At 70.9% G+C, this 56770-nt stretch carries 52 protein-coding genes, 3 tRNA genes and 1 pseudogene (1 of these 56 cut by a window edge); 33 read left to right on the top strand and 23 right to left on the bottom strand.

The features are described 5' to 3' along the window. Positions 1–731: the 3' portion of a 2-hydroxyacid dehydrogenase gene (locus AB0C19_RS30160; protein WP_357190776.1), read on the top strand. It extends 196 nt beyond the left edge of the window; 731 of the gene's 927 nt are visible here — the last part of the coding sequence; the start codon falls outside the window, past its left edge; the stop codon is at positions 729–731. Here AB0C19_RS30160 and AB0C19_RS30155 read toward each other — a convergent pair. Beyond that, entirely contained in the window at positions 725–1117 is a 393-nt protein-coding gene (locus AB0C19_RS30155) for a PH domain-containing protein (protein WP_357190774.1), read from the bottom strand. The genes AB0C19_RS30160 and AB0C19_RS30155 overlap by 7 nt on opposite strands. A 217-nt stretch (positions 1118–1334) precedes the next feature. Between AB0C19_RS30155 and AB0C19_RS30150 the strand changes: the two genes are divergently transcribed. Beyond that, a complete protein-coding gene (locus tag AB0C19_RS30150) occupies positions 1335–3707 on the top strand; it encodes a GGDEF domain-containing phosphodiesterase (protein WP_357190772.1) in 2373 nt (790 codons plus the stop codon). A gap of 6 nt (positions 3708–3713) precedes the next feature. On the opposite strand, the gene AB0C19_RS30145 is transcribed toward AB0C19_RS30150, so the two are convergent. Next, entirely contained in the window at positions 3714–4733 is a 1020-nt protein-coding gene (locus AB0C19_RS30145) for a LacI family DNA-binding transcriptional regulator (RefSeq protein ID WP_357190770.1), read from the bottom strand. Between the two features lie 110 nt (positions 4734–4843). Here AB0C19_RS30145 and AB0C19_RS30140 point away from each other — a divergent pair, with 110 nt between their 5' ends. Continuing rightward, on the top strand, positions 4844–7297 hold the full coding sequence (locus AB0C19_RS30140) for a glycoside hydrolase family 2 protein (RefSeq protein ID WP_357190768.1): 2454 nt from the start codon (positions 4844–4846) through the stop codon (positions 7295–7297). 46 nt (positions 7298–7343) lie between these two features. Further along, positions 7344–7880, top strand: coding sequence for a hypothetical protein (locus AB0C19_RS30135; protein ID WP_357190766.1), 537 nt, complete (start codon positions 7344–7346; stop codon positions 7878–7880). A 71-nt stretch (positions 7881–7951) separates the two neighbouring features. Here the strand turns inward: AB0C19_RS30135 and AB0C19_RS30130 are convergent, their stop codons facing one another. From AB0C19_RS30130 to AB0C19_RS30105, 6 genes are read right to left on the bottom strand one after another with little or no spacing between them, the layout of a single operon-like run. Beyond that, positions 7952–8695, bottom strand: coding sequence for a copper homeostasis protein CutC (locus AB0C19_RS30130; RefSeq protein WP_328532760.1), 744 nt, complete (start codon positions 8693–8695; stop codon positions 7952–7954). Then, positions 8692–9711: an asparaginase gene (locus AB0C19_RS30125; RefSeq protein WP_357190764.1), complete on the bottom strand. Its 1020-nt coding sequence runs from the start codon at positions 9709–9711 to the stop codon at positions 8692–8694. The genes AB0C19_RS30130 and AB0C19_RS30125 overlap by 4 nt, the downstream gene beginning before the upstream one ends. Further along, the gene (locus AB0C19_RS30120) at positions 9708–10577 is read right to left on the bottom strand and encodes an amino acid ABC transporter permease (protein ID WP_357190762.1); all 870 of its coding nucleotides are present in this window, start codon (positions 10575–10577) and stop codon (positions 9708–9710) included. Before AB0C19_RS30120 ends, AB0C19_RS30125 begins: the two co-directional genes overlap by 4 nt. Beyond that, positions 10574–11218, bottom strand: coding sequence for an amino acid ABC transporter permease (locus AB0C19_RS30115; protein WP_112582064.1), 645 nt, complete (start codon positions 11216–11218; stop codon positions 10574–10576). The genes AB0C19_RS30120 and AB0C19_RS30115 overlap by 4 nt, the downstream gene beginning before the upstream one ends. 16 nt (positions 11219–11234) lie before the next feature. Continuing rightward, complete coding sequence (locus AB0C19_RS30110) at positions 11235–12203, bottom strand: glutamate ABC transporter substrate-binding protein (protein WP_357004004.1); 969 nt, start codon at positions 12201–12203, stop codon at positions 11235–11237. A 19-nt stretch (positions 12204–12222) separates the two neighbouring features. Beyond that, entirely contained in the window at positions 12223–12951 is a 729-nt protein-coding gene (locus AB0C19_RS30105) for an amino acid ABC transporter ATP-binding protein (protein WP_210781094.1), read from the bottom strand. Positions 12952–13114: 163 nt separating this feature from the next. Between AB0C19_RS30105 and AB0C19_RS30100 the strand changes: the two genes are divergently transcribed. Together AB0C19_RS30100 and AB0C19_RS30095 are read left to right on the top strand one after the other, a co-directional pair. After that, entirely contained in the window at positions 13115–14287 is a 1173-nt protein-coding gene (locus AB0C19_RS30100) for an ROK family transcriptional regulator (RefSeq protein ID WP_357190759.1), read from the top strand. A gap of 176 nt (positions 14288–14463) precedes the next feature. Next, positions 14464–15291: a DUF3152 domain-containing protein gene (locus tag AB0C19_RS30095; RefSeq protein ID WP_357190757.1), complete on the top strand. Its 828-nt coding sequence runs from the start codon at positions 14464–14466 to the stop codon at positions 15289–15291. A gap of 15 nt (positions 15292–15306) precedes the next feature. Here AB0C19_RS30095 and AB0C19_RS30090 read toward each other — a convergent pair whose 3' ends face one another. Continuing rightward, positions 15307–15801 carry an RloB family protein gene (locus AB0C19_RS30090; protein WP_357190755.1) on the bottom strand — a complete coding sequence of 165 codons (495 nt, stop codon included), beginning with the start codon at positions 15799–15801 and terminating at the stop codon, positions 15307–15309. A gap of 88 nt (positions 15802–15889) precedes the next feature. Continuing rightward, complete coding sequence (locus AB0C19_RS30085) at positions 15890–17221, bottom strand: AAA family ATPase (RefSeq protein ID WP_357190753.1); 1332 nt, start codon at positions 17219–17221, stop codon at positions 15890–15892. 154 nt (positions 17222–17375) lie between these two features. On the opposite strand from AB0C19_RS30085, the gene AB0C19_RS30080 reads away from it, so the two are divergent. Beyond that, the gene (locus tag AB0C19_RS30080; protein ID WP_357190751.1) at positions 17376–17948 is read left to right on the top strand and encodes an NUDIX domain-containing protein; all 573 of its coding nucleotides are present in this window, start codon (positions 17376–17378) and stop codon (positions 17946–17948) included. Here the strand turns inward: AB0C19_RS30080 and AB0C19_RS30075 are convergent. Continuing rightward, positions 17911–19005 carry an XRE family transcriptional regulator gene (locus AB0C19_RS30075; protein ID WP_357190749.1) on the bottom strand — a complete coding sequence of 365 codons (1095 nt, stop codon included), beginning with the start codon at positions 19003–19005 and terminating at the stop codon, positions 17911–17913. The genes AB0C19_RS30080 and AB0C19_RS30075 overlap by 38 nt on opposite strands. 302 nt (positions 19006–19307) lie before the next feature. Between AB0C19_RS30075 and AB0C19_RS30070 the strand changes: the two genes are divergently transcribed. From AB0C19_RS30070 to AB0C19_RS30050, 5 genes are all read left to right on the top strand, one after another. After that, positions 19308–19601 (top strand): DivIVA domain-containing protein, encoded by a 294-nt coding sequence (locus AB0C19_RS30070; RefSeq protein ID WP_357190747.1) that lies wholly within the window; start codon positions 19308–19310, stop codon positions 19599–19601. Next, positions 19598–19849 (top strand): hypothetical protein, encoded by a 252-nt coding sequence (locus AB0C19_RS30065; RefSeq protein ID WP_238684662.1) that lies wholly within the window; start codon positions 19598–19600, stop codon positions 19847–19849. The genes AB0C19_RS30070 and AB0C19_RS30065 overlap by 4 nt, the downstream gene beginning before the upstream one ends. After that, a complete protein-coding gene (locus tag AB0C19_RS30060; RefSeq protein WP_357190745.1) occupies positions 19846–21870 on the top strand; it encodes a hypothetical protein in 2025 nt (674 codons plus the stop codon). The genes AB0C19_RS30065 and AB0C19_RS30060 overlap by 4 nt, the downstream gene beginning before the upstream one ends. A 117-nt stretch (positions 21871–21987) precedes the next feature. Continuing rightward, positions 21988–22902 carry a DNA-processing protein DprA gene (locus AB0C19_RS30055; protein WP_357190743.1) on the top strand — a complete coding sequence of 305 codons (915 nt, stop codon included), beginning with the start codon at positions 21988–21990 and terminating at the stop codon, positions 22900–22902. Positions 22903–23131: 229 nt separating this feature from the next. Beyond that, the gene (locus AB0C19_RS30050; protein ID WP_357190741.1) at positions 23132–23641 is read left to right on the top strand and encodes a phosphoribosyltransferase; all 510 of its coding nucleotides are present in this window, start codon (positions 23132–23134) and stop codon (positions 23639–23641) included. Between the two features lie 244 nt (positions 23642–23885). Here the strand turns inward: AB0C19_RS30050 and AB0C19_RS30045 are convergent, their stop codons facing one another. Together AB0C19_RS30045 and ilvD are read right to left on the bottom strand one after the other, a co-directional pair. Next, a complete protein-coding gene (locus AB0C19_RS30045; protein ID WP_357190739.1) occupies positions 23886–24701 on the bottom strand; it encodes a hypothetical protein in 816 nt (271 codons plus the stop codon). A gap of 191 nt (positions 24702–24892) precedes the next feature. Next, positions 24893–26740: a dihydroxy-acid dehydratase gene (gene ilvD, locus AB0C19_RS30040; RefSeq protein WP_357190737.1), complete on the bottom strand. Its 1848-nt coding sequence runs from the start codon at positions 26738–26740 to the stop codon at positions 24893–24895. Between the two features lie 111 nt (positions 26741–26851). On the opposite strand from ilvD, the gene AB0C19_RS30035 reads away from it, so the two are divergent. The 5 genes from AB0C19_RS30035 to serA all read left to right on the top strand — a co-directional run bounded on the left by AB0C19_RS30035 (position 26852) and on the right by serA (position 34989). Further along, positions 26852–29224: a bifunctional diguanylate cyclase/phosphodiesterase gene (locus tag AB0C19_RS30035; RefSeq protein ID WP_357190735.1), complete on the top strand. Its 2373-nt coding sequence runs from the start codon at positions 26852–26854 to the stop codon at positions 29222–29224. A 188-nt stretch (positions 29225–29412) separates the two neighbouring features. Continuing rightward, positions 29413–31293: an acetolactate synthase large subunit gene (locus AB0C19_RS30030; RefSeq protein WP_357190733.1), complete on the top strand. Its 1881-nt coding sequence runs from the start codon at positions 29413–29415 to the stop codon at positions 31291–31293. An 81-nt stretch (positions 31294–31374) separates the two neighbouring features. Beyond that, positions 31375–31890 carry an acetolactate synthase small subunit gene (gene ilvN, locus AB0C19_RS30025; protein WP_357190731.1) on the top strand — a complete coding sequence of 172 codons (516 nt, stop codon included), beginning with the start codon at positions 31375–31377 and terminating at the stop codon, positions 31888–31890. 95 nt (positions 31891–31985) lie between these two features. Continuing rightward, entirely contained in the window at positions 31986–32999 is a 1014-nt protein-coding gene (gene ilvC / locus AB0C19_RS30020) for a ketol-acid reductoisomerase (protein WP_238684655.1), read from the top strand. A gap of 391 nt (positions 33000–33390) precedes the next feature. Next, complete coding sequence (gene serA, locus AB0C19_RS30015; RefSeq protein WP_238684654.1) at positions 33391–34989, top strand: phosphoglycerate dehydrogenase; 1599 nt, start codon at positions 33391–33393, stop codon at positions 34987–34989. 71 nt (positions 34990–35060) lie between these two features. Here serA and AB0C19_RS30010 read toward each other — a convergent pair whose 3' ends face one another. Together AB0C19_RS30010 and AB0C19_RS30005 are read right to left on the bottom strand one after the other, a co-directional pair. Continuing rightward, positions 35061–35417 (bottom strand): hypothetical protein, encoded by a 357-nt coding sequence (locus AB0C19_RS30010; RefSeq protein WP_091393184.1) that lies wholly within the window; start codon positions 35415–35417, stop codon positions 35061–35063. A 309-nt stretch (positions 35418–35726) separates the two neighbouring features. Next, on the bottom strand, positions 35727–36569 hold the full coding sequence (locus AB0C19_RS30005; protein WP_357190728.1) for an FAD:protein FMN transferase: 843 nt from the start codon (positions 36567–36569) through the stop codon (positions 35727–35729). Between the two features lie 228 nt (positions 36570–36797). On the opposite strand from AB0C19_RS30005, the gene AB0C19_RS30000 reads away from it, so the two are divergent. Both AB0C19_RS30000 and AB0C19_RS29995 read left to right on the top strand, forming a co-directional pair. Further along, positions 36798–37829 carry a 3-isopropylmalate dehydrogenase gene (locus AB0C19_RS30000; RefSeq protein ID WP_357190726.1) on the top strand — a complete coding sequence of 344 codons (1032 nt, stop codon included), beginning with the start codon at positions 36798–36800 and terminating at the stop codon, positions 37827–37829. Between the two features lie 156 nt (positions 37830–37985). Further along, positions 37986–39083, top strand: coding sequence for a branched-chain amino acid aminotransferase (locus AB0C19_RS29995; protein WP_357190724.1), 1098 nt, complete (start codon positions 37986–37988; stop codon positions 39081–39083). Between the two features lie 53 nt (positions 39084–39136). Here the strand turns inward: AB0C19_RS29995 and AB0C19_RS29990 are convergent, their stop codons facing one another. The 4 genes from AB0C19_RS29990 to AB0C19_RS29975 all read right to left on the bottom strand — a co-directional run bounded on the left by AB0C19_RS29990 (position 39137) and on the right by AB0C19_RS29975 (position 41232). Further along, complete coding sequence (locus tag AB0C19_RS29990; protein ID WP_357190722.1) at positions 39137–39907, bottom strand: tyrosine-protein phosphatase; 771 nt, start codon at positions 39905–39907, stop codon at positions 39137–39139. A gap of 55 nt (positions 39908–39962) precedes the next feature. Beyond that, positions 39963–40421 carry a PRC-barrel domain containing protein gene (locus AB0C19_RS29985; RefSeq protein ID WP_357190720.1) on the bottom strand — a complete coding sequence of 153 codons (459 nt, stop codon included), beginning with the start codon at positions 40419–40421 and terminating at the stop codon, positions 39963–39965. A gap of 83 nt (positions 40422–40504) precedes the next feature. Further along, complete coding sequence (locus tag AB0C19_RS29980) at positions 40505–41035, bottom strand: carboxymuconolactone decarboxylase family protein (protein ID WP_357190718.1); 531 nt, start codon at positions 41033–41035, stop codon at positions 40505–40507. A gap of 2 nt (positions 41036–41037) precedes the next feature. After that, positions 41038–41232 carry a hypothetical protein gene (locus AB0C19_RS29975; RefSeq protein ID WP_357190716.1) on the bottom strand — a complete coding sequence of 65 codons (195 nt, stop codon included), beginning with the start codon at positions 41230–41232 and terminating at the stop codon, positions 41038–41040. A gap of 316 nt (positions 41233–41548) precedes the next feature. Between AB0C19_RS29975 and cimA the strand changes: the two genes are divergently transcribed. Beyond that, positions 41549–43132 carry a citramalate synthase gene (cimA, locus tag AB0C19_RS29970; protein ID WP_357190714.1) on the top strand — a complete coding sequence of 528 codons (1584 nt, stop codon included), beginning with the start codon at positions 41549–41551 and terminating at the stop codon, positions 43130–43132. Positions 43133–43259: 127 nt separating this feature from the next. On the opposite strand, the gene AB0C19_RS29965 is transcribed toward cimA, so the two are convergent. Continuing rightward, positions 43260–44198, bottom strand: coding sequence for an endonuclease/exonuclease/phosphatase family protein (locus tag AB0C19_RS29965; RefSeq protein WP_357190799.1), 939 nt, complete (start codon positions 44196–44198; stop codon positions 43260–43262). 386 nt (positions 44199–44584) lie between these two features. Between AB0C19_RS29965 and AB0C19_RS29960 the strand changes: the two genes are divergently transcribed. The 7 genes from AB0C19_RS29960 (at position 44585) to arfB (ending at position 50178) form a co-directional block, all read left to right on the top strand. Beyond that, the gene (locus AB0C19_RS29960; RefSeq protein WP_357190712.1) at positions 44585–45091 is read left to right on the top strand and encodes a hypothetical protein; all 507 of its coding nucleotides are present in this window, start codon (positions 44585–44587) and stop codon (positions 45089–45091) included. A 293-nt stretch (positions 45092–45384) separates the two neighbouring features. Then, positions 45385–46434 (top strand): MoxR family ATPase, encoded by a 1050-nt coding sequence (locus AB0C19_RS29955; protein WP_357190710.1) that lies wholly within the window; start codon positions 45385–45387, stop codon positions 46432–46434. Next, positions 46431–47444, top strand: a complete 1014-nt coding sequence (locus AB0C19_RS29950) for a DUF58 domain-containing protein (protein WP_357190708.1) — start codon at positions 46431–46433, stop codon at positions 47442–47444. The genes AB0C19_RS29955 and AB0C19_RS29950 overlap by 4 nt, the downstream gene beginning before the upstream one ends. Further along, entirely contained in the window at positions 47441–48400 is a 960-nt protein-coding gene (locus AB0C19_RS29945) for a VWA domain-containing protein (RefSeq protein ID WP_357190706.1), read from the top strand. Before AB0C19_RS29950 ends, AB0C19_RS29945 begins: the two co-directional genes overlap by 4 nt. Positions 48401–48438: 38 nt before the next feature. Further along, positions 48439–49323, top strand: coding sequence for a trypsin-like peptidase domain-containing protein (locus AB0C19_RS29940; protein ID WP_357190704.1), 885 nt, complete (start codon positions 48439–48441; stop codon positions 49321–49323). 98 nt (positions 49324–49421) lie between these two features. Beyond that, positions 49422–49718, top strand: coding sequence for a hypothetical protein (locus AB0C19_RS29935; RefSeq protein WP_357190702.1), 297 nt, complete (start codon positions 49422–49424; stop codon positions 49716–49718). A gap of 34 nt (positions 49719–49752) precedes the next feature. After that, on the top strand, positions 49753–50178 hold the full coding sequence (arfB, locus tag AB0C19_RS29930) for an alternative ribosome rescue aminoacyl-tRNA hydrolase ArfB (RefSeq protein WP_357190700.1): 426 nt from the start codon (positions 49753–49755) through the stop codon (positions 50176–50178). Between the two features lie 47 nt (positions 50179–50225). Here arfB and AB0C19_RS29925 read toward each other — a convergent pair whose 3' ends face one another. Beyond that, a complete protein-coding gene (locus AB0C19_RS29925) occupies positions 50226–51092 on the bottom strand; it encodes a 3-methyladenine DNA glycosylase (protein WP_357190698.1) in 867 nt (288 codons plus the stop codon). Positions 51093–51126: 34 nt separating this feature from the next. Beyond that, a complete protein-coding gene (locus AB0C19_RS29920; protein WP_357190696.1) occupies positions 51127–52587 on the bottom strand; it encodes a hypothetical protein in 1461 nt (486 codons plus the stop codon). A 174-nt stretch (positions 52588–52761) separates the two neighbouring features. On the opposite strand from AB0C19_RS29920, the gene AB0C19_RS29915 reads away from it, so the two are divergent. From AB0C19_RS29915 to AB0C19_RS29900, 4 genes are all read left to right on the top strand, one after another. Further along, positions 52762–53565, top strand: coding sequence for a fumarylacetoacetate hydrolase family protein (locus AB0C19_RS29915; protein WP_091393135.1), 804 nt, complete (start codon positions 52762–52764; stop codon positions 53563–53565). A 108-nt stretch (positions 53566–53673) separates the two neighbouring features. Next, positions 53674–53745 (top strand) — tRNA-Gln (locus AB0C19_RS29910). Between the two features lie 134 nt (positions 53746–53879). Continuing rightward, positions 53880–53952 (top strand) — tRNA-Glu (locus AB0C19_RS29905). 174 nt (positions 53953–54126) lie between these two features. Further along, positions 54127–54199 (top strand) — tRNA-Glu (locus tag AB0C19_RS29900). Between the two features lie 291 nt (positions 54200–54490). Here the strand turns inward: AB0C19_RS29900 and AB0C19_RS29895 are convergent. Then, entirely contained in the window at positions 54491–55177 is a 687-nt protein-coding gene (locus AB0C19_RS29895) for an IclR family transcriptional regulator (RefSeq protein WP_007456408.1), read from the bottom strand. Between the two features lie 49 nt (positions 55178–55226). On the opposite strand from AB0C19_RS29895, the gene leuC reads away from it, so the two are divergent. Together leuC and AB0C19_RS29885 are read left to right on the top strand one after the other, a co-directional pair. Next, entirely contained in the window at positions 55227–56672 is a 1446-nt protein-coding gene (leuC, locus tag AB0C19_RS29890) for a 3-isopropylmalate dehydratase large subunit (protein WP_357190694.1), read from the top strand. A gap of 14 nt (positions 56673–56686) precedes the next feature. Next, a pseudogene (locus AB0C19_RS29885) lies at positions 56687–56770 on the top strand (3-isopropylmalate dehydratase small subunit); the annotation flags it as partial.

Below are 56770 nucleotides of genomic sequence, written 5' to 3'. Positions count from 1 at the left end.
AGTTGCTCTCCGCCGGGGCGGACGCCTGGGCCGGCCGGACACCGCCGGCTGTCACCCTCTGCGATGCCCGGGGCGTACACGACCCGTCCACCGCCGAGTGGGTCGTCACAGCGATCCTCACCCAGCTGCGGGCGTTCCCGGCGTTCGTCCGCGCGCAGGCCGAGCGGCGCTGGACGTTCGCGGAGAACGCCCCTACCGACGAGCTGACCGGTAAGCGGGTGCTCATCATCGGCGCCGGCTCGATCGGCTCCGCTGTGCGCGACCGGCTCGCCCCCTTCGACGTGAGCTTCACACTGGTCGCCAGGACGGCCCGCCCAGAGCAGGGGGTGCACGCCGTCGAGGAGCTGCCGCGACTGCTGCCCGACGCGGACGTGGTGGTGGTGCTGGTGCCGCTCACCGACCAGACCCGTGGCCTGATCGACAAGGCGTTCCTGGCCGCGATGCCGGACGGGGCGCTGCTGGTGAACGCCGCCCGGGGCCCGGTGGCGCACACCGAGGCGCTCGTCGCCGAGCTGGGCACCGGTCGGATCTCGGCGGCGTTGGACGTCACCGACCCGGAGCCGCTGCCCGCCGACTCTCCGCTCTGGGTCATGCCGAACGTGCTGCTCACCCCGCACGTCGGCGGGTCGGTGCGCGGGTTGCTGCCACGGGCCTACCGACTGGTGGGCGATCAGGTCCGCCGGTTCGCCGCCGGGCAACCGCTGATCAACACGGTGGTCGACGGCTACTGACCGGGGGTCTCCGCCGGAGCCTCCGGCAGCGGCTGGCCGGTCGCCGCGACCAGTCGGGGCAGATCCGTCCCTCGGACGGCCGGCAGGGTGACCTGGCGGCCGTCGTCGAGCCGGGCCACCGCGCGCCCGCGCTGGTCGGTGGTCAGCTCGAGGACCTGGTCCCAGTCGATCCGACGCTGCCCGACCAGTGCCCGGATCCGCAGCTCCCGCGCGTCGGCGTCGGTGCCGGCCCGCCAGGCCCACACCGCGACGGCGAGCGGGACGAGCAGCACCGGCAGCAGGTAGTCCCGGGCGTTGGCCAGCGGCAGGGCGCCGACGAAGGCGATGATCGCGGCCACCAGGATGGCTTGGTTGTACCGGAAGCGGACCGTGTCGGGCTTACTCACCCTCCGATGATCCCACTTCGGGTTGTTTCGGCTCGCGGCGGGCGGTGCCGGCAGCGTGCGGTACGCCGTACAGTGACACAGGTCGTTGTCTTCCCTGAGTGACCGGCAAGTAACCAATTCGGCCGTCCATCGTTGCCAATCGTGGGTAGCGGACTCGCAACGTCCGATGTCCCGCACCGTCGCACCGCCCCCGTGCCCCCTCACGAAGGCGACCGCCGTGCTCCTCGCGTACCCGTTCCGCGTTCTCGTCCCCCGCCGTGCGGCACCGGAGGCCGCCACGTCCGTGGCGGTGGCGCTGCTCCTCCTCGCCGGTTCCGTCGACCTGGTCCCGCCCTCGGTGGTGATCGCGCTGGCCGCCGGTGCCGGCGCCACGCTCGCCGGGCTGCGACTCTCCCGGCTGGCCTCCCGACGCGGCACCGATCCGACACCGCGTGCGGCGGGGGTGCTCCTCGACGCGGCGGTGGTGGCGGCGGGTCTCACCGCCGTCGTGTTGCCAGTGGCCGGCATCGGGCACACCTTCGCCGTGCTGATCGGGTCGCTGGTCGTGGCGTCCCTCTCGACGGCCGGTCTGTACCGGCTTCCCGGCCGATCCCGGGCGGCGGCCTCGGTTCGGTTGCGGTGGTTGGTCGAGTCGACCGGCCCGGCGGTCGGTCTGGCCCTCGCCGGCTGGTTGCTGCTGCCCCCCGACGGCCTACCGGTCCCGGTTCGGCTGGTCGCCGCGTTGACGCTCGGCGGGTTGGGCATGGCCGCGTTGAACGCGTTCGCGGGGCCACGGCGGCGCTCGGGTGCGGCGCTCTGCCGGGGCGGCGTCCTGCTCACAGTGGGCGGGCTGGTGCTGCTGGCCACGTTGCCGTCCGCGCCGGCCGGCCGGGTGGCACTGCTGGCCGTACCCCCGTTGGTGTTCGGGATGTTGCTCGTCGCGGTCGGCGCGGCGGATGCGGCGGACGACACGGAGGCGGTGGAGCCGGTCGCCGCGGCCTGGCCCCGGTTGGTGCTCCCCGCGGCTGTGCTGCTGCTGGCGGCGGGTCTGCACCTGGGCGCCGGCCGCGCACCGGACCGGACGAGCGTGCTGTTGGCCCTGGCGGCGGTGCCGCCCCTGGTGCTGCGCGAGCTGCTGCGCGCCGGTGACACGTCCACGTCCGTTCGGCGGGCCGCTCATCGGCGACCGGCCGGCCGTTCGCTGCGACACCGCCGTGCGGCCCCGGCGCGTTGGCCAGGCACGCCGGAGCCGCTGCCCGAGCGAGCCCTCGGCGTCCCGGAGGGCGCGGCGACCGCGACGGGTGCCGGCTCGACCTGGTCGCCTGATCACAGTTCCGCCTGGTCGGGGCTCAACCGGCGATCCGCGGCGGCGAGCGGAACCCCCGGCGACAGGGCTGCCCTGCTGGACGCCCTGGCCGCGATCGGCGACGTGCCGGCGCCGGCCGGCGCGCTGCTGCTGGTGGACCTGCACGGCACCGAGGGGTTCGGCCCGACGGCCCGGGAGGACGTGCTGGCCGAGGCGGTGCACCGGGCCCGCGCGGTCATCGCACCCGACGATCTGGTCACCGGGTGCACGGGTACCGGCTTCGCGGTGGTCACCGCCGCCGGCCCGGTGCTGGCGTACGCGCTGGGCACGCGACTGTTGAGCGCGCTCGGCCCGCCGTACCGGCTGGCCGGTGCGATGCTGCGCGTGCAGACGAGCATCGGGTTGGCCGAGGTGAGCGGCGCCGGGCCGGCGGACGTGCTCCGGCAGGCCGAGCTGGCCCGCCGACGGGCCGTGCAGCTGGGCCGGGACCGGGTGGAGTGGTACGACGCGTTCCTGGAGGAACAGCTGGTGCGCCGGCTCGACCTGGAGCGCGAGCTGCCCGGTGCCGTGGCGCGCGGCGAGCTGGACCTCGTCTACCAGCCGGTGGTCGACCTGGCCGACGGACAGCCGGTGGGCGCGGAGGCGCTGCTGCGGTGGCGCAGCCCGGTGCTCGGCACTGTGCTCCCGGCCGAGTTGCTGCCGGTCGCCGAGGACCTGGACCTGGTCGGCGAGTTGGAGTGGTGGGTGCTGGACCGGGCCTGCCGCCAGTTGTCCGACTGGTCGGTGGGCGTCCGGGAGCTGTGGATGGCGGTCAACGTCACCACTCGGGAGCTGACCACTCCCGACTTCGTCCAGCGGCTCGCGGCAGTGCTGGCCGCGTACGGGGTGCCGCCGGAACGGCTGGTGGTGGAGGTGAGTGAGCCGAGGGTCGCCGGGGACCTGTCGACAGTGGTGGCTCGGCTGGCCGGGCTGCGGTCGTTGGGCGTACGCACCGCGTTGGACGACTTCCGGGCCGAGCACGCCTCGCTGGCCCAGGTCCGCCGCCTGCCGATCGACCTGCTCAAGGTGGGCCCGGAGTTGGTGGGTGCACGGCCGGACGGGCAACCGCCGCTGATCGACGTGGTGGTCAACGTGGGCGAGCGGTTGGGCGTCGAGATCGTCGCCGAGGAGTTGGAGTCGTCGACCCAGGTCGAGGGGGCGCGCCGGGGTGGTTGCCGGTACGGGCAGGGGTTCGCGCTGGCCCGGCCGGCGACGGCCGAGCGGGTCGAGGCGTACTTCGAGGAGTTTCCCTCAGCGTCTCGCTGAACCGGTTCATCTGCCCCGGGGTGGTGCGGTGCTGCCGCGCGGCGTGAGGTGGGGTGTCTCGTCCTGCACCCGACCGGCCGGCTGCCCGGCGACGACGGCGAGCAGTTGCCGGGCGGCGTGCGCGCCGTACGCCGGGATGTCCCGGCCCAGCGCGGTCAGCGGCGGGTGCACCAGCCGGCACAGCGGTGAGTCGTCCCAGGCCACGATGGACAGATCGCCGGGCACTGTCAGGCCCATCTCCTGGGCGACGGAGAGCCCGGCGATGGCCATCACGTCGTTGTCGTAGATGACAGCGGTGGGTCGGTCGGCCGAGCTGAGCAACCGGCGGGTGGCCCGGCCGCCCTCCTCGCCCGTGTAGTCGGACCAGACGGTGACCGCGTCGACCAGGCCGAGCCGCTGGCAAACCGCAGCGAAGGCGTCGGTGCGGATCTCGGTGTGCCGCAGGTCGGGCAGGCCGGCGACCCGTGCGATGCGCCGGTGCCCGAGCGCGACCAGATACTCCACCGTCTCGGTCAGCGCTGCGGCGTCGTCGGACCAGAGGCTCGCCAGTTCACCGGTGCCGCCGGGGCCGCCGATCACCACCGCCGGCAGTTGCAGTTGTTCGAGTGCGGGGATGCGACGGTCGTCGGTCCGCAGGTCGCACACGAGAACCCCGTCCACCCGTCGTTCGCCCCACCAGCGCCGGTAGACGGCGATCTCGGCGTCCGGGTCGGCCACCACCTGGAGGGTCAGCGCGTACGAGCGGGCGGAGAGTTCGGCCTCGACGCCACTGATCAGCGCCATGAAGAACGGCTCGACGCCGAGGGTCCGCGCGGGTCGGCACAGGGCCAGGCCGATCGCCCCTGCGGTTGCCGCCGAGAGGGCGCGGGCGGCGCTGCTGCGGCTGAAACCGATCTCCGTGGCGATGGCGAGGATGCGCTGCCGGGTGGCCTCGGAGACGCCGGGCTGCCCGTTCAGCGCGTACGACACGGCGCCCTTGGACACCCCGGCGCGTTGGGCGACGTCGGCGATGGTCGGCCGCTTCACCGGCGTGCTCCTTCGCTCTCTGGCCGTTGACAGCCCGGACTCCGGACCGTACCGTTTCTCAGCTTATCCGGTTCAGTTCGGCATCTTTCGATGCGGGAAGGTGCGGTGACATGGTGAGCCGACAGGCACTCTACGACGGTTGGACAGTGCGAGCGGCCCCCGGAGCACAGGTGCCCGAGGAGATCGCCGGTCGGTCCGTGCCGGCGACAGTGCCGGGCTGCGTGCACACCGATCTGCTCGACGCCGGGCTGATCGGAGACCCCTACCTCGACGACAACGAGCGGGCGCTGGCCTGGATCGGGCGCACCGACTGGGTCTACCAGACCACAGTCGTCCACCGGGCGGGCGACGACGAGCGCGTCGACCTGGTCTGCGCCGGGCTGGACACCGTCGCCACGCTCACAGTCAACGGTGTGGAGGTCGGCCGCACCGCGAACATGCACCGCGGCTACCGGTTCGACGTCCGACCGCTGCTGCGCGACGGGAACAACGACCTGGTCGTCACGTTCGACTCCGCGTACCGCTACGCCGAGGCACAGCAGGAGCGGCTCGGCGACCGGCCGAACGCCTACCCGGAGCCGTTCCACTTCATCCGCAAGATGGCCTGCAACTTCGGCTGGGACTGGGGGCCGACACTGGTCACCGCCGGCATCTGGCAGGAGATCAGCCTGCACGCCTGGTCGACCGCCCGATTGGCCGAAGTTCGTCCACTCGCCACCATGGACGGTCGCGACGGCCGGGTCGAGGTGCACGTCGAGGTCGAGCGGGTAGCGGACGTCCCGCTGACCGTCCGCGCCGCAGTGGCCGGCGTCCGCGCCGAGGTGGTAGTCCCGGCCGGGGAGCGCACTGCCGTGTTGACCCTCACCGTCCGCGAGCCCGCGCTGTGGTGGCCCCGGGGGTACGGCGAGCAGACGCGCCACCCGATCGAGGTGACACTGCACGCGCCGGACGGCGACAAGCTGGACACCTGGTCACACCGGATCGGCTTCCGATCGGTGCGGCTGGACACCACACCCGACGAGCACGGCACCCCGTTCGCGTTGTCGGTGAACGACGTCCCGGTCTTCGTCCGCGGGGTCAACTGGATCCCTGACGACACGTTCCCCACCCGGATCACCCGGGAGCGGCTGGCCGAGCGCTTCGACCAGGCCCTCGCGGCCAACGTCAACCTGCTGCGGGTCTGGGGCGGCGGCCGGTACGAGTCGGCGGACTTCTACGACCTCGCCGACGAGCGCGGTCTCCTCGTCCAGCAGGACTTCCTCTTCGCCTGCGCCGCGTACCCGGAGGAGGAACCGTTCGGCACCGAGGTGGCCGCCGAGGCCGCCGAGCAGGTCACCCGGCTCGCGCCGTACCCGTCGCTGGTGCTCTGGACCGGCAACAACGAGAACATCTGGGGCTGGCACGACTGGGACTGGCAGCAGGCCCTCGCCGGGCGCACCTGGGGGCGCGGCTACTACCTCGACGTGCTGCCCCGGATCGTCGGCGAGCTGGACCCGACCCGCCCGTACTGGCCGGGCAGCCCCTGGTCGGGCACCGAGGCGATCCACCCCAACGACCCGGCGCACGGCACCACCCACATCTGGGACGTGTGGAACACCGACGACTACACCAAGTACCGGGAGTACGTCCCGCGCTTCGTGGCCGAGTTCGGCTACCAGGCTCCACCGGCGTACGCCACGCTGCGCCGCGCGTTGAGCGACGTTCCACTGGCGCACGACTCACCGGGCATGGCGCACCACCAGAAGGCGGCCGGCGGCGACGCCAAGCTCCAGCGGGGCCTCGACGCGCACCTGCCCGCCCCGGCGGACTTCGACGACTGGCACTACCTGACGCAGCTCAACCAGGCCCGTGCGATCCAGCTCGGGGTGGAGCACTTCCGCTCCCACCGGGACGTCTGCGCGGGCACCATCGTCTGGCAGCTCAACGACTGCTGGCCGGTGACCTCCTGGTCGGCAGTCGACGGCGACGGCCGCCGCAAACCCCTGTGGTACGCGCTGCGCCACGCGTACGCCGACCGGCTGCTCACCGTGCAACCGCGCGACGGCGGCCTGGCCCTGGTAGCTGTCAACGAGACCGCCGAGGCGTGGACCGTACCGGCCATGGTCACCCGGTTCACGATCGCCGGGGAGCCGAGGGCGAAGACCTCGGTCAACCTCGACGTCCCGGCGTACTCCTCGGTGGTGCTGGCGCTGCCGGCGGACCTGGCGCGGCCGGAGGATGCCCGGCGCGAGGTGCTGGTCGCGGAGGCCGGTGGCACAGCGCAGCGCGCCCTGTGGTTCTTCGCCGAGGACCGGGAGGTGGACTGGCCGGCGGCGGCCTGGGACGCGACTGTCGAGCCGGTCGACGGTGGGCAGCGGGTCCAGGTCACGGCCCGCACGGTGCTGCGCGACCTGACGCTCTTCCCGGACCGCCTTGACGGCTCCGCCAGTGTGGACACGGCACTGGTCACCCTGTTGCCTGGCGAGTCGACGGCGTTCACAGTGCACGCGGACGGGTTGCTGGACGAGGCGGCTCTGACCAGTCGACCGGTGCTGCGCTGTGTGAACGACATCGAGCGGCGATAGTCGCTCGGCAGGCGTGGCAAAGGCGGATGACACCTCGAGGAGCACGATGATCACCGAACATGTCCGAGACGCGGCGGCGACAGCGTTCGTCTTCGGGTTCTTCGCCTCCAGCTGGTTCGGCTGGGCTCAGGAATCGCCCCCGAAGCGGTGGCGGCCGGTGCTCATCGCCGGTTCGATCCTCGCCCTGCTCACCGCTACCGCCGGAGGTCTTCTCGCCTGGAGTCACTGGTCGGACGGGACGGCGTTCGACGCCGACACCAGCCGTACCTTCGGCATCGTCGTTGGCATCGAGTTCGGTACCGCCGGCATCGGTGCCGGGTTGCTCGCCCTGCTGCGGCGTCGCGAGCTGATCGCCCCGTGGGTCGCCCTGGTCGTGGGCGTCCACCTCTTCCCGGTGGCGGAGCTGCTCGGCTACCGGCTCATCCACCTGGTCGCCGCGCTGGTCACCGTCGTGGCGGTCGTGGCGGTCCCGGTGGCCCGAGCCCGTGCGTTGGCGGTGAGTGCGGTGGTCGGGCTCGGCACCGGCGCCGCGCTGCTGCTTGGCGCGGTGTCCTCGCTGATCATCGCCCTGGTCGCGTACTGAGACGGGCCGCCGAGCGGTGGGTCTGGAGACGACTCCTTCAGACCCACCGCACGGCGAAGCTCACTACGGGGTCAGGCGCGGGCGGCGGCTAGCACCTGGCCGACCAGGGCGCCCGAGGTGCCCGAACGCTCGTACTCGGGCCGGTTCAGGCTGCCACCCATCAGCGGCGCGGGGTTGCGGTGCACGGCAGGGCTGTCCGAGCTGACCAGGGCCGCGAAGTGGTACTCGTCGGCGCCGGTCGCCTCGACGATCCGGGCGATGTTGCGCGGGGTGATGCCACCGCCCGGCATGACGACGATCCGGCCGGCGGCCCGGCGTACCAGGTCGGCGATGAGCGGAGCACCCTCCAGCACGCTGACCTCCTGACCCGAGGTGAGCACCCGGTGCACGCCCAGCTCGATCAGCTGCTCCAGCGCCGCGTGCGGGTCACGGGTCATGTCGAACGCCCGGTGGAAGGTGATGCTGGCGTCGCCCGCGGCGGCGATCAACCGGCGGGTGGTCGGCACGTCGACGTCACCCTCGGCGGTCAACGCGCCGATCACGATGCCGTGTGCGCCGGCCGCCACCGCGGCCCGGACGTCCCGCTCCATCGCCTCGACCTCGAACGGCGAGTAGATGAAGTCGCCGGCCCGGGGACGGACGATCACGTGCACCCGGATCCGGCTGACCGCGCCCACTGTCGTCTCGATGGTGCCCAGGCTGGGGGTCAGCCCGCCGTCGAAGAGCGCGGAGCACAACTCCACCCGGTCGGCGCCGGCCTCCTCGGCGGCGACCGCTCCCTCGACGCTGTCGATGCAGATCTCGAATGTGTTCATGATTCTTCCTTTTCCGTGCGAGGCGATGCCGCTTCGGTCCGAGACGATGCTGTGGTCCAGTCGATGACGGCCGTGACGGCACCAACGGGTACGCCGCCGCCGAGCACCGGCACCTGGCGCAGCGCGTCGGCCCCACCCACCGGTACGCCCACGGCGTCGAGGGCGGCGAGGGCGATGGCTGTGGTGGCTCGGGGCGAACCGTCGATCGCCTTCACCGCCACCGCGTGACCGTCCGGTGCGGCCACCGCGAGCACGCCCTCCGCCCCGCCCTTGGCGAGGAAGCCGGGCAGCGCCCGCATCAGGTCGGTGTTCGGGTGCCCGTTCCAGCCGCCGACGTACTCCGGGTGCTGGCGCATGGCCTGCGCGACCAGCGCCTCGTCGCTGCCGGCGGGCGCGGTGACCAACGCCTGGAAGGTGCGGGCCAGGCCGGTCAGCGACAGGCCGAACAGCGGTGCCCCGCAACCGTCGACAGCGTGGTGCGCGATCGGCGTGCCGGCAAGCCGGGCGACGGCGGCGGCGGTTTCCCGCTGGAGCGGGTGGTCGGGGTCGAGGTAGTCATGGGTGCTCCAGGACCGGGCGACGCAGGCGACGAGCATCGCGGCGTGCTTGCCGGAGCAGTTCATCCGGATCCGGTCGCGCTGTCCGTCGGCGCGGATCAGCCGTTCCCGGGTTGGTTCGTCCTCCGGCCAGTCCTCCGGGCAGCCGAGCGCGTTCTCGGTCAGGCCGGCCCCGGCCAGCATCGCCCGCACCACCTCGACGTGCCGGTCGTCTCCGGTGTGGCTGCCGGCGGCGAGGGCCAGCGCCGGGCCGGTCAGCTCGTCGCCCGCCGCGATCCGGCAGGCCAGTGCCTGCACCGGCTTGAGGGTGGAGCGGGGCAGCACCGGCTCGTCGGGTACGCCGGCGGCGAGGGCGACAGTGCCGTCCGGGGCGAGCACCACGACGCCGCCGTAGTGCCGGCTCTCCACGAAGCCGTTGCGCACGACCCGGGCCAGTTCGGCGTAGCGGAAGATGGTCACCGGGGGGTGTTCCCTTCGAGGAGTGGTGGGGGCAGTTCAGCGGTCCGTCGTCCGCGCCGTCCGCCGAAGCGGCCGTTGCGGGCCTGGAGTACGCGGGCGAACTTCGACAGCGAGGCGTTGACCACCAGGTAGATCAGCGCCACCACCAGGAACGTCTGGATCAGCAGGTGGGTGTACGAGGAGAGCACCTGCCCGCTGTAGAGCAGCTCGGTGTAGCTGACCACGAAGCCGAGGGAGGTGTCCTTGAGCAGCCCGACCAGCTGGCTGACCAGGGACGGGGCGAGTTGGAGCAGCGCCTGCGGCAGGACCACCAGCGCCATCACCTGCCCGCGGCGCAGCCCGACCGCGAGGCCGGCCTCGGTCTGCCCACGGTCCAGCGCCAGGATGCCGGAGCGGAAGATCTCCGCGAACGCCGCCGAGTTGGAGACCACCAGCGGCACCACGAGCTTCCAGAACAGCGGGAAGTTCAGCCCGTACTGCGGCAGCGCGAACAGCGTCACGTAGATCAGCAGCAGGGTGGGTACGGTCCGGAAGATCTCCACGTACGCGCCGGCCAGCCAGCGCAGCGGTCGGTGCGTCGACAGCCGGCCGAGCGCCAGGAGCAGTCCGAGCGCGGCGCTGAGCACTGCGGTCGCGGCGGCGGCGCGCAGCGTGGCCCAGAGGCCGTTGAGCAGGTACCGCCAGATGGGCCAGGTGGTGAACGGTTCCCACCGGGCGGCGGCCAACTCGCCGTGGCTGGCGAACTGGTAGACGGCCGCGACCAGGGCGCCGACCAGGAGGACGGCACCCAGCACTGTGGCGATCCGGATCCGCCGTTGGGCGCGCGGACCGGGCTCGTCGAAGAGGATCTGTTGCGTCTTGTTCATCGGACGATCGCCAGCCTTCGTTCGAGCAGGCCGGTGACCTGACCGATGATCAGCGCCAGCAGCATGTAGGCGAGGCCCGCGCCGGTGAAGACGGCGATCGGTTGAGCCTCGACCAGGTTCACGGTGTTGGCCGCCTGGGTCAGCTCGACCACGCCGACGGCGGCGGCCAGCGAGGTGTTCATCAGCAGCGCGATGCAGATGTTGCCGATCGGCTGGATCACCGCCCGGAGTCCCTGCGGCAGGATCACGTGCCGCAGTGACTGACCGAAGGTGAGCCCGATGGCTCGGGCTGCCTCAGCCTGGCCCACACCGACCGTGTTGATCCCGGCGCGGATCGCCTCGGCCAGGTACGCCCCCTCGTACACGGCGATGACGATCGCGGCGGAGGTGAACAGCGGGAACGTGATGCCGATGGTCGGCAGCGCGAACACGAAGAGCACCAGTAGCGCCAGCAGCGGCAGGTTCTGGAACACCTCCACGTACGCGGTGCCGATGGCGCGTAGCAGCGGAACGGGGGCGATGCGCAGGGTGGCCACGACGATGCCCAGCAGCATCGCGCCGACGGTGGTCACGACTGTCAGTTCGACAGTCGTGACCAGGCCGTGGCCAAGCTCGCTCAGGTGGGCGGTGAGGGCTTCCATCGGTACGAGAGACTGCTCAGGAGCCGTCGGCGGAACCGAGGGCGGGCGGGGTGGGCGCCCCACCCTCCACCACCGAGCCGAGGGTGCCTTCCCAGACCTTCGCCCACGTGCCGTCGGCCTGGATCTTCTTCAGCCAGTTGTTGACGAACTCCTTGAACTGCGCGTCCTCCTTGTTGAGGCCGATGCCGTAGGCCTCGGTGGTGAACGGCTCGCCCACCACCTTCATCCCCGGGTTCGCCTTGGCGCCCGAGGCGAGCAGCGTGAAGTCCTGCACGTACGCGTCGCCGCGCTTCTGGAGCAGCGCCTGCAACGCCTGCGGGTCGGTGCCGAAGGCGATCTGCTTCGAGCCGGGCGCGGCGGAGGGCAGCGCGGTGACGGCGGGGGTGTTCGCCCCGACGATCACGGTCTTGCCGGCGAGGTCCTTGACGCTCTTGATCGAGGTGTCGTCCTTGCGGACCCCGACGGCGAGACCGGAGGTGAGGTATGGCCCGGCGAAGGCGACCTGGGTGGCCCGCTGCGGGGTGATCGTGTACGTCTGGAAGACCGCGTCCACCGACTTGGCCTGGAGCATGGCCTCCCGGGTCTGGGTGCCGATGGTCGTCGTCTTCACCTCGGGCTTGCCGATGATGTACTTCGCCAGCAACTTCGCCATGTCGGCGTCGAAGCCCTCGATGGTGCCGCTGACCGGGTTCTGCTGGGCGAGCAGCGGCGCGTCCAGGGATCCGCCGATGTTCAGGTAGCCGCGCTTGCGGATCGCCTCCATCGTCGAACCGGCCGGGATGTCCGCGTCGGTGGCCACCGGAGCGGCGTCGTACACCGACTGGGCGACCACGCCGTCGCCGCCCAGGCCGGGGTTGCCGGGCAGCGTCGGAGCGCTGCCGCCGCTGTCGCCGCCGCAGCCGGCGGTGGCGAGGGCCACCGCCACGGCGGTGGCGGTGAGGGCGAGCGAACGCCGCCCGGTGAAGCTCATCTTGAGGATTGACATGACACCCTCCCGTTGGGGGCTAGTGCTGGAGGATCTTGGATAGGAAGTCGCGGGCCCGCTCGGTGCGCGGAGCTGCGAAGAAGTCGTCGGGCGCGCCGGATTCGACGATCCGGCCGTCGTCCATGAAGACCACCCGGTCGGCGGCGCGACGGGCGAAGCCCATCTCGTGGGTCACCACGATCATGGTCATCCCCTCGGCGGCGAGGGAGACCATCACGTCGAGCACCTCGTTGACCATTTCCGGGTCGAGGGCCGAGGTCGGCTCGTCGAAGAGCAGCACCTTCGGTTGCATCGCCAGGGCTCGGGCGATCGCGGCCCGCTGCTGCTGCCCGCCGGAGAGTTGGGCCGGGTGGTGGTCCGCCTTGTCGGCGATACCGACGCGCTCCAGCAGGGCCATCGCCTGTTGCCGCGCCTCGGGTCGTGGGATCCGGCGGACCCGGGTGGGGCCGAGGGTGATGTTGTCCAGCACCGTCTTGTGGCCGAAGAGGTTGAAGGACTGGAAGACCATGCCGACATCGGCGCGTAGCCGGGCCAGCGCGCGGCCCTCGGCGGGCAGTGGCTCACCGTCGATCTCGACGCTGCCCTGCCCGGCGGTCTCCAGCCGGTTGAGGCAGCGGCACAGGGTCGACTTGCCGGAGCCGGAGGGCCCCACCACGACGACCACCTCGCCGGCGGCGACCGTGAGGTCGATGTCCTTGAGCACGTGCAGCGGACCGAACCACTTGTTCAGGCCGCGTACCGACACCATCGGTCGGTTCGCACCCGTCGTCTCCGGTGCCACCAGACGGCCTCACTTCCTTCGACTACAAAACTAAGTCAGCTTCATATCGAACCAACAGCGCCATCTAAAGGTAGCCAGCAAACTAAGTCAACCGGTTGCTTGAACAAACTCCGGGTGCTAAGAAGCTGACGTGACGATTGACGACGCGCCACGCGATGCCCTCCGGGGCGGCCCCCGGGAGCTACTGCGCTGGGTGGCCACCGGTGCGGCCGTCAGTCGGGCCGACCTGTCCCGCCTCTCCGGGCTCTCCCCGTCGACGGTCTCCCAGCGGGTCGAGGCGTTGATCAACCAAGGGCTGCTGGAGGAGGCCGGCGCCGGGCGGTCCCGGGGTGGGCGGCGACCCCGCCAACTCGCAGTGCCCACCGGCGGCGCCGTGGTCGGCGCCATCGACCTCGGCGCGCATCACGCCCGCGTCGGTGCACTGGATCTCTCCGGGCGGGTGGTCCAGGCCCGCACCCTGCCGGTCCGCATCGAGGACGGCCCGGAGGCGGTGCTCGGCGCGCTGCTCGCCGAGGTCACCACGCTGGTGGGCGGCGCCCCGGCGGCCGGCGGCTCGGCGGTAGGTGCGCTCCGCGGCGTCGGCATCGGGATCCCCGGCCCGGTGCAGCACTCCACCGGCCGGATCGTCAGCCCGTCGCGGATGCCCGGCTGGAACGGCTTCGACGTCGTCGCGTTCTGCGCCGGCCGCGTCGACGTACCGGTCATCGTGGACAACGACGCCAATCTGATGGCGCTCGGCGCGCACCGCACCGCGCACTCCGAGTTGGACCACGCCGTCTACATCAAGGCTGGCACCGGGATCGGCTCCGGTGTGATCTCCAGTGGACGGTTGCACCGGGGCGCGCAGGGCTCGGCCGGGGACATCAGCCACTGCCGGGTCGTGGCCGACCCCGCGCCACCGTGCACCTGTGGCAACGCCGGTTGCCTGGAGGCGGTGGCCAGCGGCGCCGCACTGGTCACCGCGCTCCGGGAGCAGGGTGTGCCGGTGTCCGACCTGACCGGTGTGATCCGCCTGATCGACGACGGTGACCGGCAGGCCACCGCCCTCGCCCGGCAGGCCGGCCGCGCCGTCGGCGAGATCCTGGCCGTGGTGGTCAACTTCTTCAACCCGCAGGTGGTGGCCATCGGTGGTCGGCTCGCCGACTGCGAGCCGCTGCTGGCCAGCATGCGGGCCACCCTCTACGAGCGGTGCCTCCCGCTGGCCACCCAGACCCTGCTCATCGAACGGGTCGCCGCCGGCCAGGACGTCGGCATCACCGGTGCCGCCCACCTGGTGATCGACCACGTCGTAGCGGCCGCCTGACCTCGCTCAAAGTGACAGCACTGATCACCTAGGGTGACCTATCTCTGTATCGCATGCCTGATCTATGCGCTTTTGCCCGCGCGACGGCACCGATCATCCTGACAGTTTCCTTACAGGCAGTCACGTAGCCTTCCGGTGTTCCTCACTCACCCGTGATTGCTCCTGGAGGTTTCGACGTGCGGATCAACGGACGGCTGCTCGTGCCGATCTCGTTGGCAGTGGTGCTGGCAACCGCCGCCTGCGGCACATCGGCACCGGCTTCCGGGCAGGCCGAAGCCCCACGACCCGGCCCGAGTACGCAGAGCTCGGCTCCGAGCCCCGACGACACGCCGACCTCCAGCCCGACCCCGGAGATCCCGACCGACAAGCAGATCCCCACCAGGGCCGCCGGCACCTTCACCACCGCCACCGGCAACGGTCGCGTGATCGGCAAGGGAAAGAAGCGGGTGCGCTACAGCGTCTCGGTCGAGAAGGGCATCGCCTGGGGTGACATCCCCGCCTGGAAGCCGAACCGGTTCGCCGCGAGCATCGAGCAGGTGTTGGCCGCACCGAACGGGTGGGCCACCTCCGCCCAACACCCGGTCACCAACGCAGCAGTGAACCTGACCCGGGCGTCGTGGTCCTTCCAGCGGGTCGGCACCTCGAAGGTCGACGTCGACGTGCGGCTCGCGACACCGAGGACAGTGGACCGCCTCTGCGGCGCGAGCGGCGTCGACACCGAGGGCGTCTACTCCTGCAAGTACGGCAAGACCATCATGATCAACCTGCGGCGTTGGCTTCAGGGTTCACCGGGATACCCGGTCAGCATCGACGATTACCACGCCGGCGTGATCAATCACGAGTTCGGCCACTTCCTCGGCTTCGCCCACATGAAATGTGGCGGTCGCGGCAAGCCGGCCCCGGTCATGATGACCCAGACGATGGGCCTGGGCGGGTGCGTGCCAAACGTCAGCCCGTTCGTCGGCGACGGGCAGTTCGTCAGCGGACCGTGGGCGTCGTCCTGACCTGGCTTCCCGGTCTTAACGAAGCGCAGCGATTATGTGCCCGACGGAGGTAGACGGATTGCCATCCGGGGGCGGGTCGAGTCGAGCAGCCCGCTGACAGGCGTCCTCAATTCGGTCGCGGAAGTTGCCGAAGTCGAGCCTGGTCTTGTCCCAGGAGGGGTCGTGCTCCCGCAGCAGGTCGCGGGCTCTCTTGGCGTTCTCCACGAACCGGCTGCAGTTGCCATAGTGGAGCAGCAGCCACACTTCGAAGCAGGGATTGGACCAGGCCAGGTTGACATCAGCGTCTACAGCTTCGCGGGACGCCGGCTCGGTGGCGAAGTCATCGACGTCGCAGACGGCCCATGCCTCGTCGAAATCGTCGCGCTGCCGACGCCGCGCCGCACCTCGTACCACGTTGACCGGGGAGCCGCGCTCTGCCACGACGACCACCCGAGGACGCACCCACGCCTCCTGCTTGAGGCCGTTGAAGTAGTCCCGCTCAGTGGATTCACCATTGGTGGCGATCAGCACGGTTGTCCGCTGCTCTCGGGTCGATGCGCGGCGTCGGAGGTCGGTCTCGCGGCCACGGCCGGACCGTATCGAGCCCGAGGCACGCCGATCACCCTGCCGGGGCGTCATCCGATCCTCCACGGGTGGCAAGGGCCTGCTCAAACAGGTCGGTGGACAGGTCGGGAACCGCGCCGTAGTTGCCGTTCAAGTAACGGCGCTGACGGTTCTCACCTTCTTTCCTGGGCTTGAAGTCGGTCAACGGATACAGCGAGGAGGCACCCTCGTTGTCCTTCTCCACGAACCAGATCTCGTCGCGGCGGAGGATTTCTTCAGCGTCGAGGGTGCCGAGCAGGGCGGCGTCGTGGCTGGTGAAGATGAGTTGGCCTCCAAGGGGGTTCGCGGCCGGGCTGCGGAACAGGCTGATGAGCTTGGCGGTCAGGATCGGATGCAGGCTCGCATCGATCTCGTCGATCAGCATTGTGGTGCCGGTACGTAGCATCGCCGCGGCATGCAGACCCAGGGTCAGCAGTTGCCGGGTGCCCGTCGACTGGTCCTGCAGGTCGAGCAGTGCGGTGCCGTGCGGACCCTGATGAGCGAACTGAACGCGGGGTGAGGGCCGGATAGCCGCGACGGCTCTTTTTAGTCGGTCGCTCGATCTCCTGGCTGGCAGGTCGGACCAGACGGTCTGATCATCACCCGAATCAGAGGCGATCACTACGTCGACGATCCCCACATCGGCGGCCTGCAACAGGTCAACGACCAAGCGGCGTACCTCGTCGGCATCCGATTGGCCGATACGGACGAGGGCGGACAGCCCAGAGTTGGGGTCAGTCCGTTGGCCGGTCAGGTAGAACCACCGGTAGGTGTCGTGCAACGGCTGTGGGTTTGTCGGATCCGGTTGGGGGCGGCTCTGGCCGAAGCGTGCGACAGTGCTGAGGAATAGTGCTGTTGGCGCGGTGATGCCAGCGATCTGCTCCAGGTCGCTGCGCCGGCCCGACTCCTCGCCCCAGTTGAAGACGTCGCCGTCGCGCTCGAATACGCGCCGCCTGCGCCCCAGCGGATAGTGGTAGAGCCACTCCTCCAGCACCCGGTCGTCGTCGATCGAGAAGCCATAGGTGTGTCTGACTCCGCCGAGCCGAAGGTCGACGACATAGCGCGATGGCTGGACGGCGATCTCCGTATCCAACCGGAACGGCTCCCGGGACAGGCCCACACCGGGCTCGACCGCCCGGTCGGACTCCACGACCATGTGCCGCATGAACGCCAGCGCGCCCAGGCAGTTCGACTTGCCCGACGCGTTGGCTCCGAAGATGCCGACGACTTGGACCGCCTGCGGAGCCGGCTCGTCAGCCTCGGCCCCGTCGCCGTAGACGGGCGTCAGGTTGAGCTGATGCTCGTCGCGAAACGAACGATGGTTGGCGAAGCGGAAACTCAGCAGCATTGGCCGCGTGCCCCTAGCTTGTGGGCGGTTACAAGTACATCTCTGCGAGTAAACCACGAGAAGCGGCACAAAGGGCCAACGTAGGCCAGCCTTGCTGCTGGCGGCGCTCTTGGTCACGGCGTACCGGTGTGGTGGGCGACGGTAGCTTCACGGGGTGCACGAGAATACGACGGGCGAGCCGGGGCCATGGCGGATTCTGGGCGAGCGGACGGTGTATGAGGACCGTTGGCTGCGACTTGATCTGGTCGACGTGGAGCCGCCAGGACTCGAACCCTTCGCCCACCATGTCGTTCGGCTGGATCGTGTCGCCGTCGTCGCCGTGCTCGACGAGCACGATCGAGTTCTGATGTTGCGGCGCTACCGATTCATTCCCGGCGAAACGAGATGGGAACTGCCCGGCGGCATCGTCGAACCGGGCGAGGAGGCGGTAGCGGCGGCAAGCCGGGAAGCGGAGGAGGAAACCGGCTGGCGGCCCTCGTCTCTGACCCGGGTGGTCACCTACCAGCCGATGATCGGCATGGTCGACTCGCCACATGAGATCTTCGTTGGGCGTGGAGCCACTTATGTCGGCCCGCCAACGGACGCAGAGGAGGCCGGTCGCGTTGAGTGGGTGCCGCTGAGTGACATGCCGGACCTGATGGCGCGCGGCGAGTTGGCGGGGTCGGGGACCTTGGTCGCCATCCTGCACGTCATTGCTGGCCTGACGCCCAAACCGTCAAGCCCTTGATCCGATCTATTCGGCGTCGGTATCGCACAGATCCGGTCAGGTTCACCAGCGAGCATGCTTCCCGTAGGTGAGAGCGGGCCTCCTCACCTTCTCCCCGAACCAAATGCGCCTGCGCAAGATCGCAGCGCATTCCCGCCGCGGCTCGCACGAAGGTGTCGTCCATCGCTACCAAAGCCGCCGACAGCTCGTCGATAGACCGAGGGTCGCCCAGCAGCGCCAGCGAATGTCCCCGCCATCGGCGGAGGTGAGTTTCGTCGAGGAAAATCCCTGGCAAATTGGGGTCGCGAACTCCTGTGACGCCTGAGAGATGTCGGCTCGCTCGGTCGAGGGAGTGGCGGCAGTCGTCCGGGCGTCGGCTGAGCGCCCACAGCTCTGCTTCGGCGGCGGCCAGCCAGGACGACAGTCGAGGCGACAACCGACTTCCTCCGCAAGTCTGTGCTTCCTGCACGAGCTGCGCACCCAGCTCCGGTCGACCGGCATCGGCCAGGACGTATGCCTGCTCGCCCATGGCATGGGCGAGGTGAAGCGGGTCGTCAGCCTCCCGTGCGGCGCTCTTCGCCAGTTCATAGTGGCGCCAGGCGCGATCCGCCGCTCCGACATCGAGGGCCTGCCACGCCGCGAGCGATGCGGCTTCTGCCAGCGCGCGGGCGAGCGGTTGCCTGGCAGATGGCAGCACGGTAAACGACAGGCTCTCCTGAAGACGGGACAGATGGCTCTGCATCTGGTCGACAAACTGGGCCGCCCCGAGCTGACGGTCCATGGTGCGAAGAAGCTCCGTCTGATGCCGAAGGGTGTGCAACATCGATTGACCGACCGAGTGCGAGGCCTCGAGTTGTTCGACCAATCGTGTGTAACCGTTCCCGTCGTCGTCAACGGGCACGTTATCGGAAAATAGTTCGTCATCGGTCGTTCCGAGGAGGCTCCGCAGGATGGCCGCGTAACTGCTTGAGATTTTCCGTCGGCCGTTCTCCCATTCGGAGACGTATACCCCAAGGCTGTTGGTGGAAGCGATCGAGACCATGCGTCGGCGGCCGTACTGCTCGATCTCATGGACCAACCTTGCCTGGGACCAACCCCTGGCAAGACGAGCGTGGCGTAGGTGATTTTCCATAGCCCCTGCCGATCGATGGTGGCGGGTTCAGCTTGCCGTAACCGTGTCCCTATTCCAAGTGGCAGCGGTTAACAGCAGCGGGTTAACCCATGTTGTCTATCGCAGTCCTATGACACCCGGTCTGCTGTGGGCAGCACTCCGCCGCTGTACCGCTGAACAAGCTACGGCGATGGGGTGGGCGACGTCGCCTGAGCGATGCTGCTCGGGCGACGTCGCCTCCAGGGTCACCTGCCGAGGAAGGCACTGTCGTGCGCGCGTTTCTCCGTCATCTCCGGGCCGAGCCACCCCGGCCGGCGCCCTATCGGGCGGCCAACTACGTACCTCTGAAGCCCTGGCAGGTCCGCGGACGCCGGTTTACCCGCCGCGGCAGGCGTGGCGTGGACGCCGTGGAGGTCGCCGAGTTCCTCGACCGGGTCGCCCACGATCTGGCCGAGGTGTACGCGGCGCTGGGCAGCAGCCGGCGGGAGACCGAGCGGATCAAGGATGCGCTGAGGTGCTGGCAGTCACGGCGCGCCCGCGAGGACTCGGCGGCCCGCGGATGAGCGCCCGCTGGGTGGCGCACCTGCCGTTCACCGCCGCCGACCTGCCGGCCGCCCAACAGTTCGCCGGCACCCTGGCCCGCTCCCTGAGCTTCCTCACCGAAGTGGACGCCGGTGAGACCACGGTGTCCGCCGAGGACGCCCAGGGCGTACGCCATCGGGTCTTCTGCGACCTGCCGCTCGACGGCGGTCGGCGGTGCGTGCGGCGGGTGGAACACGACGGTGACTGCGCGGCCCGGCGGTGTCGGTGACCGCCGTGCCCGTCGTCGTCTGCCCGGACTGCGACGGGATGACCTTCACGCTGGAGCCGTGCCGGTGCACCACCTACGGTGACCGGTTTCTCGCCGACGCCGACGTGCTCGGGCCACGCCGGGAGGCGTACCGGAGCTGCGAGCAGTGTCGCGGCGCGGGCACCGTCACGTACCCCTGTTATCGCTGCGGGCGGCGCGGCCGGCGGCGGGCGCAGCTCGTGGTCACCGTCGCGAACCTGGACACCGGCGCTGTCGCGTCCCACCAGGTCGTGCCCGGCGGCCTCGACCCCCACCGCGACCCGGCGGGCCACTGGGTGGTCGACCTTGCTTCCCGGGTACGCGAACTCGCCGCCATCGTCGGCGCGGTCCTGGACGAGGCCGATGTGCCTTCGCTGTGGTTGGACCGGCAGTGGCAGCCCGACCTGCCCGCAGCGCTTCGGCACGAGCTGGAGGCTCACGCCATCCTGCGGGCCGATCACGCCCCCTGGCGGCTGGTGCTCGGCCGAGCCACCGTCCCGGCGACCGTCGACCCGGCCGCACGGCTGGCCCGGCTGTGTGCGTTGGCCGACCTGCTGCTGCTCGACCTGGTCGTCGAGGCCCGCCGGCAGGATGCCGGGTTCTGCTGGGCCATTCGGTACGAGGTGCCCGGCTCCCCGGTGCCGCTCGGTTCGCCCGGCTGGTGCCGGGACCTGCCGGAGTCGCTGGCCTGTACCGACGTGGCCAAGTCGCTCGGCGGCCTTGCCGAACGCGGCCTGGCCGCTCCCGCCCGGCTGCTGCGACCTGACTCGCCGCGCCCACCCGCCGCTTCGGCCGTGGACGTCGATCAACTCGAACGCCGCGTGCTCGCTGACTGCAACGACGCGGCCCACGGCGACGAGTTGCCCGGCGCGCAGGCGCTGTGGCGCAACGGCCGCTGGTGGCACACGACTCTGCGCGCCGGCGAGCCGGTGGAGACCCTCGCGGAGCAGCCCACCGGCCAGGTCGTCCGCCGTGTGCGAGTGCCGGTGAGCCGTGGCTACGAACCACCCGACCCGCAGTGGCTTGGTGAACCCGTCGACTGGCGGCAGTGCCCGGACTGCCGACCACACAGCCGGCTACGCGCCTGCGACTGCCGGCTCGGCGGTCGCGCGGCCGACCTCGACTGCCCGCACTGCTGCGGCGCCGGCCTGCGCCCATCCGCGCTGCACTGCTTCACCTGCGGCGACACCCAGCGGCTGCACCGGACGGTTGTGGTCACGATCACCGACCTGCGGCACCGGGTGGTGCACCTGGCCTGGCAGGCTGGCACGCCCGAAGTCGCCCCGCTGGTCGCTACCCAACCGGGCGGCAAGCCCGTCGTCCAGCTTCCGACCCGTTACCGGCTCGGCTCCTGGGCAGCCGTGCTCGGCGCGCGGCCCGACGACCTGGCCGACGCCGACGGCGGGCAGCAGATCGGCAAGGACCTCCGCGACGGTTACGTCACACTGCCCTGGGCCGGGGCCGACCCGGTCGGGGAGCACGTCCGCAACGCAGGCCGGGGTACGCCGGCCGGCCGCCTGATCGTGGTGGCGACGCCTCCCGACGCGCCGCCGCTGGCCGAGCTGGTGCGGCTCGCCCTCGGCCTTGACCTGGCCCTCGTGGTGGCGGTGTGCGACCTGCGGCACAACGCCGCAGACCCACTGCTGGCCGACGGATTGCGCTGGTCGGTCGACGTGAAGCCGCTTGACGCACCTGTCCGTCCTGACGACTTCCCCTACCGGCCGAGCCTGGCCGCCGCGCTCTCCTGGTGTGTCGAATGCCTGACCGACGCCGTAGCCGGGGCCGCCCCCACCGACCCGACGGTGCCCATCCCGGTACCCGGCTCGGGGCCGCGTGACATCGCCGATCCCGAGCCGGAACTGCTACGCCTGGCGGCCCAGCACGCCGGGCAGGTGCTCACCGTTCGCTTCACCCGCGCCGGTTGCACGGCGTACCGACACGACGACGACGGCGTACACCTCCTCGCCGAAGCCCCCGACCTGCGCGATCTTCGGTTGACCTGAGGGCTGAGGGAACATATGTTCGATCACGTGGGGCGATCTGAGGTGCGCCGGGCTTCTCTGCCGGCTTCGCGTGGCCGGTGGGCCGGGCGGCCGGGAGTTGCCTCTACGATCAGAGGCATGGACCGGGTGACGGTGGAGCGGGCTGCGCTGATCGCGCTGCTGCGGCAGCCAGACCTCGGCTGGTCTGATGCCGTGCACGACATTCAAGAGGTCGGCACCGCCCTGGCAGTCCTGCGCCGAGTCGTCGGGCAGACTGACACGCTCTTTCCCGACACCCGCTCCGTCGACTCGCTGATCGAGGTCGCAGCCGGCGACCTCGCGGGCTGGCGGGCCGAGGGCATCACAGTGCGGGCCTTCTTCGACGACGACTACCCCGCCCAGCTGCGTGACATCCGCGAGATGCCGCCAGTGCTCTTCGCCCGAGGTGAGTCGCGTCCCGACGCTCGGGCCATCGCAGTGGTCGGCAGCCGCGAAGCGAGCGATCGAGGCGTCGAGATCGCCAGCTCGGTATCAGAATCACTTGCCCGCCGTGGTGTGACGGTGGTCAGCGGTCTGGCGAAAGGGATCGACACCGCAGCCCACCAGGCGGCACTCGCGGCAGGGGGCCGCACCGTCGCGGTCATCGGCACCGGAATTCGTCACCACTACCCGACGGTCAACCGCGCGCTCCAGGAGCACATCGCAAAGGTCGGATTGGTACTCAGCCAGTTCTGGCCCGATGCCGCCCCGACAAAGCAGAGCTTCCCAATGCGAAACGCGGTGATGAGCGGCTACGCCGCTGCCACCGTGGTCATCGAAGCCGGCGAACGCAGTGGAGCCCGGATCCAGGCGCGGCTCGCTCTTCAGCACGGTCGGCCCGTGGTGCTCACCAGTCAGGTGATGCGGCACGACTGGGCACGCGCCTTCGCCGCCCGGCCCGGCGTCCACGTCGCGCACGGGACCATGGACCTGGTGGAGGCGGTCGACGCCATTCTCGACCGTTCACCGGCTGCGGCCGAGTTGGAGGGCTTTCCTGATTTCGCCAGCCTCTGACCCGTGGGCCAGGGTCCGGGAGTACGTGGAAACCCAGCGGAACTTCCTTCGAAATCCCCTGCCCACTCTTCCCTGGATCTGCCCGACGTGTCGCGGTGTCCGCACTCCCGGGTTCGACTACTGCTACCCCTGTCAGGAACACCAGACGGCGTCTGGTGGCCTGCTCGCCGACGTGGTCGCTCCAATCGCTTACTCGCCGCGTACCGGTCAGCATCACCACCATCTGCGCTTGTACAAGTCCAAACCGGGGTCGGCTCAGGCTAGGTGGAATCTGCTCGCACTGCTGTTGCTGTTCCTACAGCGGCATCTCGACTACGTCGCTGATCGGATGGGCGGCGCGCCGACCCACGTGGTGGTCGTGCCGAGCACCCGGAGCCAGGCTCATCCGCACCCCCTGCAGGATCTGATCGGCGACCGTCTTGGACTGCCGTGGCTCACGGCGCTGTCTAATCCCCGCCACGGATCTGAGACGCGGACGTTCCAGCGCGACTGGTTCACGGTCCAGCTTCCGGTCGAGAGCGTCAGCGTTCGGCCGCTGGTCCTGGACGACACCTGGACGACCGGTTCCCGGGCGCAGTCGCTGGCGTACGCGTTGAAGAGCGCTGGCGCGTCGTCGGTGGCGGTCGTGGTGCTCGGGCGGCACATCAGGCCGGAGCATGTGGCATCCCGACCGCTGCTGAAGGCGATCGAGGATCCGATGTTCGACCCGGCCAAGTGCGCTGTCGGACGACAAGCGTAGATTTGTCCGGAATTAATTTCACTTTCGAGATCTGGGGCGGTTGGCGCAGGCCACTCTCGCCGCACGTCTCGCTGACCTCCCCCGAGCGGCAGCCGTACTGGACGAACCCGTCCGGTTCGTCGTTCTTGCGCCCTGACCTTGGAGGAGCGCTGGGCGGCCTCGGTGTGAGGGCTGTCCGGGTCCTGGTACGGCGCTGCCCGACCAAGCGAGTCTCCTCGCCAGCCGGGCAGCACTCCGCTTCTGATCAGCTGGTGGTGGTCAGGCCCTGCAGACCCTTGAGCATCTCGGCGAAGTCGAGGGTCTCCGCCGTCGGCGGCGTCTCGATGGTCACCGCCTTGCCGTAGTCGGTGTAGTCCATCACCAGGTCGCCCAGCGGGCCCATCTTCAGGGCCGCCCGGCGCGGCCGGTACTGCTCGTCGACCCACAGGTCGGTGGTGATGTCCTTGACGCCCATCTTGGTCATCTGCTGCTCGACGCCCGCCCGCAGCTTCTCGTCGAGCTGCGCGAGGTAGGTCGCCATCGGCGTGGTGACTGTGTAGTGGACGGTGGCCGTCCCGTCCACCGTCTCCTGCCCGACCACCTTCGTGCCCTCGGTGGCGAGCAGCGTCTTGACCTGCTTGGTCGGGTCGATGTCCTCGAACTGCTTGCCGAAGTTCATCCCGGCCTGCTTGCCGGCGGCGCCCATGTCCATCTTCATCCAGCGCTTGCCGTCCATCCCCGCGCGGTCCTCCGCCGGAATCTCGACGTAGATGACCGCGCCGACCATCCGGACGATCGTCGCGGCGCCCTTCGCGTCCGTCGTCGTCATCTCGGCCTTGACCGGGTCGCCGAGGTCCAGGACGCCCTTCATCGAGACCTTCTCACCGCCCGCAGTGCCTGACATCGCCACTGTGACCGAGTCGCTCTTGTCGGTGGCCTCGGCGGTCTTCTGCAGCGACCCCTTCAGGTCACTGGCCAGCAGCTCCAGGACGTTGGGCTGCTTCGGCGACTCGGATCCGCCGGACGTCGTGCCGCACGCGGAGACAGCGAGCGCGGTGAGCGCCGAAACCGCCACAGCCACGGACTTCTTGCCAAATGACACGTACACGCCTCTTCCCGCTGGAATCCGGGCTCTCCCCGAATTGATCGACGACACGCTAGCTGACACGACCGACATTCGCGGACCATGCTTCGCCGACGACATCAGCGACGTTGGGGGTATCTAGTGAGATACCCCCAACCTCGACGATCCAGTGTCGATCCGAGCGGTGGTTACTCCGGGACGCGACGGTAGGCGCCGTCGCTGGCCGAGGTGGCCATCGAGGCGTACGCGCGCAGCGCCGCCGACACCGGCCGCTGCCGGTCGGTGGGGGTGTACGGCCTGTCGCGCTTCTCCTCGGCCACCCGGCGAGCCTCCAGCTCCTCGGCGGAAACGTTCAGCTCGATGGACCGGCCCGGGATGTCGATGACGACCTCGTCGCCGTCGCGGACCAGGGCGATCAGCCCGCCGGAGGCCGCCTCGGGGGAGACGTGCCCGATGGAGAGCCCGGAGGTGCCACCGGAGAAACGGCCGTCGGTGAGCAGCGCACAGGAGCGGCCCAGCCCGCGTCCCTTGAGGAACGAGGTGGGGTAGAGCATCTCCTGCATGCCGGGGCCGCCCTTGGGCCCCTCGTACCGGATCACCACGACGTCCCCGGCGACCACCTGCTTGGCGAGGATCGCTGTCACCGCGTCGTCCTGCGACTCGTAGACCTTCGCCGGGCCACGGAAGGTCAGGCAGTCGTCGGGCACGCCGGCGGTCTTCACCACGCTGCCCTCGGGTGCCAGGTTGCCGTGCAGGATGGCCAGACCGCCGTCGGCGGAGTAGGCGTGCTCGCGGTCCCGGATGCAGCCACCGGCCGCGTCGGTGTCCAGCGACGACCACCGGTTGGTGGTGGAGAACGGTTCGACGGTACGCACGCCGCCAGGAGCGGCGTGGAACAGTTCGACGGCCGTGGGGGTGGGGGAGCCACCGCGCACGTCCCAGTCGGTCAGCCACTGTGCGAGGGAGGGGGAGTGCACGGCCCACACGTCCCGGTTGAGCTGCCCGGCCCGGTCCAGTTCGCCGAGGATCGCCGGGATGCCGCCGGCCCGGTGCACGTCCTCCATGTGGTAGTTCGGCGAGTTCGGCGCGACCTTGGCCAGGCAGGGCACCCGCCGGGAGATCGCGTCGATGTCGGTGACGCCGAAGTCCATCTCCGCCTCGCGGGCGGCGGCCAGCAGGTGCAGCACGGTGTTTGTGGAGCCGCCCATCGCCACGTCCAGGGCGACAGCGTTCTCGAAGGCGGCCTTGGAGGCGACAGCACGCGGCAGCACCGAGTCGTCGTCGCCGTCGTACCACCGCTTGGAGATCTCCACGATGGTCCGGCCGGCCTCGACGAAGAGCGACCGGCGGGCGGCGTGGGTGGCCAGCGTGGAGCCGTTGCCGGGCAGCGCGAGCCCGATCGCCTCGGTGAGGCAGTTCATCGAGTTGGCGGTGAACATGCCGGAGCAGGAGCCGCAGGTCGGGCAGGCGGAGCGTTCGATCTCACCGAGCTGCTCGTCGGTGACCGCCTCGTTCGAGGAGGCGATCATCGCGTCGATCAGGTCGATCTTGCTGTGCACGACGCCCTCGATCGCCATCGTCTTGCCGGCCTCCATCGGGCCGCCGGAGACGAAGACGGTCGGGATGTTGAGCCGCAACGCGGCCAGCAGCATCCCGGGGGTGATCTTGTCGCAGTTGGAGATGCAGACCAGGGCGTCCGCGCAGTGCGCGTTGACCATGTATTCGACGGCGTCGGCGATCAGCTCACGGCTGGGCAGCGAGTAGAGCATGCCGCCATGGCCCATCGCGATGCCGTCGTCGACAGCGATGGTGTTGAACTCCCGGCCCACCCCGCCGGCCTCGGCGACCGCGTCGGCGACCAGGCCACCCATGTCCTTGAGGTGTACGTGACCAGGCACGAACTGGGTGAAACTGTTGGCGATGGCGACGATCGGCTTGCCGAAATCGTCGTCGGTCATCCCGGTGGCCCGCCAGAGGGCCCGGGCGCCGGCCATCGTCCGACCGTGTGTGGAGGTCCTCGACCGCAGCTCAGGCATGCATACCAGCATGACACCGTCGGCGCGCCGGCCCACCCCGGTATCTGCCGTGTCCCAACAGATGCACACTCAGCCCCCCATGACGTGCGCCCATCCGGCACTCTTGGAGGCGTGCATTTTCCACCGGGCATGGTCGCTGTCGCGGCGCTCAGCGGGCTCGTCGCCGCGGTGGCCGCCGTGCTGCTGACCGTCGTCGCCCGACGGCGGGTGGTGCCGCGTCGACCGGCACACGTGCTGCTCGCGGCGGCCGCCGGAGTTGCAGTGCTCAGCCTCCTGGTCGGGGTGGTCGCCGCGCTCAGCGCTAACGACCACTGGGCCCACGAGCAGGGGCAGCGCACCGGTTGGGCGACAGTGGTGGCGATCGGCACTGCGGTGAGCGGGCTGGCCTTCGCCGCTGGTCTGCTCCGGCTGCCCGGGGTGGCCGCCACCGCTGCCGGAACGACCCGGCTCGCCCTGGACGGTCTGGTCATGGCGGCGGCGCTGTGGTTCGTCGGTTGGGTGCTCTTCTCCGAGCCCACCCGATTGCTCGGTGGTGCCACCCCGATGGCCTGCCCGGCGATCCTGGTGGCCACTGTGAGCGCCGCGCTCGGTGCCGGGCTCGTCGTGATCGTCGTCTTCCGGGCCGCCGCGCCGCGTCGACGGCTCGCCGCCCTTGGCGCCGGCATCAGCGCGGTGACCTGCGGTGGGCTGGGTCTCAGCGCCGGGCTCTGCCAGGCCGGGCCGACGATGGCGCTGACCGGTGCGGCGGTGCTCGCCGCCGGTCTGCTGATCGTCGCGCTCGCTGTGTACCGGGCCGACCGGCCGGGGCAGATCGACCTGGACCTGGTCGGAAGCGACGGCGAGTACGCGATCGCCCCGATGCTGGCGATGGCCGCCTCGGCGATGTACCACCTCGCCCAGGACGGCCGGTTCACCGCGGCCGGCATCGTGGCCGGCAGCGTGGAGGGCTTCGCCCTGGTGGCACGGCAGTACCTCACCCTTCGCGACGTCCGGGGGTACGCGAGCCGGCTGGTCGAGCGCGAGGCGCACTTCCGGGAGTTGGCGCACACCGATCCGCTGACGTCGTTGGCCAACCGGCGCGGGCTGCTCCGGGCGCTGCATCGCAACGCCGCCGACCACAACCCGTGTGTGCTGCTCGGCCTGGACCTGGACGGCTTCAAGAACGTCAACGACATGCGGGGCCACGACGTGGGCGACGCCGTGCTGGCCGAGGTGGGCCGGCGGCTGCGCGGCAACCTGCGCCCCGGCGACGTGGCCGCCCGGCTGGGTGGCGACGAGTTCGCCGTCCTCATGCAGGGCCGGTCGGTCGAGGCGGACCGGGTCGCCGAACGGCTCCTCGGGGTGCTCAACCGCCCCTACGACCAGCCGGAGGGGCCGGTCTTCCTGTCGGTGAGCATCGGTGTGGCCGACTGGGCCGACGAGCCGGACGTGGAGCTGCTGCTGCGCCACGCCGACCTGGCGTTGCGCTACGCCAAGCAGCGTGGCAAGAACCGGATCGAGCGGTACGACGCCGCGTACGACAAACTGCTGCGCCGGCGTACGACTGTGGAGCACGAGCTGCGCGGGGCCATCGACCGCGACGAGCTGCGGTTGGCGTTCCAGCCGGTGGCGTCGCTGCCGTCGGTGCGGCCGGTCGGCGCCGAGGCGCTGCTCCGCTGGCACCATCCCGAGCTGGGCAACGTGCGTCCGGACGAGTTCATCCCGCTCGCCGAGGAGTGCGGCATGATCGCCTCGCTCGGTGCCTGGGTGCTGCATCAGGCCTGCTACCAGCTCTCCCGGTGGCTGGCGGACGGGCACGACGTCTGGGTGTCGGTGAACGTCTCCCCGCGCGAGCTGCACGCCCCGGAGTACGTGGTCCAGGTGGCCGAGGCGCTGCGCGCCCACCATGTGCCGCCGCAGCGGCTGGTGCTGGAAGTCACCGAGCACGCCGTCGCCACCGACCTGGACGAGCTGATCCGGCGGCTCACCGCGCTGCGGTTGACAGGTGTCCGGATCGCGCTGGACGACTTCGGGGCCGGCTACTCGTCGCTGGGGCAGCTGCGCCGGTTGCCGATCGACATCCTCAAGATCGACCACAGCCTGGTCGCCGAGCACGAGCCGGTCCGCCCGGTCGGCCAGGACGGGCCGGCGTTCGCTCCGATGGTCGACATCGTCATGCGCCTGGGTCACCAGTTGGGGCTGGAGGTGATCGCCGAGGGGGTCACCACCCCTACCGAGTTGGCCGCCGTGGTGGCCGCCGGTTGTCGCTTCGGCCAGGGCGCTCTCTTCGGCTGGGGGGTGCCGGCCGAGCACCTGGAGGCGATGCTGGAGGCGGCCACGTCCCCGGGTGCGCGTCCCGCTCCGGTGCCCGCACCACGCCGTGCTCCGGGCGGGTCCGGGCAGCTCACCCCACCTGCCGATGGCGCGTCGCAGGCCGACGCGCCGACCTCCGTTAACCAACATGTGGGATCAGTTGACTCATCGCGTGAGATGCGTCAGGCTTAGCCGCATGTCGTCGTACCGGTCGCTGCGAGTACTTACCTGAGCGCACTCTCCCCCACTGAGAGTGCGCTGGCCCCGTGCATCTGCACGAGGGCCGTTTTTATTGCCATCGGAACCTGGCGAGGCGGGCCCCGCCCGCGTCGCATCGCTTGACTAGCCACCAGCCACTCCAGCCGAAGGCCAGAACCGCCATGACGAGACCCACGCCCGAGACCCTCGCCCACACCGCCCGCCGGGCCCGCGCGGCCGCCGACCCGACCCTCGACGTCGACCAGGCCGCCACGCGCACGGCCACCCCGGCCGCCCCGGCGGTACGGCCCGCCGCCGCGACCCCGATCTCCGGGGCCGGCTCGCTCGTGCGGTCCCTCGAGGCGCTCGAGGTCGACGTCGTCTTCGGCATTCCGGGCGGCGCGATCCTGCCGGCGTACGACCCGCTCTACGACTCGACGGTCCGGCACATCCTGGTGCGGCACGAGCAGGGCGCTGGGCACGCGGCGACCGGCTACGCGCAGGCCACCGGCAAGGTCGGCGTCTGCATCGCCACCTCCGGCCCGGGCGCGACGAACCTGGTCACCCCGATCGCCGACGCGTACATGGACTCGGTGGCGATGGTGGCGATCACCGGGCAGGTGGCCAGCCCGTTGATCGGCACCGACGGCTTCCAGGAAGCGGACATCCAGGGCATCACCCTGCCGATCACCAAGCACAACTTCCTCGTGCAGAACGCCGAGGAGATCCCGCGGGTGCTGGCCGAGGCGTTCCACCTGGCCAGCAGCGGGCGACCCGGCCCGGTGCTTGTCGACATCCCCAAGGACGTGCTCCAGGCGCCTACCACCTTCTCCTGGCCGCCCACCCTCGACCTGCCCGGCTACCGGCCCACCCTGCACCCGCACGGCAAGCAGATCCGGGAGGCCGCGCGGCTGATGGCCGCGGCCCGGCGGCCGGTGCTCTACGTCGGTGGCGGAGTGCTCAAGGCCGGTGCCACCGACGGGCTGCGCCGGCTGGCCGAGCTGACCGGCATCCCTGTCGTCACCACGCTGATGGCGCTCGGCGCGTTCCCCGACTCGCACCAGCAGCACCTCGGGATGCCCGGCATGCACGGCACCGTCGCCGCGGTCTACGGCCTGCAGAAGGCGGATCTGATCGTCGCGCTGGGCGCACGCTTCGACGACCGGGTCACCGGCAAACTGGACTCGTTCGCCCCGGACGCGGCAGTGGTGCACGCGGACATCGACCCCGCCGAGATCGGCAAGAACCGGCACGTGGACGTCCCGATCGTCGGCGACGCCAAGCACGTCATCGACGAGCTGATCGCCGCGGTCACCGCCGAGCGGTCGGCGGGGCGTACCGCTGACCTCGGAGACTGGTGGACGCAGCTGGACGACCTGCGCACCCGTTATCCGCTGGGCTACGACGAGCCGGTCGACGGGACCTTGTCCCCGCAGTACGTGATCAAGCGGCTGGGCGAGATCGTCGGCCCGGACGCGATCTTCGTGGCCGGGGTGGGACAGCACCAGATGTGGGCGTCGCAGTTCATCTCCTACGAGAAGCCGTACACCTGGTTGAACTCCGGCGGCCTCGGCACGATGGGCTACGCGGTGCCGGCGGCGATGGGCGCCAAGGTCGGCAAGCCGGACACTGTGGTCTGGGCCGTGGACGGGGACGGCTGCTTCCAGATGACCAACCAGGAGTTGGCCACCTGCGCGTTGGAGGGCATCCCGGTCAAGATCGCCGTCATCAACAACGGCAATCTCGGCATGGTCCGGCAGTGGCAGACGCTGTTCTACAACGAGCGCTACTCCAACACCGAGCTCGGCACCCACAAGCACCGCATCCCCGACTTCGTCAAGCTCGCCGAGGCCCTGGGCTGCGTCGGGCTGCGGTGCGAGAGCGCCGATGACGTGGACAAGACCATCGCCGCCGCCATGGAGATCAACGACGCGCCCGTGGTGATCGACTTCGTTGTCGGCAAGGACGCGATGGTGTGGCCGATGGTCGCCGCCGGCACCAGCAACGACGAGATCATGTTCGCCCGTGGCGTCCGCCCGGTCTTCGACGAGGATGACATCTGACATGAGTGAGCGCAGCGAACGAATCAGCAAGCTCAGTATTGCCAATGGTCGTGACGCGACCGAGCGAAGCGAGGCCGTGGCATGACCATGCACACTTTGTCCGTGCTGGTGGAGAACAAGCCGGGCGTGCTCGCCCGGGTCTCCGGCCTGTTCTCCCGGCGCGGGTTCAACATCGACAGCCTCGCCGTCGGCGAGACCGAGAACCCGGACGTCTCCCGGATCACCATCGTGGTCAACGCGGAGTCGTCCCCGCTGGAGCAGGTCACCAAGCAGCTGAACAAGCTCGTCAACGTGCTCAAGATCGTTGAGCTGGACCCGCAGATCTCGGTCGCCCGGGAGCTGCTGCTGGTGAAGGTTCGCGCCGACCGGTCCGCGCGGTCACAGGTGCTGGAGACCGTCAACCTGTTCCGCGCCCGCGTGGTCGACGTCGCACCGGACACGCTGACCATCGAGGCCACCGGCACCCCGGACAAGCTCGACGCCCTGCTCCGCGACCTCGAGGCCTTCGGCATCAAGGAAATGGTCCAGTCCGGGCTGGTGGCCATCGGGCGCGGCTCGCGTTCGATCACCGCCGGCCCCGCGCTGCGGGCCGCCTGACCCGCCGCCGGTCGGCCCTCGGCCGGCCATCCGGCGAATTCATCCGCACAGACCACGACGGGCCGCCCCGGCCGTCGTACGAAAGGGAATTTCTCATGAGCGTTGAGGTGTACTACGACGACGATGCCGACCTCGGCCTGATCCAGGCCAAGAAGGTCGCGGTGATCGGTTACGGCAGCCAGGGCCACGCCCACGCGCTGTCGCTGCGTGACTCCGGCGTCGACGTGGTGATCGGTCTGCCGGAGGGCTCGAAGAGCCGTCCCAAGGCTGAGGAGCAGGGCCTGCGGGTGGTCACGCCCGCACAGGCCGCCGCCGAGGCCGATGTGATCATGGTGCTCGCACCGGACACCGCCCAGCGCGGGATCTACGCGGAGTCGATCGCCCCGCACCTCGCCCCGGGCAAGGCGATCTTCTTCGGCCACGGCTTCAACATCCGGTACGGCCTGATCAAGCCGCCGGCCGAGGTGGACGTGGCGATGGTCGCGCCCAAGGGCCCCGGCCACCTGGTCCGCCGCCAGTACAGCGACGGCAAGGGCGTGCCCTGTCTCGTCGCCGTCGAGCAGGACGCCAGCGGCAACGCGCTCGCGCTCGCCCTCGCGTACGCCAAGGGGATCGGCGGCACCCGGGCCGGCGCGATCAAGACCACCTTCACCGAGGAGACCGAGACCGATCTCTTCGGCGAGCAGGCGGTGCTCTGCGGCGGCGCCTCGGCGCTGGTGCAGACCGGTTTCGAGGTGCTCACCGAGGCGGGCTACGCCCCGGAGATCGCCTACTTCGAGTGCCTGCACGAGCTGAAGCTGATCGTCGACCTCATGTACGAGGGCGGCATCGCGAAGATGCGCTACAGCATCTCCGACACCGCCGAGTACGGCGATCTCTCCCGTGGTTCGCGCATCATCGACTCCCGGGTCAAGGACGAGATGCGCAAGATCCTGGGTGAGATCCAGTCCGGCGAGTTCGCCCGCGAGTGGGTCGCCGAGGACGAGGCCGGCCGGCCCAACTTCACCAAGTGGCAGGCCGAGGGTGCGGCGCACCCGATCGAGGAGACCGGCAAGAAGCTGCGCGGCATGATGAGCTGGGTCGACCGCCCGATCACCGAGACCGCCTGACCCGTTCGAACGACGATCCACCGACAGCCCCTGGGCCGGCGCTCTCCCCAGCGCCGCCCCGGGGCTGCCCGGCATGCTGCCGCCCGTCGATACGTCGGGCGGCAGTGCTCGTGCGCCACGACTCTCTCAAAGTGACCGGGTGACCGACGCCGCCGGTGCTCGGTGCGGCCGGGGCAACCGTGTCGGTGCGGTGAACGGCCGATGTCCGTCGCCCGACAGGGCGTGTGAGGGCACTCACCCCGAAGACCGGAACACGCCGACCAGCGGGGCCCCTACGATCGCCTGTAGGTGCAGCAGCCGGCACCTGACGGCCACGGCACGGATCAGCGCAGGGCGCAGTGCGGCGCCCCGCCGCCCGGGCCGATCGCAAACACGACCTCTACGAGGACCGATGAATCCTGTCGTACTGATCGCCGAAGAACTCGCCCCCGCCGCCATCGAGGTGCTCGCCCACGACTTCGACGTCCGTCACGTCGACGGCACCGACCGTCCGGCCCTGCTCTCGGCGCTCTCCGAGGCCAACGCCGTCATCGTGCGCAGCGCGACCCAGATCGACGCCGAGGCGATTGCTGCCGCGCCGCGACTGAAGGTGGTCGCCCGGGCGGGCATCGGACTGGACAACGTCGAGGTGCCGGCCGCCACCGCGCGGGGCGTCATGGTCGTCAACGCGCCCACCTCCAACATCGTCTCCGCCGCCGAGCAGGCCGTCGCGCTGCTGCTCGCCGTCGCCCGCAACACCGCGAGCGCCAGTTCCGCGCTCAAGGCGGGGGAGTGGAAGCGGTCGAAGTACACAGGCGTCGAGGTGCAGGGCAAGACCGTCGGCGTGGTCGGCCTCGGTCGCATCGGGGTGCTCTTCGCACAGCGCATCGCCGCGTTCGGCACCCGGCTGATCGCGTACGACCCGTACATCCAGCCGGCCCGTGCGGCGCAGCTCGGCGTCCGCCTGGTCGGCCTGGAGGAACTGCTGCGGGAGAGCGACTTCATCTCCATCCACCTGCCGAAGACGCCGGAGACGGTGGGTCTGATCGGTGAGAAGGAGCTGGCGCTCGTCAAGCCCGGCGTCCGCATCATCAACGCCGCCCGTGGTGGGCTGGTCGACGAGCAGGCGCTCGCGGACGCGATCGCCGAGGGTCGGGTCGCCGGCGCCGGCGTCGACGTGTACAGCAAGGAGCCGTGCACCTCGTCCCCGCTGTTCGCCTTCGACAACGTGGTGGCCACCCCGCACCTGGGCGCCTCCACCCACGAGGCGCAGGACAAGGCCGGTCTGGCCGTGGCCAAGAGCGTCAAGCTGGCGTTGCAGGGCGAGTTCGTTCCGGACGCGGTGAACGTGCAGGCCGGCGGCGTGGTCGCCGAGGACGTTCGGCCGCTGCTGCCGCTGGCGGAGAAGCTCGGTCGGGCGTTCACCGCGGTCGCGGGCGGGGTCGCCGCCAGCGTCACCGTCGAGGTCCGCGGTGAGATCGTCAGCCACGACGTGTCGGTGCTCAAGCTCGCCGCCACCAAGGGCCTGTTCAGCTCCGTGGTCGAGGAGCAGGTCACCTACGTCAACGCCCCGCACCTGGCCGCCGAGCGTGGCGTCGAGGTCACCCTGGCCACGCTGGCCGAGACGGCCGAGCAGCCGACCCTGGTCACGGTGCGCGGCGCGCTGCCGGACGGGCGGACGGTCAGTGTCTCGGGCACCGTCACCCACTCCGGCGCTCGGGACGTGCTGAAGCTGACCGAGGTGGACGGCTTCGACGTGGAGATCGGCGCGGAGGGCATCCTGCTCTTCCTGCGCTACGCCGACCGGCCCGGTGTGGTCGGCACCGTCGGTACCCTGCTCGGTGAGTCGGGCATCAACATCGCCGCCATGCAGGTGGCCCGTCGGGAGGCCGGCGGTGAGACGCTGATGACGCTCACCGTCGACCAGGCGCTCGGCGCCGACCTGCTCACCTCGGCCGCCGAGTCGATCGGCGCCACGGCGGCCAGCGCCGCCGACCTGCGCGACGAGTAGTAGACGACAAACACCGTGGGGGGCCTGGCGATTCGCCGGGCCCCTCGTCATTTCCCGTGCCGCCGGTCAGGTCAGCCGGGCAGCCGCGCCGGCGGCGGGTAGACCGAGCCGTCCTGCGGGTCGAAGAGCATCAGCCCGTGCTCGCCGGCCAGCCGCTCGATGTCCAGTAGCACCTGGTCCGCGCAGGTCGGGTGCAGGTTCAGCTCGACGTGGTCGTGGGCCGCGTGCAGCGGCGCCACCGCCCATGGGCTGTTCGGGCCGGGGTGACGGTCCGGATAGGAGGCGGTGATCGCCCGGTAGAAGCTGACCACCCGCGGATCGGGGTAGCGGTCCACGTGTCGCCCCTGCCGGCAACCGTTGACCGCTGTCCGCACGTCCTCGGGCGTCGCCCCGTCCTCCAGGGCCCACACGCTCAGATCGAAACTCACGGCGGATAGCGTGCCATCCGCCGTTCAGCATGTCGAAACTGCCTCGCCGCCGGTCAACCACCGATTACCGCCGGCTCCGGCCACGACGGTCCGGTGTGGAGACTCTTGCGTCGAGTTGCGTCGATTCGCTAGCGTACGCACTGCGGTCACTGGCCGAGTTCGAGGCGCCGGCCCGTCTTCGGGTGGCGCGGTCGACGTCCGGCCCGACCGGTCCGCACCCCTCGGTTGCGCGAGCCACGCGCACTCGTCGCTGATCGGCCCTCACTGTCGTTGCCGAGACTGTGGGGGCCGATCGCGTGCCCGACCGGCTCAGCGACGGTGTGCGAAGAGCGCGCGATAGTCGGAGTTGCCCCGGAACCACGCCAGGCCGGTGGGGCCGGCGGCGTAGAGCGCTGTGGCGTAGGCGTCGGCGATCGCCAGGTCGGGGCCCACCACTGTGGCGGCGACGAGGTGATCGGCCGGCTCGCCGGTATGCGGGTCCACCACGTGCCCCTGCCGTCCGGTCACCCCGGAGGTGCCGACCGCTCCGGCGGTCATCTCCAGCACCAGCGGCGCGCGCTCGGGTGCGGTCGGGTGGTGCACAGCGACCCGCCAGGGCCCGCCGTGCGGCGCGCGGCCCCGGACGACGAGGTCGGCGCCGGCGAGTACGGCGTAGTCGTGGATGCCGGCGGCGCGCAGCCGCTCGGCGGCGCGTTCCACAGCCCAACCGCCGAGCAGGCCGCCTGGGTCGAAGCCGCCGGGCACCGCCCAGGCGTCGAACCACCCGTCGGTGGCCGCGCGCATCGCGGAACAGCGGTCCACCAGGTCGGCGAGCGGCGGGTACGACTCCGGGCTGATCTCGCCCCGACGAAGCCGGGAGACCAGGCTCTCCGGTCGGTTGGGGCCGTAGGTGAGGTCGATGGCGCGCAGCTCGGCGACGCTGTCCCGCAGCGCCTCGCCCACGCCCCGGCGGCCGAGCCACTCGGGTGCGTTGAGCAGCAGGGTGTACTCGGCGGTCGCTGTGCGTACGGTGTGCTGCACCGCGATCCGGCTCTCGGTGGCCGCGGCCGGGTCGATCCGGTGCCGGCGGCTGCCGAGTCGAAGGTCCGGCCGGCGGTTGCGGAACGCGGACGGGTCCGGCCAGCGGGTCCGTGGCTGCTCGTCGATGCGCATCGCATCTGCCCCCTCGCACATGGCGCCGCGTCACCGCGACCCCGTCGGTCAGCAGGCCCCCGCGACCCACTGAGCACTACCGTAGGCAGCGGAGATGACCGCCCCATGAGTCCCAGCTGAGAGGGTGCTGTGCATCCCAGCATCCCAAATCGTGGACGCTGCGTACCGGGAGGCGGGACGGCGACGTACCGTTGCCGAGACGGAACCGTTGAGCAGAGGAGTGCGGTCGTGGCGCGGATCGCGGTGGTGGCCGGAGACGGCATCGGGCCCGAGGTGGTCGCGCAGGCCCGCAAGGTCCTCGACGCGGTGCTGCCCGACGTGCAGGCCACCGAGTACGACCTCGGCGCCGCCCGCTGGCACCGTACCGGAGAGGTGCTGCCCGACTCGGTGCTGGCCGAGCTGGCCGGGCACGACGCGATCCTGCTCGGCGCGGTCGGTGACCCGACGGTCCCGCCGGGTGTGCTGGAGCGTGGGCTGCTGCTCAAGCTCCGTTTCGCCTTCGACCAGTACGTCAACCTGCGCCCGTCCCGGCTCTGGCCCGGTGTCGCCGGTCCGCTGGGCAACGTGAAGCCGGGCGAGGTCGACCTCGTCGTGGTGCGCGAGGGCACCGAGGGGCTCTACGCCGGTGCCGGTGGTTCCCTGCACCGGGACACCCCGGCCGAGGTCGCCACCGAGGAGAGCCTGAACACCCGGCACGGCGTGGAGCGGGTGATCCGCGACGCGTTCGCCCGCGCCGGCCGCCGGGAGCGGCGCAAGGTCACCCTCGTGCACAAGACCAACGTGCTCACCCACGCCGGGTCGCTCTGGGCGCGTACGTTCGACGCTGTCGCCGCCGAGCACCCGGACATCGAGACCGAGTACCAGCACGTCGACGCGGCGGCCATGTTCCTGGTCACGCAGCCCCAGCGCTACGACGTGGTGGTCACCGACAACCTGTTCGGCGACATCCTCACCGACATCGCCGCGGCCGTCACCGGTGGCATCGGGCTGGCCGCCAGCGGCTGCATCAACCCCGAGGGGGCGTACCCCTCGATGTTCGAGCCGGTGCACGGCTCGGCCCCGGACATCGCCGGCCAGGGCATCGCCGACCCGGTCGCTGCGGTGCTCTCCGCCGCGTTGCTGCTGGAGCAGCTCGGGCACGGCGAGTCGGCCGCCCGGGTCAACGCGGCGGTCGCCGCCGAGCTGGCCAGCCGCGTGCCGGGCGTGACGCTGCGTACCGAAGAGGTCGGCGACCGGCTCGCCGCCCACGCCGTAGCCTGATCACCCCGGCCCGAGTGGCAGACCGGTCTCGGAGCCGGTCTGCCACTGGCAGCCCGACCGGCGCTACCCGCTTAACGACCGTTCGGGGTAAGTTTCTGGCACAGCCATGTCGGTGTGCGGTCCCGCATGCCGTTGTTCCGCAGGGAGGTCAGCGCGATGAGCGGTGGTGACAAGCTCGACTTCGAGATCCGTCCGAATCTCGCGCCGATATCCGCCGCCGATCGGGCCGCACTGCTGACCAACCCCGGGTTCGGCCGCGTCTTCACCGACCACATGGTCACCGTCCGCTACGCCGACGGCAAGGGCTGGTACGACGCCCGGGTGGAAGCCCGTGCCCCGATCCCGATGGACCCGGCCAGCGCGGTGCTGCACTACGCGCAGGAGATCTTCGAGGGGCTCAAGGCGTACCGCACGGCCGACGGCGGCGTGACGATGTTCCGGCCGGACGCCAACGCGGCCCGCTTCGCCACCTCCGCGCAGCGGATGGCGATGCCGGTGCTGCCGCCGGAGGTGTTCGTCGACTCGCTGCACAAGCTCATCGAGATCGACCGCGAGTGGATCCCCACCGGCGAGGACGGCAGCCTCTACCTGCGCCCGTTCATGTTCGCCAGCGAGGTCTTCCTCGGCGTCCGTCCGGCCAACGAGTACCTCTACATGGTGATCGCCTCACCGGTCGGTGCCTACTTCACCGGTGGCGTCAAGCCGGTCACCGTCTGGGTCTCTCCGGACTACACGCGTGCCGCGCCCGGTGGTACCGGCGCTGCCAAGTGCGGCGGCAACTACGCCGCGTCGCTGGCGGCCCAGGCGGAGGCCATCGAGGCCGGCTGCGACCAGGTCGTCTTCCTGGACGCGGTGGAGCGCCGGTTCGTCGACGAACTGGGCGGCATGAACGTCTTCTTCGTCTACGACGACGGCACCGTGGTCACCCCACCGTTGACCGGCACGATCCTGCCGGGCATCACCCGCGACGCCGTCCTCGCGCTGGCCGGCGCGGCCGGGCACCAGGTCGAGGAGCGGCCGGTCAGCTTCGCCGACTGGCAGGCCGACGCCGCCAGCGGGCGCCTGCGGGAGGTGTTCGCCTGCGGCACCGCAGCGGTTGTCACCCCGATCGGTGGGGTCCGCTTCCCGGACGGCGAGTTCCTGATCGGTGGTGGCGAGCCCGGCCAGGTCACCATGGCCCTGCGTCAGCAGTTGGTCGACATCCAGCGGGGCAAGACTGCCGACCCGCACGGCTGGGTGCAGCGGGTCTTCTGATCTCTCTGCCGCTGCACCGGCCCGTCCACCCGGATGGGCCGGCGCAGTCGGCCCTACGCGTCGGTGGGCTGCGCCTTTGAGGGCTCGTCGAGCAGGTGGTCACGGAGCGCGGCGAGCTGCTCGTCGGTCACCCCGGCGTGGCGCAGGTACGCCTCGATCGAGCCGTGCCCCGCGCGCAGCTCGTCCAGGAAGATCTGCATCGCCTCGGCGGGTGAGCTCAGGAACGGCGCCGGCACGTCCACGCCGCCCGGGTTGATGGAGGCCAGCCAGGCGCTGTACCGGGCCGACGCCGCACTGCTCAACGCGTAGTCCGCTGTGATGTCAGCGTCGTCGACGCCGAGCACGGCGAGGGTCAACGCGCACACGATGCCGGTGCGGTCCTTGCCGGCGACGCAGTGCACCACCACCGGGGCGTTGGCGGAGTCGGCGATCAGGCCGACCGCCTCGGCCACCCCGGCGGTGCCGGTCTGGGCCAGGTCGGCGTACCGGTCCGCGAGGTACCGGGCCAGGCTGGCGCCCTCCTCGTGTGGCGTACCCGCCCAGTCAGCGTGCTCCGGGTGAATGTGCCGGTAGGTCAGCCCCTGGTACTCCGGCACCCGGCCGTCGCGCTCCACCTCGGTGGGGCGGCGTAGGTCGATGACCGTGCGGATCCCGATCGCGGCGAACGCGTCCCGGTCCTGCTCGGTGAGGCGGTGTAGCGAGTCGGAGCGGTAGAGCCGGCCTCGGCGTACGGATCGGTCGTCGTGGCCGAGGTAGCCACCGACGTCGCGGAAGTTGAAGGTGGCGGGGAGCGAAATCTGTCGGCTGTCGTCGATGGCGTCCACGCCCTCACGGTAACGGCCGGTGGGGCAGCGCCCCACCGGCCGTCGGGTCGAACAGTCACCGTGCGGTGCCGGGCGGGAGCGCGCCGTACGTCTCGTCGTAGTAGCCACCCAGCTGATCCCGGTAGTTCGGGTCGCTGTGGCTGGTCTCGTCGTACTCCGGGGCGGCCTTGATCTGGTCCCTGGTCCGGTCGACGGAGACGGTGCGCTGGTCGTGGTCGACCTGGTTGACGGTGCCGGCCGGCAACATCACCTTCTTGCCGAAGATCCAGGGCCCGGTGTCCACGACCAGGTAGCTGCCGCCCACCTCGTGACTGGCGCTGTCGATCTTGCCGATTCCACCGTCGGTGGCCTCGACCTTGTAGCCGACCAGGTCGACGTCGGCCACGCCGGCCTGGTCCCGGTAGCGCCAGGGGTCGAACGTGCCGGCCGGCGCGCCGCCGGCCACCGCGCCCTGGTCACCGCCGCGCAGCGGGTCCGGCCCGGCGTGGGTGGCGTGCGGATCGATCCTGTCCATGCCGTTCACTCCTGACTGTCACCGATCAACTCATGTCTCCGCAGGAGCTACCCGGCTGTCGGGGGCCGGAAACGGCGACAGGCTCAGGCCAGGGCGGCCTCGGCGTCCAGGGTGACCGCCGCGGCGTGCACCACGGCGGAGATCCGCAGGGCCTCGTGCAGTTGCTCCCGGGTGAAGCCGCTGCCGCGCAGCTTCTTGTCGTGCAACTCCAGGCACACCCCGCAGCCGGCGATGGCCGACACGGCGAAACACCAGAGTTCGAAGTCGCCCTTGTCCACCCCCGGCCTCGCGATGATCTGCATCCGCAGTCGGGCCGGCATCGAGGCGTACTGCTCGTCGCCGATCAGGTGCTTGGCACGGTAGTAGATGTTGTTCATCGCCATGATCGCCGCTGCGCCCTTGGCCGCCTCGACACCCTCCGGCCCGAGGTGCCCGAGCGCCTCGGCCGCGATCTCCCGCAACACGACAGGGTTGCGGGCGGTCACCGCACAGGCAAGCGCGGTGCCCCAGGTCTGCGCCGGGGTCAACGCCGAGGAACCGATGGTGGAGCCGAGGTTGAGCCTGATGTCCTTGGCGTACTCCGGCAGGGCTGCCGTGATCGCGTCCAGGCCCATGGTCAGACTCCGGCGGCGGGGATCTCGTCGGCGATCTCCGTCGGGCTGATGGAGGTGAAACCCATCGGCCCGACGAAGACCACGCACCACGTGCCCTCGTGGGACGTGTGGTTGATCGTCCTGGACGCGTTGTTGGCGCCCAGCGATACGCAGGCGGCGGGTCCGTGCTCAGGTAAGCGGTCACTGACGGTGAGCACAGGTCCTCCTTGCAGACGGCACGGTGGCCATCATCGGATCCGTTCCAGATGCTTCCGCATTGCTGTTTCCACCGATGACTGGCCTGGTGGCTTGTGAAGCCGATCACGAGCGGCGGTCCGGGGCGAACGAACCCTCCGTCACCGTCCCGCTATGTGGATTGCTCCTCCCATATAGGGGAGAGGGGTGGCAGAGTGGCCATCGTGACCAGCACCGCCCTGATTATTGCGACCTAGCGCGCCGGCTCTCCCCTCTGCCGAGCGCGCAGACCTCCCGCATCCGCGGGAGGTCTTTTTGTTGCTCCGAGAAAGGATCCTGATGACGTTCCAGGTCTTCGACACCACGTTGCGCGACGGCGCCCAGCGCGAGGGGCTCACCTACTCGGTGGTCGACAAGCTGGCAGTTGCCCGGCTGCTCGACGAGTTCGGCGTCGGCTTCATCGAGGGCGGCTGGCCGGGCGCGGTGCCCAAGGACACCGAGTTCTTCCGCCGCGCCCGCACCGAGCTGGATCTGCGGCACGCCGTGCTCGTCGCGTTCGGCGCCACCCGCAAGGCCGGCGTCGCGGTCGCGGACGACCCCCAGGTGCGCGCCCTGCTGGACGCGCAGACCCCGGCCGTGGCGCTGGTCGCCAAGGCCGACATCCGGCACGTCGAGCGCGCGCTGCGCACCACCGGCGCCGAGAACCTCGCCATGATCCACGACACTGTCAACCACCTCGTCCGCGAGGGGCGTCGGGTCTTCGTCGACGGCGAACACTTCTTCGACGGCTATCGGCACGACCCCGCGTACGGCGCGGCAGTGGTGCAGACAGTGCTCGCCGCCGGCGCCGAGCGGATGGTGCTCTGCGACACCAACGGCGGCATGCTGCCGTCCCAGGTGACCGCCGTGATCCATGACCTGACGACCCGGCTGGGGATCGACGCCGCGCTGCTCGGTATGCACGCCCAGAACGACACCGCCTGCGCGGTGGCCAACACGATCGCCGCCGTGGAGGCGGGCGTCCGCCACGTGCAGGGCACCGCCAACGGGTACGGCGAACGCCCGGGCAACGCCGACATCTTCGCTGTCGTCGCCAACCTCCAACTCAAGCTGGGCATGCCCGTCCTACCGGAGGGCTGCCTGGCGCAGATGGTGCGGGTCTCGCACGCCATCGCCGAGATCGCCAACATCGCCCCCGACACCCACCAGGCGTACGCCGGGGCCGCCGCCTTCGCCCACAAGGCGGGGTTGCACGCGAGCGCGATCAAGGTCGACCCGTTGCTCTACAACCACGTGGATCCGTCGGTGGTGGGCAACGACATGCGGATCCTGATCACCGAGATGGCCGGCCGGGCCAGCGTCGAGCTCAAGAGTCGTGAGCTCGGCCTGGACCTGGCCGGCAGCCCGGAAGCCCTGACCCGGGTCACCAAGCGGGTCAAGGAGCTGGAGGCGGGTGGCTGGTCCTTCGAGGCGGCCGATGCCTCCTTCGAGTTGCTGGTCCGCTCCGAGTTGCCGGAGGGCAGCCCGGCCCGACCGTTCACCCTGGAGTCGTACCGGGTGTTGGTCGAGCACCGCGAGGACGGCGCCGTGGTCTCCGAAGCGACCGTCAAGATCCGGGTTCGCGGTGAGCGGGTGATCGCCACCGCCGAGGGCAACGGCCCGGTCAACGCCCTCGACGAAGCGCTGCGGGTAGGGCTGGCGCGGCACTATCCACAGCTGCGCGACTTCGAGTTGGCCGACTACAAGGTGCGGATCCTGGAGGGCAGCCACGGCACCGGCGCTGTCACCCGGGTCCTGCTGGAAACTTCCGACGGCGGCGGCCGGGACTGGACCACTGTCGGCGTCCACCCCAACGTGGTCGAAGCCAGCTGGCACGCCCTGGTAGACGCCCTCACCTACGGCCTAGCCCCCACCCCCGTCTAACCCGCTGCCTCCCCGCCCCACCCCCCACTCCCGCGATCTTGCACTTTGTGTCGACGGTCTGCGGCTTTTGTCGCTGATGCCGGGACAGTAAGTGCAAGATCGACGAGGTGGGGCGGGGTGGGGTGGGTTAGGGGTTAGGGAGGGTGAGGGTGGCTTGGACGGGGCGGTGGTCGCTGCCGGGTAGGGCGAGCACCTGCACCGAGCGGACCGCTATCCGGTGGTCGACAAGGACGTGGTCGATGGTGACGGGTGGGATGAGGTCACCGTCGTACGGACCCCAGGTGCCGGTCAGGCCCTCTCCGGCGGCGTCGGCGGCGTCGACGTAACCGCTGCGCAGCAGGGCTCGCAGTGGACCGTGGTCGAGGGTCGCGTTGAAGTCTCCGGCGAGGATTCGCAGGCCACCGTCCGGGGTGGCCGGTGGTTGGGCGGTCAGGTCGGCACGCCAGGCACCCACCTGGTCCAGCGCGTACGGCGCTGAGGGGTGGGCCGACTCGACGCGGACCGGGGGCCCGCCGGGGACGGACACCGTCGCGTACGCCTGGCTGAAGCCCCAGCCTTCGAGGTTGCGTCGGACGCCGCCGTCGGTGATCGGCCACCGCGAGTAGAGCCCGGAGCCGGGGGTGCCGATCTCCGGGTTGAGCTGCCGGTGCGGCAGTAGCGTGGCCAGGCCGAGCTGATCCAGGGCGGCCTGCGCGTCCGGGGTGAACTCCTGCACTGTGAGCACGTCCACCTGGTGTCGCCGGACCAGCTCCACCAGTGTCCGCGCGTCGCCGGCGCCGGCGAGCAGATTGGCGGTGAGCAGCCGCACTGTCGGCCCGCCCGCCGCCGGCTGCCTGTCGGCCAGCGCCCGAGGTGCGACGGTACCGAGCAACGCCACCGCCGCCACTGCCGCGAGCGCCGCCGGCCACCAGCGCCGCAGGGCGAGCGCGAGGGCCAGGACCAGCACGCTGACCCCCGCGACGTACGGCGTGAAGGCGAGCGCCTGCACCAACGGCCCCCGGTCCAGGCCGAGCAGCCGGACGGCCGCCCAGAGGGCGGTGGGTACGACGGCAAGCCAGCAGAGCACAGTGCCGAGCCGAGCGTTCCGATGCGCGCGTGGAGCGTCGACGATCACGACGGTGATCGTAGTCGGGCCCGACGAACCCATTTCATGAATGGCGATGCGCTCACATTTCACAATTATCTGACGGTTGGTTGACACCCCGGAAAAGCGAGATCAACTATTGACTGGCGGCTTTTTCCGGTGCTACGTTCCATCTGGCTTAAGCGACGCAACTCTGAGTAGTAACCGCAGCTCAGAGGGGATAAGGATTGGTGGTAAATCAATCTCGTCGGGTGTGAGCGAGGCAGCTTTCCCCGGCCCAACTGTCGTCGTACGCCTATTTATGGGCAGTCATCCGTCCCGCCCCGCGGGTCGGCCGAATTCGCACGGTCACACAAGGGGGACCTGTCATGAGCACATCCTTCCGACGTAAGGTGGCGGCGGTCACGTTCGCTGTCCTGGGGCTCAGTCTCGCCGGCGGGGGCATCGCTATCGCCCAGCCGTCCGCGAAGGCGCCGCAGGAAACGGTCCAGCCGGCACGCGGCACGAACTCCCAGCCGCCGGTCAGCGCCGAGTCGGCGCGTATCGCGAAAGCCGCGCTGAAGGCGAACGCGGCCACCCCACTGGTGGCCACCAACGTCTACACCGTCGTCAACTCCAACGGCACCAAGGCGCGTGGCGGCGGCACAGTGGTCAAGTACGGCGTCGGGGAGTACGAGGTGATCTTCGGTCACAACGTGACGGCTGGTGCCTTCCTGGCGACGCTCTCACTGTCCGGCTCCTGCTGCATCCCACCGGGTGGCGAGGTGTCGGTCGCGCCGCGGCTGCTGACGCCCAACGCGGTCTTCGTACAGACCCGCAACTCGGCCGGGACTCCGGCCAACCTGGGCTTCACCCTGCTCACCCACACACCCTGACCGAACCGACACCCGACACCCGGCCCCCGTCGCCTCCGGCGCGGGGGCCGGACCCTGTCTGCCCGGCGCGCGCCGCCCGCCCGGATCGGCAGCCCAGAAAGCGTCGGGCCCTCCTCGACCGGTTCGTGTCAGTCGGGCGCACACTGGCCGATCCCTCGCCGGTTGTCCGTGACTCGGCAGGCTCGCGACGGTCGTCACCCTTCCGCGCGGCTCATCCCCATTCCGGCCACTCCGGGCCGGTCCCTGCCGCACAATCCCACGTTTGCCGAGCGTGTGCCAGGGAAGCAAGCACCGTGACGGACATCTCGGACACCCTGGCCAGCATGCCCAGCCCGGTCGATCCGGAGCCGACCGGCATCGAGCTGGAACAGACCCTCTTCGAGGTCAAACGCGTGATCGTCGGGCAGGATCGCCTCGTCGAACGCCTGCTCACCGCCCTGGTCGCCAACGGACACTGCCTCCTGGAGGGGGTACCCGGCGTGGCCAAGACACTGGCCGCGCAGACCCTAGCGACGGTGGTCGGCGGCACCTTCTCCCGGATCCAGTTCACCCCGGACCTGGTGCCCTCCGACATCGTCGGCACCCGGATCTACCGGGCGTCCAAGGAGACCTTCGACATCGAGCTGGGCCCGATCATGGCCAACCTGGTGCTGGCCGACGAGATCAACCGAGCCCCGGCCAAGGTCCAGTCGGCGCTGCTGGAGGCGATGGCCGAACGGCAGGTCTCGATCGGCGGGCGCAGCTGGCCGGTGCCGGAGCCATTCTTGGTGCTGGCCACGCAGAACCCGATCGAGTCCGAGGGGGTCTACCAGCTCCCGGAGGCGCAGCGTGACCGGTTCCTGATGAAGGTGGTGGTCGACTACCCCAGCGACGCCGACGAGCTGGCCATCCTCTACCGGATGAGCACCGACCGGCCGACCCCGCGCCGGGTGCTCGACGCGCAACGGCTGCGGGACCTCCAGATCCACGCCGAGCGGGTCTTCGTCCACCACGCGTTGGCCGAGTACGTGGTGCGGCTGATCCTCGCCACCCGCGACCCCGGCCGGTTCGGGCTGCCGGAGATCGCCCCGCTGTTGGCGTACGGGGCCAGCCCCCGGGCCACCCTGGGCCTGGTCGCGGCGGCCCGGGCACAGGCCCTGCTGCGGGGGCGGGAGTACGTGCTGCCCGAGGACATCCGCGAGCTCGCCGTCGACGTTCTCGCCCACCGACTGGTGCTCTCCTTCGACGCGGTGGCCGACGGGGTGTCGGCCGAGAGCGTGGTGCGACGGCTCGTCGAGGCGGTGCCGCCGCCCCGGCTGGCCACCGGACACCCGCAGCAGACACCGGATCTGGCGGCGGCATGAGACGCGCCGCCGTCGCGCCCGCCGACCCCGGCCTGGCCGAGCTGGCCCCGGACCAGCGCCTGCGCCGCCTGGAGTTGACCGTCACGCGCCGACTGAACGGCCTGCTGCACGGCCAGTACCGTGGTCTGCTGCCCGGTCCCGGCAGCGAACCCTCCGGCAGTCGCGAATACCGGCCGGGCGAGGACGAGGTCCGCCGGATGGACTGGGCGGTGACCGCCCGGACCGCGGTGCCGCACGTCCGGCAGGTCGATGCCGACCGGGAGCTGACCACCTGGCTGCTCGTCGACGGCAGCGCCAGCATGGAGTTCGGCACCGCCGAGCTGGACAAACGGGAACTGGCGGTGGCGGCCGTCGCGGCGGTCGGCTTCCTGACCGCTGGCGTCGGCAACCGCCTCGGCGCACAGGTGCTGCGCGCTGACGGGGTGCGCCGCTTCCCGGCCCGTAGCGGGCGTACCCATCTGCTGTCCCTGCTCCGCGCGCTGCTCGCCGCCCCCCGGGCCACGGCGCCCACCGATCGGCCGGGGCGTGGGCCGGCGGCCCGACCGCCGGATCTGGCCGACGGCCTCGACGCGCTGCACCGCATCGCCAATCGGCGTGGGCTGGTCGTGGTGGTCTCCGACTTCCTCGACGGTCTGCCCGACGATCCCGGGCAGACAGCGCCCTGGGAGCGGACCATGCGCCGGCTGGCCGTCCGGCACCAGGTGCTGGCGATCGAGGTGACCGACCCGCGGGAGCTGGAGCTGCCGGACGTCGGCCTCATCACGCTCGTCGACCCGGAGACCGGTCGGCACCGTGAGGTGTGCACATCGGACCGTGGGCTGCGCGAGCGGTACGCCGAGGCCGCCACCGCCCAGCGCGAGCAGGTCCACCAGGCGCTGCGCCGCAGCGGGGCCACCCATCTGCCGCTGCGCACCGACGGCGACTGGAGCGCCGACATCGTCCGGCACGTGCACGCCCAGCGTCGGCTGGCCGCCGCGCCGGCCGGCCGGCCCCGGGGAGGTGCCGCGTGATCTGGCAGTCGCCGCTGCGACTCTGGCTGCTGCTCGGCGTGCTCGCCCTGGTCGTCGCCTACCTGGTGCTGCAGCGGCGACGCAGCCGCTACGCGGTCCGCTTCACCAACCTGCGGCTGCTGGACCGGGTGGCGCCGGAGCGGCCCGCCTGGCGTCGGCACGTACCGGCCGGGCTCTTTCTCGCCATGCTGGCGCTGCTCGTGGTCGGCTTCGCCCGACCGAGCGCCGAGGTCCGGGTGCCCCGGGAACGGGCCACTGTGATGGTGGCGGTGGACGTCTCCACGTCGATGCTCGCCACCGACGTCGAACCGGACCGGCTGGCCGCTGCGAAGGAGGCCGCCCGGCGCTTCGTCGAGGGCCTGCCCGACGAGTTCAACGTGGGTCTCGTCGCGTTCGCCGGCAGTGCCGCCGTGCTGGTGCCCCCGAGCACCGACCGGGACGCCCTCGACGAGGGGATCGACAGGCTCGCCGAGGGCATCACCGGTGTCCAGGGCACCGCCATCGGCGAGGCCATAAACACCTCACTCGGCGCGGTCAAGAGCCTGGACAGCGAGGCCGCGAAGGAGACACCACCCGCCCGGGTCATCCTGCTCTCCGACGGCGCCAACACCTCCGGCATGGACCCGATGGAGGCGGCAGCGGAAGCGGTGAAGGCGGAGGTGCCTGTGCACTCGATCTCGTTCGGCACCCCGTCCGGGTTCGTCGACAGAGGTGGACGGCCCATCCAGGTGCCTGTGGACGGACAGACCCTCAAGGCGGTCGCCGAGGAGACCGGCGGCATGTTCCACGAGGCCAGTACCACCGACGAGCTGCGGGCCGTCTACGACGACATCGGCAGTTCGGTCGGCTACCGCACCGAGCGGCAGGACATCTCGGCCCGGTTCATCGGCCTCGGACTGGTGTTCGCGATGGGCGCCGCCGCCGGCTCGATGCGCTGGTTCTCCCGGCTGCCCTGACCGCCACGCACACCCGACGTCGACAGTGAGGAGTACGCATGGCAGTGCAGACCGGACTGGGCGAACCGCGCGGTCCCTGGTTCATCTCTCCGGAACTCGACCCGGACGGGCGCGGGTGGTGGGACACGCCCGAGCGCGACCCGGGCGGGCGACGACCCGGGCGGCTGCTCGCCGTGTTGGGCGTGGTGGCGGTCTCGGCCGTCTCCGGCGCTCTCGCCGGCGGCGTGGTGGCCAGCCGGGACGGGGCTGGTGGCCCGGCTGCGGCGTCCGCGGCCCCGGTGCCGGCCGAGCTGGTCACCGCTGCTGAGCGGACCGTACCCGGGGTGGTGTCGGTGCTGGCCGGCGGCACGACCAGCGGGTCCGCGAGCGGTGGATCCCCGACCGGAGGGTCCGCGACCGGCTCCGGCTTCGCTGTGGACGACCAACAGCACCTGATCACCAACGACCACATCCTGGCCAAGGCGGGTGGCGGCCCGGTGACAGTGGAACTGCCCGACGGCCGCCGGTTCGCCGCCGAGGTGGTCGGACGGGAGCCGCGCAGCGACCTGGCGGTGCTGAAGGTGCCGGCATCGGCAGGTCTCACCCCGCTGCCCCTGGCCAAGCCGGGCGCGACCCGGGTCGGTGAGCCGGTGCTCGCGGTGGGGTCGCCGCTCGGTCTGGCCGGAACTGTCACCGCGGGCATCGTCAGCGCGCTCGACAGGCAGGTGCGCCTCGGCAACAACCGGCACACCGCTGTGCAGACCGACGCGTCCATCAACCCCGGCAACTCCGGTGGGCCACTGGTGAACGCGCGCGGAGAGGTGGTCGGGGTGAACACCGCCATCGCCACCATCGATGGAAACGGCTCGATCGGCATCGGGTTCGCCATCCCGATCGACCAGGTGCAGCAGACCGCCGACACGATCATCGGCAAGGGTGGCTGAGCTGCCCGAACGCCCCGACGGGGGCCACCACTGTCGGATATCCGGCCGGACGGCATCGGACCATGGAAATATTACGTTCGGTATGGATACTGGCGGAGGTGGAGCGTCCTCTTCTCACGGTCCTCCTGCTGGTGGGCCTGATCATCGGATGTGCAGTGGGGTCGGCGTACGCCCGGGCACGACGCGGGTGGAACGATTACCAGACCGTCAAGAAATCGGTGCCAGGCGCTCGCCGGGGCGCCTGGTCACTGATCCGCGGCGTCGTCGTGAAGGCCGCTGTGATCGGGGTGCTGCTCTTCGGCGCTGTGGCGTACGCGGCCGTCGGCTCCGACGAGGAGACCGCCGGGCCAGCGCCCAGCCAGTCCCCGACGCAGAGTGAGCCTCCGCACCGATGACCCCCGGCGGTTCGTCGCGGGTTAGCCTCGGGGCGTGGACGACGGACTGCGGGTGACCGACCGGTGGGTCGTCCCCGCCGGGGAGCTACGGGAGCGCTTCTCCCGCTCGTCGGGGCCGGGCGGGCAGGGTGTGAACACCGCTGACTCCCGGGTCGAGCTGAGCTACGACGTGGCCAACTCGCCGGCCGTGCCCGACTGGCTGCGGCCGCGGGCGCTGGCCCGACTCGCCAACCGCCTCGTCGACGGGGTGCTGACGATCGCCGCCAGCGAGCACCGGGCCCAGCTTGCCAACCGGGAGGCGGCCCGGGCCCGGATGACCGCCCTCCTGCGGGAGGCCGCAGCGCCCCCACCGCCGACCCGCCGAGCGACCCGCCCGTCCCGGGGGGCCAAGGAACGCCGGCTGGCCGAGAAGAAACGCCAGTCCCAGCGCAAGCGGGACCGCCGCGCCGACGACGACTGATCCGGGACGGCGACTGATCCGGGACAGCGACTGATCCGGGACGACGACTAGTCCGCGACGGCGGCGAGCAGCCGGTCGCGCAGCACGGCGGCCCGCTCGGCGAACCCGCGCTGCGCCACCGCGTACTCCGCCCGGCCGTCCGGAGTCTCCACACGCACCGGCGGGTAGCCGAGTGCCGCCAGGTCGTACGGGCTGGCCCTCATGTCCAACGTGCGGATGTCCCGGGCCAGGTCGAACGCGTCGGCCACCAGCTCCGAGGAGACCAACGGCGACAGCTTGTACGCCCACTTGTACAGATCCATGTTGGCGTGCAGGCAGCCCGGCTGCTCGTGCGCGTGCTGCGTCTCCCGGGTCGGGCTGAGCAGGTTCAACGGGCGGGCCGGCGCGGTGAAGAACCGGAACGCGTCGAAGTGGCTGCACCGCACGCCCCGCTCCTCGACGACATCGGCGGTGCGTTCCGCGCTGAGCCGCAGCGGCCAGGCGTTGTGCCGCAGCTCCTCTCGGGTCTGCCGGTAGACCATCGCCCACTCGTGCATCCCGAAGCACCCGAAGTGCGGCGCACGTCCGCGCGTCGCCGCCAGCAGGGAGCGGATCCAGGCGATCGACTCGCCGCGCCGCGCGCGTACCCCATCGGTGTCGAGGGTGACCCCGGCGGTGCCGGCGCGGTAGTCGCGGCCGAACTCGGCCGGATCGGCGTCCCGCAGTTCGACCCCGGGGCCCGGATGCCAGCGCCGCAGCTGGGCCGGGCGATGCGAGTAGTAGGTGAACAGGAAGTCGGCCACCGGATGCCGCTCACCGCGTCGTCGCCGGGCCAGGTGCGGGGTCAGCCAGACGTCCACCCGCTCCTCGTGGGCCCGTCGGCGAGCCTGCCACTGCGTCGCGTCGAGCACGGCGGGGGCGAGGGCGGCGGTCACGCATCCCAGGGTACGACCGCCGCCCGCACACCGGTCAGGGCATCTGCACCCGGACCCCGGCGGAGAACACCCCGCTGCGTAGCTCCAGCTGCTGGGGCGGGTCCCGCCCGTCGACCGTGAAGACCAGCGGGAGCACCATCCGGGTGCCAGCCGCCATCGGGTCGGCGAAGACGTCCCGACCCAGGTTCGCCGTCCGGGTGGCCGACTCGTCGGTGCTCACCCAGCGCCCACCGGGCAGGTACGCCCGTTGCAGCTCGCTGTGCCAGGGCTGGTGCTCGCCGGTGACGTTGCGCACGCCTACCGTGGCCTCGCATCGTCGCCCGTTGGCCGGTGCGGCATCGCCGCCGTTGGCCTTCCCGGCGGTGCCGGGCGCGCCGCAGGTCATCCGGTACACGGTGAACTCGAACGCCGACTCGCGCAGCGGCACGCCCAGCGACCCGGCGACCGCGGTGCCCACCCAGGCGCCGCTGGTCGGCTGCTTCTGCGTGTCGATCGCCGCGACCTGCCGGGTCGCCGTCCAACCCGCGGTGCCGACCACGCCGGCCAGCACCACGACGGCGGCGCCCACCAACATCCAGACCGGCGGGGTACGCCGACGCCGCACCGGACTCGGCGCTGCCGGGCGGGGATAGACCGTCCCGCGGCCACCCTCGGCGCCGCCGCCGGTGGACAGCGCGGCAGCCGTCACCCGACGCCCGCGCCGACGCCGCCACACCCACACCAGGGCGGCGCTGATCAGCAGCAGGACCGCCAGGCCGGCGAGCAGCACCGGGTAGCGACGCCACGGCGGCGCCTCGTCGACCTCGGCCGCCGGTGCCGCTGCCGCCCGCCAGGTGGCCGTGGCGCAGTCGTACGGCCGGCTGCCGTCACTGGTGAACGCGCAGGTCGGCGCGGTCAGCGGCCGGCCCGGCGCGGTCGCCGCGAGCGCGGTGCCCAGGGTGGTCGTGCTGTGCGCGGGCAGCCGCAAGCGCCAGGTCACCTCGGTGGCCGATCCGCCAGCCGGGGTGGATCGGCCACCACCGCTGATCGCTGTCGTCGACGAACCGGGCGGCAGTTCCTGTCGCACAGTGGTCTCCAACGGCGAGTTGCTCACGTTGCGCACCTGGATCCGGTACCTCGGTGCCGGGCTGCTCTCCGTCGCGACCGCCACAGTGACCTGTTGCGGGGGCGCCGACGCCGGTGCCCGGGTCGGTGGTGCCACCGCCGGTGGTGCCGAGGGCGGGGTGGGCTCTGTCACCCGCGCGACCATCGCCACCGGCGGCCGGGTTCCCGCTGGTGCTGGTGTGGCGGCCGGTGGTGGTGCGGCCGTAGTTGGTGGTGCCGTGGCGGCCGGTGCCTGTGGCGTGGCCGCCGTTGGTTGTGGCGTGGCGGCCGGTGGTCGTGGCGCGGCCGCCGCCTCCGGAGCCGCCGTCGGCAGGGCCGGCACGGCGGCGAGGATGCCGAGGCAGTGCACGAACACTGCGAGGGCTCTGTGGTGTCGTGTCGATGCAGGCATACGAACGAACCTCCGGAGCCGACGCTAGGGGCGAGCCGCCTCCGTGCGGGTACGAAGTCGAGAAACCCGCCCCGGTCACCTCCAGCTCCGATAGGGTGCCGCGCGCTGACGGGTTGAGCACACCCGACCGCCTGTCCTGGCCGGTTGGGGCGTCGGCGGCGCTAGATTGGCCGGGTGCGTATCGCTCGTTTCGCCCATGCCAAGGGAATGTCGTTCGGTGCCGTCGAAGGCGAAGCGGAGGCCGGGCCGCAGGGCCTGACCATCGCCGAGATCGAGGGCCACCCGTTCGGCAATCTCTCCTTCAGTGGGGCCCGCTGGGCCCTCTCCGACGTCCGGCTGCTCTCGCCGATCCTGCCCAGCAAGGTCGTCTGCGTCGGCCGCAACTACGCCGACCACGCCGCCGAGCTCGGCAACGAGGTGCCCAAGGAGCCGCTGCTCTTCCTCAAGCCGTCCACCTCGGTGATCGGCCCCCGGGACGCCATCCGACTGCCGATCTTCTCCAAGCAGGTAGAGCACGAGGCGGAGTTGGCGGTCGTGATCGGGGCGCCCGGCGCGCGCCGCGCCGACCGCGCCGCCGCCGAACGCGCCATCTTCGGCTACACCTGCGCCAACGACGTCACCGCTCGGGACCTCCAGCGCTCGGACGGGCAGTGGACCCGGGCCAAGGGCTTCGACTCGTTCTGCCCGATCGGTCCGTGGATCACCACCGGGCTGGACGTCTCCGACCTGGAGATCCGGTGTGAGGTGGGTCGCAACCCGGAGGAGATGGAAGTACGCCAACTCGGCCGGACGAAGGACATGGTCTTCGACGTGCCGGGCCTGGTGTCGTACATCTCGCACGTCATGACTCTGCTGCCCGGCGACGTGGTTCTCACCGGCACTCCGGCCGGGGTTAGCCCGCTTGTCGAGGGGGATACGGTCACCGTGCGGATCGACGGCATCGGCGAGCTCACCAACCCGGTGGTGCCCGTCGCCTGATCCGTCTGATGCCCCTGCTTCCGCAGCTCACGGGTGGTTCGGGGGGATCGGATTTGGCCTGTCGGTACCGGGAGGGTAAAGTTCACTCCCGGCACCGCAAGGGGCCAATGGGGTATGGGGTAATTGGCAGCCCGACTGATTCTGGTTCAGTTAGTCTAGGTTCGAGTCCTGGTACCCCAGCGCTGCTGGAATTCGCGAGAATTTCCAGACGCTGGATTCTGACGGAGTTCGACTCCGCCCCTTCGGGGGCGGAGGGTGGTCTTCGGTAGAGTGCAGCTCCTCCACCGGTAAGGTGGGGGAGCAAAAGTTGTTCTGGCCCCGTCGTCTAGCGGCCCAGGACGCCGCCCTCTCAAGGCGGTAGCGCCGGTTCGAATCCGGTCGGGGCTACAGCGTGCACAGCCCGTCTCACCTCGTGAGGCGGGCTGTTTCGTGTCCGCCGCCACGCCCGTTCCAGCCCACGCCCAGGCCCTCGGGTGACGGCGCACCCCGCGCTCGTGCCCGGGTACGGTGCCGCTAGACTACATTCGCACCGCCCGCGAGGGTGGTGAACGGAAAAGTTCTGGCCCCGTCGTCTAGCGGCCCAGGACGCCGCCCTCTCAAGGCGGTAGCGCCGGTTCGAATCCGGTCGGGGCTACAACCAAAGGCTCATCTCGCCCAGCGAGATGAGCCTTTCTCGTCCCCCATCCCACCCCGCCCCACCCCACCCCGCCTCTGCCACCCACCCCTCGCCCTTGGTGATCAAGAGCTTTGCGTCACGACACGCGGCAGGCGGTGACGCAAAGCTCTTGATCACCGGGAGCGGTCGGGTTGGGGCGGGAGGGCGCGGCGCGGGCAGGGTGGGAGGACGGGGGAGGGGGCAGGGGTTGGGCAGGGGTTGGGCGGGGGAGGGGGCGGGGGTTGGGCAGGGGTTGGGCGGGGGTGCGGGTTAGAGGCCGGAGAGGCGTTGGCCGGCTCTTACTACGGCCATGGCGTGGCGTTCGCCGGGGCGGCGGCCCAGGCGCTCGATCGGGCCGGAGATGCTGACCGAGGCGATGACCCGGCCGGTGCGGTCGCGGATCGGGGCGGAGACGCTCGCCACACCGGCCTCCCGCTCGGCGACGCTCTGCGCCCAGCCACGGCGGCGTACCTCGGCGAGGGTGCGGCCGGTGAACTTGCTGCGCGGCAGGAGCGGCATCACCGCCTCCGGCGGCTCCCAGGCGAGCAGGATCTGGGCCGCGGAGCCGGCCGTCATCGGCAGCACCGAGCCGACCGGAACGGTGTCCCGTAGGCCGCTGGCGCGTTCCGCCGCCGCCACGCAGATCCGCTCGTCGGCGCGGCGCAGATAGAGCTGCGCGCTCTCGCCTGTGGCGTCGCGCAGCGCGGCCAGCAGAGGCTCGGCGGCGGTCAGCAGAACGTCCGGTGCGGCGTTGGCCAGCTCGCCCAGGCGGGGGCCGGGCCGCCATCTGCCCTGGGTGTCACGCACCAGCATTCGGTGGATCTCCAGGGCCTGGGCCAGGCGATGTGCTGTGGCCCGGGGCAGCTTGGTGCGTTCGACGAGTTCGGCCAGGCTGGCGCCGTCCACGCAGGCGGCCAGGATGACCACCGCCTTGTCGAGAACGCCGACACCGCTCATACTGTGTCCCACAAGCCGAAACTTACCTCCCAGAATTTAGGATGTCCAGATGGTGGGAGTCACTCCTGAGCCGAGGACCCTGGCCGAGAAGGTCTGGGACGCGCACGTCGTACGGTCCGCCGCTGGTGAGCCGGACCTGCTCTTCATCGACCTGCACCTGCTGCACGAGGTGACCAGCCCGCAGGCGTTCGACGGGCTGCGGCTCGCCGGGCGCCGGGTGCGTCGTACCGACCTGACCCTCGCGACCGAGGACCACAACACCCCGACCGGGTACGCCGACCCGGCGTTCCGCCTCCGTCGTGGTGACCTGCTCACCATCGCGGACCCGACGTCGCGTACGCAGATCGAGACGTTGCGCCGCAACTGCGCCGAGTTCGGAGTGCGACTGCACCCGCTCGGCGACGACAACCAGGGCATCGTGCACGTGATCGGCCCGCAGCTCGGTCTCACCCAGCCGGGCCTGACGATCGTCTGTGGCGATTCGCACACCGCCACCCACGGCGCGTTCGGCGCGCTCGCCTTCGGCATCGGCACCAGCGAGGTGGAGCACGTGCTGGCCACCCAGACGCTGCCGCAGAGCCGACCGAAGACGATGGCCGTGAACGTCACCGGCCAGCTCGCGCCCGGTGTGACCGCCAAGGACCTGGTGCTCGCGCTGATCACGCAGGTCGGCACCGGTGGAGGTCGCGGGCACATCGTGGAGTACCGCGGCGAGGCGATCCGTGCCCTCTCCATGGAGGGGCGAATGACAATCGCCAACATGTCCATCGAGTGGGGCGCCAAGGCCGGCATGATCGCGCCGGACGAGACCACCTTCGCGTACCTCAAGGGTCGACCGAACGCGCCGCAGGGCGCGGACTGGGACGCGGCGGTCCAGTGGTGGCGGACGCTGCCCACCGACGACGGCGCGCGCTTCGACGCCGAGGTGACCCTGGACGCCAGCCAGATCACCCCGTTCGTCACCTGGGGCACCAACCCCGGGCAGGGTGCGCCGCTGAGCGCCCCGGTGCCGGACCCTGAGGAGTTCACCACCGACTCGGAGCGCACCGCCGCCCGCCGGGCCCTGGAGTACATGGACCTGCGCCCCGGCACCCCGCTGCGGGAGCTGCCGATCGACGTGGTCTTCGTGGGGTCCTGCACCAACGGCCGCCTGGAGGATCTGCGGGCCGCCGCCGACGTGCTGCGTGGCCACCGGGTCGCCGACGGCGTCCGGATGCTCGTGGTGCCCGGCTCCGCCGCAGTGCGCGAGGCCGCCGAGGCCGAGGGGCTGGACAAGGTCTTCGCCGACGCCGGGGCCGAGTGGCGGTTCGCCGGCTGCTCCATGTGTCTGGGGATGAACCCCGACACGCTGAAGCCGGGTGAGCGCTCGGCCTCCACCTCGAACCGCAACTTCGAGGGCCGTCAGGGCCGGGGTGGGCGTACCCACCTGGTCTCCCCGCCGGTGGCCGCCGCCACCGCAGTGGTCGGCCGGCTGGCCGCCCCCGCCGACCTGTAGAAGGGACCGACGAGATGGACAAGTTCACCACCCACACCGGCACTGCCGTGCCGCTGCGCCGGTCCAACGTGGACACCGACCAGATCATCCCCGCCGTG

This window comes from Micromonospora sp. NPDC048842, assembly GCF_040649935.1.
GTDB classification, from domain to species: domain Bacteria; phylum Actinomycetota; class Actinomycetes; order Mycobacteriales; family Micromonosporaceae; genus Micromonospora; species Micromonospora hortensis.
This window is presented reverse-complemented; position numbering and strand designations above follow the sequence as displayed.

Bases quoted from the DNA above. Each gene is read 5' to 3' on its own strand.
- AB0C19_RS29920 (WP_357190696.1), bottom strand. From the start codon at position 52,587: ATGCCTGCATCGACACGACACCACAGAGCCCTCGCAGTGTTCGTGCAC.
- AB0C19_RS30065 (WP_238684662.1), top strand. From the start codon at position 19,598: ATGAGCGCCCGCTGGGTGGCGCACCTGCCGTTCACCGCCGCCGACCTG.
- AB0C19_RS30110 (WP_357004004.1), bottom strand. From the start codon at position 12,203: ATGTCAATCCTCAAGATGAGCTTCACCGGGCGGCGTTCGCTCGCCCTC.
- AB0C19_RS29960 (WP_357190712.1), top strand. From the start codon at position 44,585: ATGAGCACATCCTTCCGACGTAAGGTGGCGGCGGTCACGTTCGCTGTC.
- AB0C19_RS30105 (WP_210781094.1), bottom strand. From the start codon at position 12,951: ATGGTGTCGGTACGCGGCCTGAACAAGTGGTTCGGTCCGCTGCACGTG.
- AB0C19_RS30115 (WP_112582064.1), bottom strand. From the start codon at position 11,218: ATGGAAGCCCTCACCGCCCACCTGAGCGAGCTTGGCCACGGCCTGGTC.
- ilvD (WP_357190737.1), bottom strand. From the start codon at position 26,740: ATGCCTGAGCTGCGGTCGAGGACCTCCACACACGGTCGGACGATGGCC.
- AB0C19_RS29895 (WP_007456408.1), bottom strand. From the start codon at position 55,177: ATGAGCGGTGTCGGCGTTCTCGACAAGGCGGTGGTCATCCTGGCCGCC.
- AB0C19_RS30120 (WP_357190762.1), bottom strand. From the start codon at position 10,577: ATGAACAAGACGCAACAGATCCTCTTCGACGAGCCCGGTCCGCGCGCC.
- AB0C19_RS30030 (WP_357190733.1), top strand. From the start codon at position 29,413: ATGACGAGACCCACGCCCGAGACCCTCGCCCACACCGCCCGCCGGGCC.
- AB0C19_RS30005 (WP_357190728.1), bottom strand. From the start codon at position 36,569: ATGCGCATCGACGAGCAGCCACGGACCCGCTGGCCGGACCCGTCCGCG.
- AB0C19_RS30140 (WP_357190768.1), top strand. From the start codon at position 4,844: ATGGTGAGCCGACAGGCACTCTACGACGGTTGGACAGTGCGAGCGGCC.
- AB0C19_RS29940 (WP_357190704.1), top strand. From the start codon at position 48,439: ATGGCAGTGCAGACCGGACTGGGCGAACCGCGCGGTCCCTGGTTCATC.
- leuC (WP_357190694.1), top strand. From the start codon at position 55,227: ATGGTGGGAGTCACTCCTGAGCCGAGGACCCTGGCCGAGAAGGTCTGG.
- ilvN (WP_357190731.1), top strand. From the start codon at position 31,375: ATGACCATGCACACTTTGTCCGTGCTGGTGGAGAACAAGCCGGGCGTG.
- AB0C19_RS29995 (WP_357190724.1), top strand. From the start codon at position 37,986: ATGAGCGGTGGTGACAAGCTCGACTTCGAGATCCGTCCGAATCTCGCG.
- ilvC (WP_238684655.1), top strand. From the start codon at position 31,986: ATGAGCGTTGAGGTGTACTACGACGACGATGCCGACCTCGGCCTGATC.
- AB0C19_RS29950 (WP_357190708.1), top strand. From the start codon at position 46,431: ATGAGACGCGCCGCCGTCGCGCCCGCCGACCCCGGCCTGGCCGAGCTG.
- cimA (WP_357190714.1), top strand. From the start codon at position 41,549: ATGACGTTCCAGGTCTTCGACACCACGTTGCGCGACGGCGCCCAGCGC.
- AB0C19_RS30085 (WP_357190753.1), bottom strand. From the start codon at position 17,221: ATGCTGCTGAGTTTCCGCTTCGCCAACCATCGTTCGTTTCGCGACGAG.
- AB0C19_RS30135 (WP_357190766.1), top strand. From the start codon at position 7,344: ATGATCACCGAACATGTCCGAGACGCGGCGGCGACAGCGTTCGTCTTC.
- AB0C19_RS30130 (WP_328532760.1), bottom strand. From the start codon at position 8,695: ATGAACACATTCGAGATCTGCATCGACAGCGTCGAGGGAGCGGTCGCC.
- AB0C19_RS29985 (WP_357190720.1), bottom strand. From the start codon at position 40,421: ATGGACAGGATCGATCCGCACGCCACCCACGCCGGGCCGGACCCGCTG.
- serA (WP_238684654.1), top strand. From the start codon at position 33,391: ATGAATCCTGTCGTACTGATCGCCGAAGAACTCGCCCCCGCCGCCATC.
- AB0C19_RS30055 (WP_357190743.1), top strand. From the start codon at position 21,988: ATGGACCGGGTGACGGTGGAGCGGGCTGCGCTGATCGCGCTGCTGCGG.
- AB0C19_RS29980 (WP_357190718.1), bottom strand. From the start codon at position 41,035: ATGGGCCTGGACGCGATCACGGCAGCCCTGCCGGAGTACGCCAAGGAC.